This window comes from Piscinibacter sp. PDB1-1, from assembly GCF_056675995.1.
Genome location: NZ_JBWVZJ010000001.1, coordinates 2,087,913 through 2,143,187 on the forward strand (window position 1 = coordinate 2,087,913; position 55,275 = coordinate 2,143,187).

General features: G+C 68.1%; 54 protein-coding genes (2 of these 54 running past the window's edge). 28 read left to right on the plus strand and 26 right to left on the minus strand.

Annotated elements, in window-relative coordinates; all coding sequences use genetic code 11:
- Together gatA and gatB are read left to right on the plus strand one after the other, a co-directional pair.
- Positions 1 to 1,085, plus strand: partial view of an Asp-tRNA(Asn)/Glu-tRNA(Gln) amidotransferase subunit GatA gene (gene gatA, locus AC1KAR_RS09645; RefSeq protein ID WP_480316878.1) — the 3' portion only. Its footprint begins 403 nt before the window's first position; 1,085 of the gene's 1,488 nt are visible here — the last part of the coding sequence; its start codon lies beyond the left edge, outside the window; it ends in the stop codon at positions 1,083 to 1,085.
- A 1-nt stretch (position 1,086) separates the two neighbouring features.
- The gene (gatB, locus tag AC1KAR_RS09650; RefSeq protein WP_480316880.1) at positions 1,087 to 2,538 is read left to right on the plus strand and encodes an Asp-tRNA(Asn)/Glu-tRNA(Gln) amidotransferase subunit GatB; all 1,452 of its coding nucleotides are present in this window, start codon (positions 1,087 to 1,089) and stop codon (positions 2,536 to 2,538) included.
- Positions 2,539 to 2,585: 47 nt separating this feature from the next.
- Here the strand turns inward: gatB and AC1KAR_RS09655 are convergent, their stop codons facing one another.
- Together AC1KAR_RS09655 and pyrE are read right to left on the minus strand one after the other, a co-directional pair.
- Positions 2,586 to 3,299, minus strand: a complete 714-nt coding sequence (locus AC1KAR_RS09655; protein ID WP_480316882.1) for a DUF4124 domain-containing protein — start codon at positions 3,297 to 3,299, stop codon at positions 2,586 to 2,588.
- Position 3,300: 1 nt separating this feature from the next.
- Positions 3,301 to 3,978 (minus strand): orotate phosphoribosyltransferase, encoded by a 678-nt coding sequence (pyrE, locus tag AC1KAR_RS09660; protein ID WP_480316884.1) that lies wholly within the window; start codon positions 3,976 to 3,978, stop codon positions 3,301 to 3,303.
- An 11-nt stretch (positions 3,979 to 3,989) separates the two neighbouring features.
- Here pyrE and AC1KAR_RS09665 point away from each other — a divergent pair, with 11 nt between their 5' ends.
- On the plus strand, positions 3,990 to 4,781 hold the full coding sequence (locus AC1KAR_RS09665; protein ID WP_480316886.1) for an exodeoxyribonuclease III: 792 nt from the start codon (positions 3,990 to 3,992) through the stop codon (positions 4,779 to 4,781).
- Positions 4,782 to 4,797: 16 nt separating this feature from the next.
- Here the strand turns inward: AC1KAR_RS09665 and AC1KAR_RS09670 are convergent, their stop codons facing one another.
- Positions 4,798 to 5,724 (minus strand): LysR family transcriptional regulator, encoded by a 927-nt coding sequence (locus tag AC1KAR_RS09670; protein ID WP_480316887.1) that lies wholly within the window; start codon positions 5,722 to 5,724, stop codon positions 4,798 to 4,800.
- Positions 5,725 to 5,861: 137 nt separating this feature from the next.
- Here AC1KAR_RS09670 and AC1KAR_RS09675 point away from each other — a divergent pair, with 137 nt between their 5' ends.
- The 6 genes from AC1KAR_RS09675 to AC1KAR_RS09700 all read left to right on the plus strand — a co-directional run bounded on the left by AC1KAR_RS09675 (position 5,862) and on the right by AC1KAR_RS09700 (position 10,912).
- Positions 5,862 to 6,968, plus strand: a complete 1,107-nt coding sequence (locus AC1KAR_RS09675; RefSeq protein ID WP_480316889.1) for an alkene reductase — start codon at positions 5,862 to 5,864, stop codon at positions 6,966 to 6,968.
- A gap of 28 nt (positions 6,969 to 6,996) precedes the next feature.
- A complete protein-coding gene (locus AC1KAR_RS09680) occupies positions 6,997 to 8,016 on the plus strand; it encodes a zinc-binding alcohol dehydrogenase family protein (RefSeq protein WP_480316891.1) in 1,020 nt (339 codons plus the stop codon).
- Between the two features lie 188 nt (positions 8,017 to 8,204).
- The gene (locus tag AC1KAR_RS09685) at positions 8,205 to 8,621 is read left to right on the plus strand and encodes a DUF3597 domain-containing protein (RefSeq protein WP_480316893.1); all 417 of its coding nucleotides are present in this window, start codon (positions 8,205 to 8,207) and stop codon (positions 8,619 to 8,621) included.
- A 39-nt stretch (positions 8,622 to 8,660) separates the two neighbouring features.
- Positions 8,661 to 9,308 (plus strand): DUF937 domain-containing protein, encoded by a 648-nt coding sequence (locus tag AC1KAR_RS09690; RefSeq protein ID WP_480316895.1) that lies wholly within the window; start codon positions 8,661 to 8,663, stop codon positions 9,306 to 9,308.
- A 214-nt stretch (positions 9,309 to 9,522) separates the two neighbouring features.
- On the plus strand, positions 9,523 to 10,185 hold the full coding sequence (locus AC1KAR_RS09695; RefSeq protein ID WP_480316897.1) for a hypothetical protein: 663 nt from the start codon (positions 9,523 to 9,525) through the stop codon (positions 10,183 to 10,185).
- 64 nt (positions 10,186 to 10,249) lie between these two features.
- Complete coding sequence (locus AC1KAR_RS09700; protein WP_480317823.1) at positions 10,250 to 10,912, plus strand: alpha/beta hydrolase; 663 nt, start codon at positions 10,250 to 10,252, stop codon at positions 10,910 to 10,912.
- 19 nt (positions 10,913 to 10,931) lie between these two features.
- Here the strand turns inward: AC1KAR_RS09700 and AC1KAR_RS09705 are convergent, their stop codons facing one another.
- From AC1KAR_RS09705 to AC1KAR_RS09725, 5 genes are all read right to left on the minus strand, one after another.
- Positions 10,932 to 11,471 carry a DUF924 family protein gene (locus AC1KAR_RS09705; RefSeq protein ID WP_480316899.1) on the minus strand — a complete coding sequence of 180 codons (540 nt, stop codon included), beginning with the start codon at positions 11,469 to 11,471 and terminating at the stop codon, positions 10,932 to 10,934.
- Positions 11,468 to 12,031, minus strand: a complete 564-nt coding sequence (locus AC1KAR_RS09710) for an isochorismatase family protein (protein WP_480316901.1) — start codon at positions 12,029 to 12,031, stop codon at positions 11,468 to 11,470. Before AC1KAR_RS09710 ends, AC1KAR_RS09705 begins: the two co-directional genes overlap by 4 nt.
- A gap of 206 nt (positions 12,032 to 12,237) precedes the next feature.
- Positions 12,238 to 12,717: a hypothetical protein gene (locus AC1KAR_RS09715; protein WP_480316903.1), complete on the minus strand. Its 480-nt coding sequence runs from the start codon at positions 12,715 to 12,717 to the stop codon at positions 12,238 to 12,240.
- A 25-nt stretch (positions 12,718 to 12,742) separates the two neighbouring features.
- A complete protein-coding gene (locus AC1KAR_RS09720; protein WP_480316905.1) occupies positions 12,743 to 13,009 on the minus strand; it encodes a hypothetical protein in 267 nt (88 codons plus the stop codon).
- Positions 13,010 to 13,208: 199 nt separating this feature from the next.
- Entirely contained in the window at positions 13,209 to 14,141 is a 933-nt protein-coding gene (locus tag AC1KAR_RS09725; protein ID WP_480316907.1) for an HDOD domain-containing protein, read from the minus strand.
- Positions 14,142 to 14,484: 343 nt separating this feature from the next.
- On the opposite strand from AC1KAR_RS09725, the gene AC1KAR_RS09730 reads away from it, so the two are divergent.
- Complete coding sequence (locus AC1KAR_RS09730) at positions 14,485 to 15,069, plus strand: hemerythrin domain-containing protein (RefSeq protein ID WP_480316909.1); 585 nt, start codon at positions 14,485 to 14,487, stop codon at positions 15,067 to 15,069.
- A 43-nt stretch (positions 15,070 to 15,112) separates the two neighbouring features.
- Here AC1KAR_RS09730 and AC1KAR_RS09735 read toward each other — a convergent pair whose 3' ends face one another.
- The 4 genes from AC1KAR_RS09735 to AC1KAR_RS09750 form a co-directional block, all read right to left on the minus strand.
- Positions 15,113 to 15,523: a GFA family protein gene (locus AC1KAR_RS09735; RefSeq protein WP_480316911.1), complete on the minus strand. Its 411-nt coding sequence runs from the start codon at positions 15,521 to 15,523 to the stop codon at positions 15,113 to 15,115.
- Positions 15,520 to 16,065 (minus strand): hypothetical protein, encoded by a 546-nt coding sequence (locus tag AC1KAR_RS09740; protein ID WP_480316913.1) that lies wholly within the window; start codon positions 16,063 to 16,065, stop codon positions 15,520 to 15,522. The genes AC1KAR_RS09735 and AC1KAR_RS09740 overlap by 4 nt, the downstream gene beginning before the upstream one ends.
- A 368-nt stretch (positions 16,066 to 16,433) precedes the next feature.
- Complete coding sequence (locus tag AC1KAR_RS09745) at positions 16,434 to 17,261, minus strand: transporter (protein ID WP_480316915.1); 828 nt, start codon at positions 17,259 to 17,261, stop codon at positions 16,434 to 16,436.
- 154 nt (positions 17,262 to 17,415) lie between these two features.
- Complete coding sequence (locus AC1KAR_RS09750; protein ID WP_480316917.1) at positions 17,416 to 17,730, minus strand: hypothetical protein; 315 nt, start codon at positions 17,728 to 17,730, stop codon at positions 17,416 to 17,418.
- Between AC1KAR_RS09750 and AC1KAR_RS09755 the strand changes: the two genes are divergently transcribed.
- From AC1KAR_RS09755 to AC1KAR_RS09765, 3 genes are all read left to right on the plus strand, one after another.
- A complete protein-coding gene (locus AC1KAR_RS09755; protein WP_480316919.1) occupies positions 17,729 to 18,454 on the plus strand; it encodes a helix-turn-helix transcriptional regulator in 726 nt (241 codons plus the stop codon). The two genes, AC1KAR_RS09750 and AC1KAR_RS09755, sit on opposite strands and share 2 nt — an antisense overlap.
- 119 nt (positions 18,455 to 18,573) lie before the next feature.
- Entirely contained in the window at positions 18,574 to 19,227 is a 654-nt protein-coding gene (locus tag AC1KAR_RS09760) for a Crp/Fnr family transcriptional regulator (RefSeq protein ID WP_480316921.1), read from the plus strand.
- Between the two features lie 121 nt (positions 19,228 to 19,348).
- A complete protein-coding gene (locus AC1KAR_RS09765) occupies positions 19,349 to 22,471 on the plus strand; it encodes an ATP-binding protein (RefSeq protein WP_480316923.1) in 3,123 nt (1,040 codons plus the stop codon).
- Positions 22,472 to 22,477: 6 nt separating this feature from the next.
- Here the strand turns inward: AC1KAR_RS09765 and AC1KAR_RS09770 are convergent, their stop codons facing one another.
- The 4 genes from AC1KAR_RS09770 to AC1KAR_RS09785 all read right to left on the minus strand — a co-directional run bounded on the left by AC1KAR_RS09770 (position 22,478) and on the right by AC1KAR_RS09785 (position 30,832).
- Positions 22,478 to 26,134, minus strand: a complete 3,657-nt coding sequence (locus tag AC1KAR_RS09770; protein ID WP_480316925.1) for a Dyp-type peroxidase — start codon at positions 26,132 to 26,134, stop codon at positions 22,478 to 22,480.
- 12 nt (positions 26,135 to 26,146) lie between these two features.
- Positions 26,147 to 28,195 (minus strand): hypothetical protein, encoded by a 2,049-nt coding sequence (locus AC1KAR_RS09775; RefSeq protein ID WP_480316927.1) that lies wholly within the window; start codon positions 28,193 to 28,195, stop codon positions 26,147 to 26,149.
- Between the two features lie 97 nt (positions 28,196 to 28,292).
- Positions 28,293 to 29,198: a M48 family metallopeptidase gene (locus AC1KAR_RS09780; RefSeq protein ID WP_480316929.1), complete on the minus strand. Its 906-nt coding sequence runs from the start codon at positions 29,196 to 29,198 to the stop codon at positions 28,293 to 28,295.
- A gap of 41 nt (positions 29,199 to 29,239) precedes the next feature.
- Entirely contained in the window at positions 29,240 to 30,832 is a 1,593-nt protein-coding gene (locus AC1KAR_RS09785) for an AmpG family muropeptide MFS transporter (protein ID WP_480316931.1), read from the minus strand.
- Between the two features lie 162 nt (positions 30,833 to 30,994).
- On the opposite strand from AC1KAR_RS09785, the gene AC1KAR_RS09790 reads away from it, so the two are divergent.
- On the plus strand, positions 30,995 to 31,504 hold the full coding sequence (locus tag AC1KAR_RS09790) for a flavin reductase family protein (RefSeq protein WP_480316933.1): 510 nt from the start codon (positions 30,995 to 30,997) through the stop codon (positions 31,502 to 31,504).
- A gap of 199 nt (positions 31,505 to 31,703) precedes the next feature.
- Here the strand turns inward: AC1KAR_RS09790 and AC1KAR_RS09795 are convergent, their stop codons facing one another.
- The 5 genes from AC1KAR_RS09795 to AC1KAR_RS09815 all read right to left on the minus strand — a co-directional run bounded on the left by AC1KAR_RS09795 (position 31,704) and on the right by AC1KAR_RS09815 (position 34,097).
- Positions 31,704 to 32,105 (minus strand): glyoxalase superfamily protein, encoded by a 402-nt coding sequence (locus tag AC1KAR_RS09795; RefSeq protein ID WP_480317825.1) that lies wholly within the window; start codon positions 32,103 to 32,105, stop codon positions 31,704 to 31,706.
- A gap of 10 nt (positions 32,106 to 32,115) precedes the next feature.
- Positions 32,116 to 32,421, minus strand: coding sequence for an NIPSNAP family protein (locus AC1KAR_RS09800; RefSeq protein WP_480316935.1), 306 nt, complete (start codon positions 32,419 to 32,421; stop codon positions 32,116 to 32,118).
- Positions 32,422 to 32,464: 43 nt separating this feature from the next.
- Positions 32,465 to 33,037: a nucleotidyltransferase family protein gene (locus AC1KAR_RS09805; RefSeq protein WP_480316937.1), complete on the minus strand. Its 573-nt coding sequence runs from the start codon at positions 33,035 to 33,037 to the stop codon at positions 32,465 to 32,467.
- Complete coding sequence (locus AC1KAR_RS09810) at positions 33,034 to 33,534, minus strand: hypothetical protein (RefSeq protein ID WP_480316939.1); 501 nt, start codon at positions 33,532 to 33,534, stop codon at positions 33,034 to 33,036. Before AC1KAR_RS09810 ends, AC1KAR_RS09805 begins: the two co-directional genes overlap by 4 nt.
- A gap of 149 nt (positions 33,535 to 33,683) precedes the next feature.
- A complete protein-coding gene (locus AC1KAR_RS09815; RefSeq protein ID WP_480316941.1) occupies positions 33,684 to 34,097 on the minus strand; it encodes a hypothetical protein in 414 nt (137 codons plus the stop codon).
- Positions 34,098 to 34,520: 423 nt separating this feature from the next.
- On the opposite strand from AC1KAR_RS09815, the gene AC1KAR_RS09820 reads away from it, so the two are divergent.
- On the plus strand, positions 34,521 to 35,039 hold the full coding sequence (locus AC1KAR_RS09820; protein WP_480316943.1) for a ferritin-like domain-containing protein: 519 nt from the start codon (positions 34,521 to 34,523) through the stop codon (positions 35,037 to 35,039).
- A gap of 51 nt (positions 35,040 to 35,090) precedes the next feature.
- Here the strand turns inward: AC1KAR_RS09820 and AC1KAR_RS09825 are convergent, their stop codons facing one another.
- The 4 genes from AC1KAR_RS09825 to AC1KAR_RS09840 form a co-directional block, all read right to left on the minus strand.
- Positions 35,091 to 37,130 carry an acetoacetate--CoA ligase gene (locus AC1KAR_RS09825; RefSeq protein WP_480316945.1) on the minus strand — a complete coding sequence of 680 codons (2,040 nt, stop codon included), beginning with the start codon at positions 37,128 to 37,130 and terminating at the stop codon, positions 35,091 to 35,093.
- 342 nt (positions 37,131 to 37,472) lie between these two features.
- Positions 37,473 to 39,305: an ABC transporter substrate-binding protein gene (locus AC1KAR_RS09830; RefSeq protein ID WP_480316947.1), complete on the minus strand. Its 1,833-nt coding sequence runs from the start codon at positions 39,303 to 39,305 to the stop codon at positions 37,473 to 37,475.
- The gene (locus AC1KAR_RS09835) at positions 39,302 to 41,137 is read right to left on the minus strand and encodes an ABC transporter substrate-binding protein (RefSeq protein WP_480316949.1); all 1,836 of its coding nucleotides are present in this window, start codon (positions 41,135 to 41,137) and stop codon (positions 39,302 to 39,304) included. Before AC1KAR_RS09835 ends, AC1KAR_RS09830 begins: the two co-directional genes overlap by 4 nt.
- The gene (locus AC1KAR_RS09840) at positions 41,134 to 42,957 is read right to left on the minus strand and encodes an ABC transporter substrate-binding protein (RefSeq protein ID WP_480316951.1); all 1,824 of its coding nucleotides are present in this window, start codon (positions 42,955 to 42,957) and stop codon (positions 41,134 to 41,136) included. The genes AC1KAR_RS09835 and AC1KAR_RS09840 overlap by 4 nt, the downstream gene beginning before the upstream one ends.
- A gap of 241 nt (positions 42,958 to 43,198) precedes the next feature.
- Here AC1KAR_RS09840 and AC1KAR_RS09845 point away from each other — a divergent pair, with 241 nt between their 5' ends.
- From AC1KAR_RS09845 to AC1KAR_RS09855, 3 genes are read left to right on the plus strand one after another with little or no spacing between them, the layout of a single operon-like run.
- A complete protein-coding gene (locus AC1KAR_RS09845) occupies positions 43,199 to 44,137 on the plus strand; it encodes an ABC transporter permease (RefSeq protein ID WP_480316953.1) in 939 nt (312 codons plus the stop codon).
- A complete protein-coding gene (locus AC1KAR_RS09850) occupies positions 44,134 to 45,192 on the plus strand; it encodes an ABC transporter permease (protein ID WP_480316955.1) in 1,059 nt (352 codons plus the stop codon). The genes AC1KAR_RS09845 and AC1KAR_RS09850 overlap by 4 nt, the downstream gene beginning before the upstream one ends.
- Positions 45,189 to 46,907, plus strand: a complete 1,719-nt coding sequence (locus AC1KAR_RS09855) for an ABC transporter ATP-binding protein (protein ID WP_480316957.1) — start codon at positions 45,189 to 45,191, stop codon at positions 46,905 to 46,907. Before AC1KAR_RS09850 ends, AC1KAR_RS09855 begins: the two co-directional genes overlap by 4 nt.
- Here the strand turns inward: AC1KAR_RS09855 and AC1KAR_RS09860 are convergent.
- Positions 46,889 to 48,751 carry a sensor histidine kinase gene (locus AC1KAR_RS09860; RefSeq protein WP_480316959.1) on the minus strand — a complete coding sequence of 621 codons (1,863 nt, stop codon included), beginning with the start codon at positions 48,749 to 48,751 and terminating at the stop codon, positions 46,889 to 46,891. The genes AC1KAR_RS09855 and AC1KAR_RS09860 overlap by 19 nt on opposite strands.
- Before the next feature lie 146 nt (positions 48,752 to 48,897).
- On the opposite strand from AC1KAR_RS09860, the gene AC1KAR_RS09865 reads away from it, so the two are divergent.
- The 10 genes from AC1KAR_RS09865 to AC1KAR_RS09910 form a co-directional block, all read left to right on the plus strand.
- Positions 48,898 to 49,512, plus strand: a complete 615-nt coding sequence (locus AC1KAR_RS09865; protein ID WP_480316962.1) for a TetR/AcrR family transcriptional regulator — start codon at positions 48,898 to 48,900, stop codon at positions 49,510 to 49,512.
- A 74-nt stretch (positions 49,513 to 49,586) separates the two neighbouring features.
- Entirely contained in the window at positions 49,587 to 49,724 is a 138-nt protein-coding gene (locus AC1KAR_RS09870) for a hypothetical protein (protein ID WP_480316964.1), read from the plus strand.
- Entirely contained in the window at positions 49,724 to 50,641 is a 918-nt protein-coding gene (locus AC1KAR_RS09875; RefSeq protein WP_480316966.1) for an alpha/beta hydrolase, read from the plus strand. Before AC1KAR_RS09870 ends, AC1KAR_RS09875 begins: the two co-directional genes overlap by 1 nt.
- A 189-nt stretch (positions 50,642 to 50,830) precedes the next feature.
- Positions 50,831 to 51,082 carry a hypothetical protein gene (locus AC1KAR_RS09880; RefSeq protein WP_480316968.1) on the plus strand — a complete coding sequence of 84 codons (252 nt, stop codon included), beginning with the start codon at positions 50,831 to 50,833 and terminating at the stop codon, positions 51,080 to 51,082.
- 25 nt (positions 51,083 to 51,107) lie between these two features.
- Positions 51,108 to 51,293 carry a hypothetical protein gene (locus AC1KAR_RS09885; protein ID WP_480316970.1) on the plus strand — a complete coding sequence of 62 codons (186 nt, stop codon included), beginning with the start codon at positions 51,108 to 51,110 and terminating at the stop codon, positions 51,291 to 51,293.
- 398 nt (positions 51,294 to 51,691) lie between these two features.
- Positions 51,692 to 53,005 carry a solute carrier family 23 protein gene (locus AC1KAR_RS09890; RefSeq protein ID WP_480317827.1) on the plus strand — a complete coding sequence of 438 codons (1,314 nt, stop codon included), beginning with the start codon at positions 51,692 to 51,694 and terminating at the stop codon, positions 53,003 to 53,005.
- Positions 53,006 to 53,024: 19 nt separating this feature from the next.
- Positions 53,025 to 54,029, plus strand: coding sequence for a tripartite tricarboxylate transporter substrate binding protein (locus tag AC1KAR_RS09895; RefSeq protein ID WP_480316972.1), 1,005 nt, complete (start codon positions 53,025 to 53,027; stop codon positions 54,027 to 54,029).
- Between the two features lie 5 nt (positions 54,030 to 54,034).
- A complete protein-coding gene (locus AC1KAR_RS09900) occupies positions 54,035 to 54,556 on the plus strand; it encodes an N-acetyltransferase family protein (RefSeq protein WP_480316974.1) in 522 nt (173 codons plus the stop codon).
- Positions 54,553 to 54,924, plus strand: a complete 372-nt coding sequence (locus AC1KAR_RS09905) for a GtrA family protein (protein ID WP_480316976.1) — start codon at positions 54,553 to 54,555, stop codon at positions 54,922 to 54,924. The genes AC1KAR_RS09900 and AC1KAR_RS09905 overlap by 4 nt, the downstream gene beginning before the upstream one ends.
- Positions 54,921 to 55,275: the 5' portion of a DUF2127 domain-containing protein gene (locus tag AC1KAR_RS09910; RefSeq protein ID WP_480316978.1), read on the plus strand. The gene runs 110 nt beyond the window's last position; 355 of the gene's 465 nt are visible here — the first part of the coding sequence; its start codon is at positions 54,921 to 54,923; the stop codon falls past the right edge of the window. The genes AC1KAR_RS09905 and AC1KAR_RS09910 overlap by 4 nt, the downstream gene beginning before the upstream one ends.

Here is a 55,275-nt window from a genome sequence, read left to right on the forward strand (position 1 = left end):
CGGCCTTCACCCCGGTGAAGAACCCCTGGGACAAAACCCGCGTGCCGGGCGGCTCGTCGGGCGGCTCGGCCGCCGCCGTGGCCGCGCGACTCGTGCCCGCCGCCACCGGCACCGACACCGGCGGCTCGATCCGCCAGCCGGCGAGCTTCACCGGCATCACCGGCATCAAGCCCACCTATGGCCGCGCCTCGCGCTACGGGATGATCGCCTTCGCCTCCAGCCTCGACCAGGCCGGCCCGCTGGCGCGCAGCGCCGAAGACTGCGCGCTGCTGCTCAACGCGATGTGCGGCTTCGACGAGCGCGACGCCACCAGCTCGCCCGAGCCGGTGCCCGACTTCGCCGCCGCACTCGGCAAGCCGCGCGAAGGCGCGAGCGCCGCGCAGCCGCTGAAGGGTTTGCGCATCGGCCTGCCGGGCGAGTTCTTCCCGGCCGCGCTCGCTGCCGATGTGAACGGCGCCGTGCGCGCCGCGCTGGCCCAGCTCGAGAAGCTCGGCGCCACGCTGGTCGACGTGAGCCTGCCGCGCACCGAGCTGTCGATTCCCGTGTACTACATCATCGCGCCGGCCGAGGCCTCGTCCAACCTCAGCCGCTTCGACGGCGTGCGCTTCGGCCACCGTGCCGCCAAGTACACCGACCTGCTCGACATGTACAAGAAGAGCCGCGCCGAAGGCTTCGGCCCCGAGGTGAAGCGCCGCATCATGATCGGCACCTACGTGCTCTCGCACGGCTACTACGACGCCTACTACCTGCAGGCGCAGAAGCTGCGCCGCATGATTGCCGACGACTTCCAGGCCTGCTTCACGCAGTGCGACGTCATCGCCGGCCCGGTGGCGCCCACGGTCGCGTGGAAACTCGGCGACAAGAGCGACGACCCGGTGGCCAACTACCTGGCCGACATCTTCACGCTGCCCGCCAGCCTGGCTGGCCTGCCCGGCATGAGCCTGCCCGCAGGCTTCGGCGAGGCGAACATGCCGGTCGGCCTGCAGCTCATCGGCAACTACTTCCAGGAGGCGCAGCTGCTGCACGCGGCGCACGCCTTCCAGCTCGCAACCGACTGGCACACCCGCGCGCCCGCAGGGTTCTGACATGGCCACCGCATCCAAACTCATTCGTGGCTACGAGGTCGTCATCGGCCTTGAAACGCACGCGCAACTTTCCACCCGCAGCAAGATCTTCAGCGGCTCGTCGACCCAGTTCGGCGCCGCGCCCAACACACAGGCATCGGCGGTCGACTTGGCCCTGCCCGGCACGCTGCCGGTGATGAACCAGGGTGCCGTCGAGCGCGCCATCCGCTTCGGGCTGGCGGTCAACGCCAAGGTCGCGCCGCTGTCGATCTTCGCGCGCAAGAACTACTTCTACCCCGATCTGCCCAAGGGCTACCAGATCAGCCAGTACGAAACGCCGGTGGTTCAGGGCGGCGCGATCGACTTCTTCGTCGGCGACGTGGCGCACACCGTGCACCTGACCCGTGCCCACCTCGAAGAAGACGCCGGCAAGTCGCTGCACGAGGACTACGCCGGCCAGACCGGCATCGACCTCAACCGCGCCGGCACGCCCTTGCTCGAGATCGTCACCGAGCCCGACATGCGCTCGAGCGTCGAGGCGGTCGAGTACGCCAAGGCCCTGCACGCGCTCGTGGTGTGGCTCGACATCTGCGACGGCAACATGCAGGAAGGCAGCTTCCGCTGCGACGCCAACGTCTCGGTGCGCAAGCCCGGCGCCGACTTCGGCACCCGACGCGAAATCAAGAACCTGAACTCGTTCAAGTTCATGCAGCAGGCGATCGACTTCGAGATCCAGTGGCAGATCGACCTGATCGAAGACGGCGGCGAGGTGCAGCAGGCCACGGTGCTCTTCAACCCCGACAGCGGCGAGACACGCGCCATGCGCACCAAGGAAGACGCGGCCGACTACCGTTACTTCCCCGACCCCGACCTGCCGCCGTTGGTGATCGCGCCCGAGTGGGTGGAGCGTGTGAAAGGCGCGATGCCCGAGTTGCCGCGCGCCTTGGCGCAACGCTTCCAGGACGACTACAAGCTGCCGGCTTACGACGCGTCGATGATGACGCAGAGCAAGGCCTTCGCTTCATTCTTCGAAGTGGCAGCCAAAGCCTGCGGCAGCCCGAAGCTGGTCGCGAACTGGCTGATGGGCGAGGTGTCGCGCCGGCTGAATGCCGAAGACAAGACCATCGGCGCGAGCCCGGTCGATGCCCCCACCCTCGCGCAACTGGTGTCGCGCATTGCCGACGGCACCATCTCGAACAACGGCGCCAAGCAGGTATTCGATGCGCTGTGGGCCGGCGAGGCTTCGGTCGACGCCCTCATCGAGGCCAAGGGCCTCAAACAGATGAGCGACACCGGTGAGCTGGAACGCATCCTCGACGAAGTGCTCGCCGCCAACGCCAAGTCGGTGGAAGAGTTCCGCGCGGGCAAGGAGAAGGCCTTCAACGCCTTGATTGGCCAAGCCATGAAGGCCAGCAAGGGCAAGGCGAACCCGGCAACGGTGAACGAGCTGCTGAAGAAGAAGCTCGCGGGCTGATCCGAAAGACGGAAGAAGGGCAGAAGGGCGGCACCTGCCGCTCCGCGCTACTTGCTGGCGCTGCCCGTGTCCGCTTTGCCGGTCGTCGGCTTGGCAGGTGGTGGCGTGGCGGTCGAGGCCTCGGCCTTGCCGAGCGACCCCGGTTGGGCACCACCCCAGAGCTTCTTGAGGCGCGCGAGCTCCACGTCATAGAGCGCGTTGATGCGGTTGAGCTCTTCCTTCTGGCCCAGCACGAGCGAGCGCTGCGCGTTCGCGGCGGCATCGTTCGCGTCGAGCTGCTGGCGCAGCTTGGCGGGCATCTTCCTGCCCTTGTAGAACTCGGTTTCGTCGAGCAGCGGCTTGCGCGCCTTCTGCAGTTCTTCGAGGCGCTCTTCGGAGAACGACACGCCCTTGCGCACGTCGTCGAGCGCGGCTTCGCGCGACTTGTTGTGCGCCGCCTCGTTCGGGAAGCGCGTGAGCAGGTTGCGGTCCCGGCGGATCGCATCCTGCTGTGCCGCACGCTCGACCTCGGCCTGGCGCTTCTTGGCTTCGGCCTCGGCCAGTTCGTCGACCGTCATCGTGGGCGGCACCACCTGCCGCACGGAGCCATCGGCATTGAGCAGGCGCTGTTCGCGCGCCAGGCACTCGGCGATCGGACGGTCGGAGGTGAGGCGCCGGCCGTTGGCGTCGACGCAGCTGTAGATGGCGGCATGGCTGGCGCTCACACCGCACAGCAGGCCCAGCGCCAGCACGAATTTGCTCAGGCCCGAAGGCAGCGACACATCAGACCCCATAGCGTTCTCGGTAAGCGGCCACGCGTGCAAAGTGCTCGTTCAAGGCCGTGTCCTGGTTGGTCTTCAGATACTGCAGCAAGTCATTCAGCGTCGCAATGGAACAAACCGGCAGCTTGAGCTGTTGTTCCACAAACTGCACAGCCGACCACGCTGCATCGACACCGCCTTCGGACGCCTTCTCCTGCCGGTCGAGCGCAATCGCCACGGCACAAGGCGTGGCGCCGGCGGCCCGGATCATGGAGATGGATTCGCGCACGGAAGTTCCCGCCGAGATCACGTCGTCGATGATGAGAACGCGCCCGGCCACCGGGGCGCCGACCAGCGTGCCGCCTTCGCCGTGGTCCTTGGCCTCCTTGCGGTTGTAGGCATACGGCACGTTGCGGCCGCGCCGCGCCAGCTCCATCGCCACCGCGGCGGCCAGGGTGATGCCCTTGTAGGCCGGGCCGAAGATCATGTCGAACTGCAGGCCCGAGGCGAGCAGGCGCGATGCATAGAATTCGGCGAGACGCGCCAGCTTGGCGCCGTCATCGAACAGGCCGGCGTTGAAGAAGTAAGGCGACAGGCGCCCGGCCTTGGTCTTGAACTCCCCGAAACGCAGCACCTCAGATTCCACCGAGAACTTCACGAAGTCCTGGGCAAGGCGGTCGTCGGGGGTGTCGGGGGCCATTGGAGTTTCTCGTGTTTCGACTGGTGTCTTTGAATCTGAACGGCATCCGCTCTGCCGCCACCAAGGGCCTGTTGCCCTGGGCTGAAGCCCTGGGCGCAGATTGTATGGGGGTGCAGGAGATCAAGGCCCAGGCGGCCGACGTCGCCGAGCGCTTCGACAAGGTGCACGACCTGACCGGCTATTTCCACTTCGCCGAGAAGAAGGGCTACTCGGGTGTGGGCATGTACTGCCGCAAGACGCCAAGCGACGTGGTGGTAGGCATCGGCTCGCCGGAGTTCGATGCCGAAGGCCGCTACATCGAGGTGCGCTACGACACGCCGCAGCGCCGCTTGAGCCTCATCAGCTGCTACTTCCCGAGCGGCTCGTCCGGCGAGGAGCGGCAACTTGCCAAGTTCCGCTTTCTCGCGCTGATGACGCCCTACCTGCAAAAACTCAAGGCCGAGCGCGAATTCATCCTGGTGGGCGACATCAACATCGCGCACAAGGAGATCGACCTCAAGAATTGGAAGAGCAACCAGAAGAACAGCGGCTTCCTGCCCGAAGAGCGCGCCTGGATGACACACTGCCTCGACGAGATCGGTTTGGTCGATGTCTATCGGCGCCTGCACCCCGACGCGACCGACACCGCCTATACATGGTGGAGCAACCGCGGCCAGGCCTATGCCAAGAACGTCGGCTGGCGCCTCGACTACCACCTGGCCACGCCAGCGCTGGCCGCGCTGGCGCGCAGCACCTCGATCTACAAGGACGTGAAGTTCAGCGACCACGCGCCGCTGATCGTGGACTACGACTTCACGTTGTAGGGATGCACTGAAGACGTCACGCGCGCAGCACAGCCTCCAGGCAGCGTTCGAGCTCGGCGGTGCGCTCCGCGATGAAGTCTCGCAGCACGCGCACCATGGGCGTGAGCTGGCGGCGCGTGGGCACCACGAGAAAGAGCGGCGTCGCCTCGGTCGTCCACTCGCGGCACAGCGCGCGCAGCCGGCCGTGGGCCAGATCGTCGGCCACGTCGAAGGCGGCCTTGTAGGCGATGCCGCGGCCGAGCAGAGCCCAGCGTCGCACGGCGTCGCCGTCGTTGGCCACGTTGGTGCTGCGCACGCGCACCGTGACTTCGGGTTCGCCCTCGCGCGCGAAGCGCCAGGCATCGTGCACCTCGTCACCCAGCATGAAGGACAGGCAGGCATGCCCGCTCAGCTCGAAAGGCGTGGCAGGCACGCCGTGCCGCGCCAGGTAGTCGGGCGATGCGCAGAGCACGCGCCGGTGCTTGGGCGCGAGCGGCATGGCGACCAGGCTTGAATCGGGCGGCTTGCCGTAGCGCAGCGCGGCGTCGATGGGCTCGCTGTAGACGTTGGCGCGGCGGTCCGAGAGGTGCAGGCGGAGTTCGATCTGCGGGTGCTGTGTCTGGAAGGCATCGAGCCAGGGCAGCAGCACGCTGCGCCCGAAGTCGGACGGCGCGGCCAGCCGCAGCACGCCGCGCAGGGCCTGGTCGCCACCGGCCAGTTGTTCACCCGCTTGCTGCAAGGCCACGAGCGCCGGGCGACATTGCTCGAGGAACTGCTGGCCCTGCGGCGTGAGGCGCAGGCTGCGGGTGGATCGGACGAAGAGCTGAACGCCGAGCTCGGCTTCCAGGCGCTTGAGCGAGGCGCTGGCGGCGGCCGGCGTGAGGTCGAGCGCGCGTGCGGTGGCCGAAAGGCTGCCGTTGTCGGCGGTGCGCACGAAGATGTCGAGGTCCTGGAGGGCTTTCATGCAGGGTAATCATGCGCTTTGTTGCTTGATTTTCAACCATTGTTTGAAAACAGCTTCAAGCCCACACCCCTTTGCAGGCTGGCGGGCAGGCGTGACCATCACATCACTCCTGCCGCCCCTTCCAAACAAGGCCTGCCATGAACAACCCACACCTCTTTCGCCCGCTGCAGCTCGGCCCGCTTGAGCTGCCCAACCGCATCGTGATGTCGCCGATGACGCGCAGCCGCAGCAGCCAGCCGGGCGACGTGCCCAACGACATGATGGCCAGCTATTACGCCCAGCGCGCTGGCGCCGGCCTGATCGTCACCGAGGCCACGCAGATCTCGCGCGAAGGCCAGGGCTACAGCTTCACGCCCGGCATCTACAGCGAGGCGCAGGTGCATGGCTGGCGCCGCGTGACGGATGCCGTGCACGCGGCAGGCGGGCGTATCGCGCTGCAGCTGTGGCACGTGGGCCGCATGTCGCACCCGAGCTTCCACCCCGATGGCCTGCCGATCGCGCCCTCGGCGCTTTCGCCCGATGCCAAGGTGTGGGTGGTCGGCGACGACGGCGTGGGCCGCATGGTCGACTGCCCCGTGCCGCGCGCCATGACGGCCGACGACATCCAGCGCGTGATGGGCGACTTCCGCCGCGCCTCGGCCAACGCGATGCGTGCCGGCTTCGATGCCGTGGAGATCCACGGCGGAAACGGCTACCTGATCGACCAGTTCCTGCGCACCACCTCCAACCACCGCACCGATGGGTATGGCGGCGGCATTCCCCAGCGCACGCGCTTCGCCGAAGAGGTGGCTGCCGCGGTGGCGAGCGAAGCCGGTGTCGAGCGCACCGGCATCCGCCTCGCGCCCTTCATCACCCAGCGCAACATGAACTGCCCGGAGATCATCCCGACCATCCTGCACCTGGCGCGCCGGCTCGACGAACTCGGCCTCGCCTACATCCACCTGGCAGAAGCCGATTGGGACGACGCGCCGCAGATCCCCGACGCCTTCCGCCACGAGCTGCGCCGCGCCTACGAGGGCCGGGTGATCGTCGCGGGCAAGTACGACCCCGCCCGGGCCGAGGCCATCCTCGGCGCGGGGCTGGCCGACCTCGTGGCCTTCGGCCGCCCCTTCATCGCCAACCCCGACCTGCCCGTGCGCTTCGAGAAAGGCCTCCCGCTGTCGGCCTTCGATGGCCAGACGCTGTTCGGCGGCAGCGCCCACGGCTACTCCGACTACCCCGCCTACACCGCTCCAGCGGCCTGACCCCCGCCCCGCTACCAAAGGAACGACCATGAAAGCCATCGGCTACCAGACCCCGCAAGCCATCAGCCAACCCGAGTCGCTGATCGACATCACGCTGCCCGACCCGGTGGCGACCGGCCGCGACCTCCTCGTCGAGGTGAAGGCCGTGTCGGTCAACCCCGTCGACACCAAGGTACGCCAGAACGCCAGGCCGGCCGACGGCCGGGCCTACAAGGTGCTCGGCTGGGATGCGAGCGGCATCGTCCAGGCCGTGGGGCCGGAGGTCACGCTCTTCAAGCCCGGCGATCGCGTCTGGTACGCCGGCTCGATCGCCCGGCCCGGCACCAACAGCGAGCTGCACGTGGTGGACGAGCGCATCGTCGGCCACGCGCCCCGCTCGCTCGACTTCGCCCAGGCCGCCGCGCTGCCGCTGACCACCATCACGGCGTGGGAGCTGCTGTTCGACCGCTTCGGCATTGCGCCGGGCAAGCAGCCGAGCACGAAGTCGCTGCTCATCATCGGCGCCTCCGGCGGCGTCGGCTCCATCCTCACGCAGCTCGCCGCGCGGCTGACCGGCCTCACCATCATCGGCACCGCCTCGCGCCCCGAGACGCAGGCCTGGGTGAAGGAGCTCGGCGCGCACCACGTGATCGATCACAGCCGGCCGATCGCCGGGGAGCTCAAGCGCATCGGCTTCCCCGCGGTCGACTACATCGCAAGCCTCACGCAGACCGACCAGCACTTCGCGCAGATCGCCGACGCGATCGCACCGCAGGGCCACTTCGGCCTGATCGACGACCCGGCCACGCTCGACGTGGGCCAGCTCAAGCGCAAGTCGGTCGCGCTGCACTGGGAGTTCATGTTCACGCGCGCGGTGTTCGGCACCGACGACATGATCGGCCAGCACCGCCTGCTCAACGAGGTGGCCCAACTCGTCGACGCCGGCCTGATCCGCACCACGCTGGCCGAGCACTTCGGCCCCATCAACGCGGCCAACCTGCGGCGCGCCCACGCGCTGATCGAATCGGGCAAGGCGCGCGGCAAGGTGGTTCTCGAGAACTGGGGCTGAGCGCGCTGCCGGCGGCTGCCACCGGGCGGCAAGGTTTTCGCGGACCGCAGCTCTGCACCTTCGGGCAGGGGCATCGCCTTCCCGGCACCGGCTGATGTGCGTACGATGGTTCAGCGATGAAAGAACGGCGGCGCCGGGCCATCACCCCGAGGGCCCTGCCGCCACTCAAGCCTCAAGGAGCATGCAACATGGGTTTCTTCAGCAAGATCCTCGACAAGCTCGGCATCGGCAGCGCCCATGCCGCCCCGGCACCTGCCGCACCGCCGGTCGCCGCAACGCCTGCCCCAGCGGCGGCGTCGACCCCGCTGCCCACCACGCCGGTCGAAGTCGTGAACCCGATCGCCATGGTCGACGTCGAGGCGCAGATGGAAGAACGCGCCAAGGCCAACCCGCAAAAGCTCAACTGGCGAACATCGATCGTCGACCTGCTCAAGCTGCTCGACATCGACAGCAGCCTCGCGGCGCGCAAGGAACTGGCGGTGGAGCTCGGCTGCCCTGACGACAAGATGGGTGACTCGGCCGCCATGAACATCTGGCTGCACAAGAACGTGCTGGCCCACATCGCGGCCAACGGCGGCAAGGTGCCGAAAGAGCTGCTCGACTGAGCAGGTTCGGCCTCATTCACCCTTTACCGGAGCAGGCTCATGCAGATCACCGATCTCCTCGCCCAGACGGGCGGCCTCGAATCCATGGCCCGAGAACTCGGCGTGAGTGAAGCCCAGGCGGCTGGCGGCGCCGAGGCGCTGATGCCGGCCATCCTGGGCGGCCTCAAGAAACAGACCCAGGCGCAACCGCAAGGTCTGGGGGGCCTGGGCGATCTGCTCAGCCAGCTCGGCGGGGGCGGCCTGCTCGACAACGTGCTCTCGCCGCAACCCACCAACGTGCAGCAGGGCAACGACGTGCTGGGGCAGATCTTCGGCTCCAGGGACGTGAGCAGCGCCGTCGCTCAGAACGCGTCGAGCCAGTCGGGGCTCGACCCGGCGCTGCTCAAGAAGATGCTGCCGATCGTCGCCATGCTGGTCACCGGTTACCTGGCCAAGCAGAACAGCGGCGCCGGCTCGGCGCCCGCCACGCCAATGGGCGCTGACGCAGGTGGCGGTGGCCTGGGTGGGCTCGGCGACCTGCTGGGCGGCCTGCTCGGTGGTGGGCGCCCAGCGGCCGCCGGCATGCAGGCCGGAGGTGCAGCCGCAGGCATGGGCGGGCTCGGTGGCCTCGCCTCGATGCTCGACTTCAATGGCGACGGCAACCCGCTCGACGACATCCTCAACATGGCCAGCAAAGGCATGCGCTGAAGGCGATCCTGTTTGTCGATCTCTTCGGCGCTTCGATCGACCGGGCAACCCGGCCATATTCCGCAAGTCCCGCGAGGCTGACCCATCACCCGATGCGAATGGGTGAACTCCGTCACGCGGGCTCACCTGTCCGGCCGATCCACGATCGGTAACGCGTTTTCGAGAATGAATTTCACGGGCCCATCACCGGGCACGGATTCTTTCCGAGGACGCAATGAAGAACATCCCCCTGGCGATCGCTATCGCCACCGCGCTGGCCACCAGCTTCGCCCCCGCCGCCCACGCAGGTGAGGTCTACACCGGCATCGGCACCCACGGCCTGATGCTCGGCTACGCGCAGGCGCTGTCGCCCGCGTTCACCGTGCGCGGTGACTTCGCCTCCGCCGGCAGCCACAACGTGACCGAAACCGAAGACGGCTACGACTACGTCGGCAAGGCGAGCTACCACCGTGTGGGACTCTTCGCCGACTGGTTCCCGTTCAGCAACGGCTTTCGCATTACCGGCGGCGTGACCTTCAACAACATGAAGGCCGACCTCACTGCGCAAGGCAATGGCACCGAGATGACCGTGGGCGACGCCACCTTCATCTCCGACAGCAGCGACCGCATCAACGTGCAGATCAAGTTCCCCAAGACCACGCCGTACCTGGGCATCGGCTGGGGGCACCAGCTCAGCAGTGGCTGGGGCTTCGTGTTCGACCTCGGCGCTTCGATCGGCAAGGCGACGATGACCGAAACGCACTCGGGCACGCACATCGGCGACACCAGCATCGTGTCGCAGGCCGACATCGACGCCGAGCTGGCCGACCTGCGCTCCGACGTGGAGAAGATCAAGGCGATCCCGATGATCGCCATCGGCTTCAACTACCGCTTCTGAGCGCCGGGCACGACACGGCACGGGCCGCTTACGATGGCGCTTTGCCATCTGCGGAGCTGCCATGTTGTCCCTGGAAACCATCGAATTCGAAACCGGCCCGTCGCCCACGCGCACGGTGATCGTGCTGCACGGGCTGGGCGACAGCGGTGAAGGCTTCGTGCCGGTGGCCGAGGCGCTCGACCTGAGCGCACTCGGCGACGTGCGTTTCGTGCTGCCCCACGCCCCCACGCGGCCAGTCACCATCAATGGCGGCTACGTGATGCGGGCCTGGTACGACATCCTCGGCACCGATCTCGCCCGCCGCGAAGACGAAGCGGGCCTGCGCGAATCTCAAGCCGCGATCGATGCCCTGATCGCGCGCGAGAACGAGCGCGGCGTACCCAGCTCGCGCATCGTGCTCGCGGGTTTCTCGCAAGGCTGCGCAATGACGCTGCTCGCCGGACTGCGCTGCCGCGAGCGCCTGGCGGGGCTCGCCGGCTTGTCGGGCTACCTGCCGCTGGCTGCCACCACGGCGGCCGAACGCAGCGAATCGAATGCCGATGTGCCCATCTTTCTGGCCCACGGCACGCAAGACCCGGTCGTGCCGCTCGATCGCGGCGTGGCATCGCGCGATGCGCTGGCGGCACTGGGCTACGCCATCGAGTGGCACGACTACCCGATGCCGCACTCGGTGTGCATGGAAGAAATCGCCGACCTCAACCGCTGGCTGCTGCGCGTGCTGGCCTGAGGCCGGCCCCCCGGGCTTATCAGAAGCTGGAGCCCGGCTGCCTGAGGAAGGCCAGTTCTTCGGCCGTCGATACCCGACCGAGCATCTCGTTGCGGTGCGGGTAGCGGCCGAAGCGGTCGACGATCGCCTTGTGGCGCAACTCGAAGTCGTGGTTGTTGGCCGGCGTGTGCGTCTTGAACAGCGCCTCGGCCTGCGCGTGGATGGCGCGTGATTCGCTGTGCATGTAGGGCATCAGCAAGAAGGTGCGCTCGGTTTCGTTCAGCGCCGTCAGGGCACCCGATGACACCGCCTCCTGCGACAGCACCAGCGCCTGCGGGTCTTGCGCAAAGGCGCGGGCCGTGCCGCGAAAGATATTGCGAGAGAACTGGTCGAGCACGATGACCTCGGCGAGGCGGCCCGCCGATGTGGCGCGCCACCCGTGCAACTCACCGGCCGCGGCGCGCTCCAGCAGACCGAGGAATCGCGCCCTCACCAGACCATCGAATTCGGTGCTCGAGGCCCACCACTGCGCCGGCTCGATCTCCCGAAACCAGAAGCCCAGAACATCGTCGTGTGTCATCGCGCGCCTGTGAACTCAGCCTGCTCTGCGGTCGCAACCGCGTTGGCCCGCCCAGGGTACGACAGCCACCGCACCGCGAGGTTCAGGTCATCGATCACCGAGCGCGCCTCCACCCGGCGGCCGGGTTCGATCTCGATGTCGCTCGTGGTGTGCGCATCGCTCAGCAGCGTGAGGTCGAAGCCGCGATCGAGCGCACCATAGGCGGTGGCGCGTATGCACCAGTTCGTCATGGCGCCGGCGAGCACGATGCGCGAGACACCCTGCGCGTCGAGCAGGTCGAGCAGGCCCGTGTTCTCGAACGCCGAGTTGTACTGCTTGTGAATGTGCGCCTCGCCGGGGTGCGGCACGAGCTCGGGCACCCACTGCCACGGAGCCGAACCCGGCTTGAGGTCGTCGTCCTCGTGCTGGACCCAGACAAGCGCCACACCGGCTTCGCGCGCACGCTGCACTGCGAGCGCCACATTGCCCACCACCCGATCTCGCTCCCAGGCATCGGCGACGACGCCCACCTGTACATCGACGACGAGAAGAGCGGTTTGCCTGCCGGGCCGGTTTGCCATGGTGCTTGCTCGCGGGCTGTTGAAAGAAGTGGAAGGAAGCGATTGCGGCAGCTTGCCACATCTCGCTTGCACCTTACCGTGACCTTTCCATGCCTCCCGCGTTCACTCGACAAGCCCGACACACCGCGAAGCGAGGACAGCGTACGAGCGGCGCAGGGCGCGCGCCATGCAGCGCGCGCCCTGCGCCAACCGATGGCCAAGGGCCTTCAGGCCTCGAAGCGCACGCGGTAGTGGCCGCCGTCGCCGTAGTAGTGCAGCGTTTGGCCGGAGCTGATGCGCTTCACGTTGATGATGTCGTCGTTCCAATCGTTGGCGTTGATCGCCTTGATCATCTCCTGGCGCATCATCGTGACGACCTGCGTCGAGTTGACGATCGCCGGTTGCAAGAGGCCATCGAGGTTGTCCATCCACTGCTGCACCTTGAGTGCAAGGTTGGAGTCCGGGCCGTCGTCTTCTTCCATCAGCGCGACCAGCACCAGGCTGAACTGGTTGATGCCGGGCATGGTGAACGTAGCCGAGCGCGCCGGCTCGCCCTTGTCGACGTTGTTGTCCCAGCTTTCCTTGCGCACCCGCCTGACGACGGACTTGTGCTGGCTCGCGTCGCCAACGTAGACCAGGAAGTAAGGGCTGTCCGACGGGCCGACTTCGCTCGTCTCTTCGTCGCACCAGAACGTGATCTTGGACATGATGTGTGCTCCTTGCAGGGGTGGGTTACTGGAACTCGGCAGCCACGCGCTGCGCGGCCTCGAGCAGGGCCGCCTGTGCGGCGCCGGCCACGTCGGGGATGTCGGCCTGGTCGACGATCGAAAGCGCCTGCGCGGCGCCGGCCATGCGGCGCAGTTGCGGGTTGTTGTCGGGGATCTTCTTCAGCTTGCCGCTGGGCGTGATGCCGAAGCCACTGGCTCCGTGGCTGACGCCCGCGCTGACCAGCACGAGCACGATCGTCTGCGGTTGAACATGGGGGATCTGGGTGGCCATCTGGCTGCTCCTTCGCGTCGGGTGGTTGGGGCGGTGAGGGGCGGGTGACTGACGCCGTCAACTCGCTTGCCTTCACTGTCCGGCGCACGCACCCACCGATCGCCCACGGATGCCACCCCATCGCGCCCCTCGGTCGGGGGGCACGGTGCGATCACCACGCCGCGTGTGGGGCGTATTCAGCGGGGGCCGAAGTCGGGCGTCAGGCGGGGCGAGCCAACGCGCCCGCCTTGCTGGCGCGGTCTGCCAGCCGCAGCGCGTTGCCCAAGTCGGAGGCGCCGGCAGCAGGCGTGCGCTGCGCGAGCGACGCCACGGCCTGGACCACCGCATCGGAGAAGCGCCACTGGTGCGCGATGCGCGCCGACAAGCGTGCCGACAGGACCGCCAGCCGATCGTGGAAGGCCCGGCTGGCGGGCACTGCATGTGCATGGCCCTGATCGAGCAGGCGCAGCGCCACGATCAACCCGGTGTTGGCCACCATGCCGGCCAGATAGGCGTCGAAGTGATCGAGTGAGCCCCTTCGGCGCGTGGCGCAATCCTGCGCGCAGGCCTCGGCCTGCTGCCACAACAGCGCGCCCGCAGCGGCGCTGAAGCGCCCTTGAGAGACGCCAAAGACCGGTGCCAGGGCCGCGCGGCTCACGACCTGCTCGATGCCGCGCCGCCCCAAACGGGACAGGGCGGCATCCAGACTCGTGAGGCTCTGCGTACCGGCATAGAACGGCGAGTTGGCGATGCGCATCACCTCGCCCAGCAGCGCAGGCTCGCGGCCCAGCAGCTCGGTGAGTTCATGCGCAGCCATGTCGTCGCGGCGCAGAAGGCGCATCAGCTTGGGCAGGATCGTGGGCATGCGCGGCACGAGCGGATCCTCATGGCCTGCGCGCACGGCTTCGCCCAGGCGCTTGAGCACGCCCTGCTCGGCCGGGGTGGGGGCCGTGTCGATCAGCTCCGCAGCGCCCAGCAGCAAGGCAGTGAACTGCAGGGCGATGTCGTCGCCCGGCTCCGCTGCGATGGCGGGCAGCGTCGAAGGCGCTTCGGTCGGCACCGAGTCGGCCGATTCCCGCGCAGGCGGGCGCTCCAGCGGGTCAACCGATGTGCGAGGGGTGCGCTGACACCATTGGCGAAGCGTGGTCCACATGCCGGCCGGGGCCTTCCGTGGCAGATCGAAGTGGTCACGGCCGCATGAGGGGCGGCGCGTGGGCGGTGCGCCCCCCAAGGCATTCGGCTCGGGGTCGCATCGGGAGTTTCGACAGGCCGGCGCGGAACTTGAGGGCGGCTCAGGCCGGCCGCGCCTTCCGCGAGGCCCGAAGCGGCCCGTTTTCACGAAACCCCGCAACGAGCGGCGATCGCGCCGTCGTCCTACTTCGAAGCTGTCGCTTCTCTGGCACGCTGCACGGCACGCCTGCGCGAAAGTGGCGCGGGAGCGCGCGCACGCCACGCGGCTCGCGCCACCAGAACCATGTCAGCCGGGAGCCTTCAGCATGATCTTCGACGCCATCCGTGAGAGCCACGACCTGCAACGCGACCTGTGCCGCAAGCTCACCGCGACACGCGGCGACATGGCCAAGCGCGAGTTGCTCTTTCTGCAACTGAAGGTCGAACTCATGGCGCACGCCGCGGCGGAGGAGCGCTACCTGTACGTCGAGCTGCTGATGGAAGACGGCGGCCTCGACGCCTCGCGCCACGCGCTGCATGAGCACCACGAAGTCGACGAGTTGCTCGACGACCTGTCCGTGCGCAACAAGAAGCAGGACGGGTGGATCGCCACCGCCAAGCAACTGAGCTTCAAGGTGCGCCACCATTTGAAGGAAGAAGAATCGAAGTTCTTCCAGGTCGCCGGGCGCCTGCTGTCAGAGACGAAGAAGAAGCAGTTGGCGGGCAAGTACACGCGCGAGATCGTGCGCATGCGCAAGCACTACGCGGCCGAATACAACACCGTGGCCGTCAACCCGGACAGCGGCTTGGTCGCGCCCGCCAAGCCGGCGGCCAACAAGCCGGCGACGCGCGGCAGCGCCAGGGCGGGGGCTCAGTTGCGTGGCAAGGGCGAGCCGCGACGTACGCGCTGAGGGCGGCGAGGCGCGCAAATCTTCTCGGTTGAAGGGTTGGGCCTCATCGCTGTGGTGCGCCTTCGGTGAAGGTCGTAAGCGACGTGTCTATGTGATCCCAGTGGGCGGCATGGCTCGCGTAAATGTGGGCCTTCGGCTTGTACTGCGACGGCTCATCGAGCGTACCGGCTCGGATCGACAACAACGCGGGAAGGATCTCGACCCTTCCGAACAGCTGGGAGCCGCAGGTCGGGCAAAAGCCGCGCAAGATCTTCTTGCCACTGCCGCCGACACTTTCAAAGTGCTTCACGTCACCCGTGACGACGACGCACTCGTCTGGAAAGAATGCGATCGGAGCAAAGGGCCCTCCGGTCGACTTCTGGCAATCACGGCAGTGGCAGTTGAACTGCATGACTGGGGCCTGAGTGCATTGATAGCGCACCGCCCCGCACAAACAGCCGCCTTGAATTGTCATGGTGTTCTCCTGGTAAATAGCGCCGAATGCTTGGCATGAAGCTCCGACGCCCCCTCGATGGAATGGTTAGGCACCGCCTTCTTGAGAGACCAAGGTGGGCCCTTTGTGCGACGAGCCGAGATATGGCGCTTGGCCAGTAGAAAGCGATTCAGTCGCATTTTGAGCGTGGCGATCGAGTACGACAAAAAACCGCTCTCACTGACGACAAGATTCCATCTGTCGTTTGTCCCGAAGTAGCCGAGCTCGATCTCGTTCTCGTTGATTGCGTTGACCTCTTGGATAAAACCGAACTCATCTGGCATTCGCAGCTGGTCCACTGGCTTTCCGTCCTTCAGCAAGTAAATCCAGTGTTGGCAGCCGTCGAAGTAGTCGTAGCTGGTAGCGAGCAGAGTGAATCTCTCGCTCTGCAGTTGAAGACCGATCTCATCTCCGTTGACAACCCACGTCGTGGACCTTCCCTGCTCGACTAGACGGCGTCGGTACTCGCCGAGCGGGTACCACTTCGGCAACTCCTGCAACGCGTACCGGGAAGACTCTTTCACGACTTGGGGCGCCTCACGTCAACTTGGCCGAACAATTCGTTCGCGCCGCTTCGGTACTTTGGCGGCGCGTCAACTCGTGCGTCGCTGCCAGTTCTTTGGTCGCATTGCGAAACGCGTACCCCACGCGCGGGGCGCCTGAAGTTTAGGCCGCCTCGGTCTCGCCGGATGCTTGAGAAGCCCGATTCACAGGCAGCGCCGAACCGGCCGCACGGAGCTGACTCGGCTTGGCTCGGCTTGAGTGCGTCGTTGCATTGGTCAGCCCATCAACTTGCCCACCACCTGATGGGCTGCCCCCCCTTGTTGAAGCGATTGTTGGCGTACTGCGTGCAACGTGCGGCTCCAAGCCATCTGAAGCCGCATGGAGGGGTTCATCGGGGGAACAGGAAGGTCAGGGTCGCGCGCAGGCCCCAGTCCGGGCCGCCGTCGGGGCGCTCGAAGTAGTAGCGCACCCCGCCTTGCAGGCTCACCATCTGCTCGCCCCACTTCATGACCTTGGAGTACTGGACGTTCATGGGCACGGTCCATTGCTCGTGCTTCCAGTCGTAGGTGCTCTCCAGGTTGATCGCCAGCGTGCGGCCCTGGCCGAGGCCCTTTGCGATGAACGGCTGCAAGAAGGTGCTGCTGATATCGCTGCGCGAGTCGGAGCCCGCCACCGACCAGATGTGGTTCGCGAGCGCGCCATACGTCCAGCCGCTTTCGGTCTGTGTCAGCACCACGGCGGTCGGGCCAAGGCCCCACTTCTTGGAGCCCAGCTCATCTTCGGTGGCAGTGGGCAGCAGCAAGGCCGGCCCGAGACCCCAGATCTGGCCCCCGGCCGTGGGCATCTTGGGAGAGAAGAAGAAGCTCTGCACGGTGTCGCCCAGGCCGAACTGGCTCCCATCGCCGACCACGTTCTCCTGGCGCGTGACAGGGAGGATGGTGCGCGAGATGAGGTTCCAGTCGGTGCTGATGCTCATGGGCACCACCGGCTGGATGTTGAGCGTGGTGCGGTAGCCGTTGTTGTCGAACCCGTCGTCGTAGTTGAACTGCAACGGCACGCTGATCAGCGCGGCGACGGGGTTCGACAGCTGCTTGGCCAGGTCGTCAGCGCCGCCCGTTTGCTGGGCAAGCGCCTGACCCGTGGCCAGTGAGAAAAGCGCAATGGCCGCACACGGGATGCGCGCGGTGCGTCGGTGAGGTGCTGCGAGATATTGCATGGTGTTCCTTCTGGGTCAGCGTGTCTTGGCGGCTGCCGGTCTTGCCCACCGGCGGCTCACGGTCGCCTGCCCGGGCCGGCAGGCTCGGATGTCGATCGGGAACTCGCCGGGTGCCGAAAACAGCCAGTTGGCCCGCCTTTCGGCATCGCCCGGTTCAGCGCGCGATGTGTAGATTGTCAGAAAGCCACCGGGTGCGGGCTTCAGGGTCTTGTTTTTCGTGCTCGCCGACCCCGGCCTTCGTCGAGCAGACGATGGAGAACGTGCAGGCGATCGTGCTGGGTGGTTTGGTGAACAACGGGGCGAGCGGCATGGCAGCCAAGCGTTGGCGGCGCTGACGGTGATGTGAATAAATCACAAATCGCTCGGTGCAATTCACAACTTCGCGCGCGATGCCTCCCCTAGATTGTTGATGTGCGGCCCCGGGCGTGTCAGCCCCGAGCGCCGCCGCCGAACACAAGGGGATCGCCATGAGCCAGAACTGCCTGCGTGACATGCCCGGCGCCGCACCGGCTGCCCACTACACCGGCCCCGAGCGGCGCGCCGCGCCCACGCCGCGGCTGACGCACTGGCTCACGCGCATGCTCGACGAGATGGACCACGGCATGCTGCTCGTCACGCCCTCCGGCGAGCTGCGCCATGCCAACCAGCCCGCGTACCGAGAACTGGCGCTGGGCGACCGCCTGGCGGTCACGGGCCGCCAGGTGCGCGCCGTGCACCGCCACGAGGGCGTGCTGCTGGGCCAAGCACTGGCCGATGCGGCCCGCGGGCGGCGGCGCCTGCTGTGGCTGGGGCGGCAGGAGCCGGGCTTGTCGGTGGCGGTGGTGCCCTTGCCCGACGAAGCGGGCGATGAACATGGCCCCGGCGCGCAGGTGCTGCTGGTGCTCGGCCGCCGCCAGCCGGGCGACGCGCTGACGATCGACTTCTACGCCCGGGCCCAGGGCCTGACCGATGCCGAGGCGCGCGTGCTGTGCGCGCTGTGCAGCGGCCTCAAGCCCAAGCAGGTGGCCTGCCAGCACGACGTGGCCGTGTCCACCGTGCGCACGCAGATCAGCAGCATCCGCCAGAAGACACAGACCGCGAGCATCCGCGACCTGATGAGCCGCGTGGCCACGCTGCCGCCGATCACGATGTCGCTGTCGCCGATGTCGGCGCTGCCCTCCATCGAACCGCTCCCGCCGATGCTGGCGGCCTGACGGCCCCGAGGACCTTGCACGCGCCACGGGCTCCGCCCGGGCCGCGTGAATTGCAGGCCGGCGCGCTTTCGGGCGATGATGGGTGCGACCCCGCACTCTCCATCGCACCCGCCAGCCCCATGAGCACCGCCGCCGCCGCTGCGCCCTCGACCGACTCTCACGGGTCCGACAGCCTGCGCCGGCTGCTCGAACGCGGGCAGACGCGCCGCTACCGCAAGGGCACGCTGCTGATTCAAGAGGGTGACGCGGGCGACACCTTGTTCATCGTTCTGTCGGGGCGCTTGAAGTGCTTCTCCACCGACGAGCGCGACCGCGAGGTCGTGTACGGCATCTACGGCCCGGGCGAGTATCTGGGCGAGATGAGCCTCGACGGCGGCCCGCGCTCGGCTTCGGTCATCACGATGGAGACGACCGAATGCGCCGTGGTCACGCGCACCACGCTGCGCGAGCACATCGCCGCCGACCCCGAGTTCGCGTTCGAGCTGCTGGCACGCGTGATCCGCCGTGCGCGGCTGGCCACGCAGAGTGCACGCAGCATGGCGCTGCTCGACGTTTACGGCCGGCTGGCCGCGCTGCTGGCCGAGCTCGCGCAGCCCCAGGCCGACGGCAGCCACCTGATCGCCGAGCGCCTCACGCATGCCGCGCTCGCCAGCCGCGTGGGCTGCTCGCGCGAGATGGTCAGCCGCCTGATGAAAGACCTGGAGCGCGGTGGCTACCTGGTGCGCCAGGGCAAGGCGCTGCTGCTGCCGCGGCCGCTGCCTGCGCACTGGTAGGCAAGCCGGCCAACGCACACGCCGCACAGGCCCGGGGCACGATCGGGAGCCGTCCAGCCCCGAGATGTTGTTGATCGACCTTTGCACGGCAATACACAATGCGCCTAAAACGGGAGCGCGTGTGCCGCAGGCTGACGGAACCACCAATCGCGAGGCTGGGTCGCTTGAATCGCTGCCCAAGCGCCACCTCACCGTGCTCTTCACCGACCTGTCGGACTCGACCGCCCTGGCCAACGTGATGGAGGCCGAGATCAACGCCGAGCTGATCGCCGACACGCGGCGCATCTTCGAGCAGGCGGTGGCCGCACGCGAGGGCACCGTCAACCAGCACCAGGGCGACGGCTTCCAGGCACTCTTCGGCAACCCCCAGGCCACCGAAGAAGACGGCCAGCGCGCCGCCGAGGTGGCACTCGAAGTGCATGCCAAGGTGCGCGAGCTGCGCGAGAAGTACGCCGCCTACGGCGCGCCGCGCCTGAGCGTGCACTCGGGCATCCACGCCGGGCTGGTGCTGGCCCACCCGGGCGACAGCATCGCGGGCCGCTACATGCTCTACGGCCCGGCACCGGGCATCGCCAAGCACCTGAGCGATTGCGCCGAGGCCGACGAGATCCTGGCAAGCGCCGAAACACTCGGGCCGCGCAGCGCGCTGTTCCACACCGAAGCGCTGTCGCTCTCCGTCAAGGGCCGGCCCGGGCCGTTCGCGGTGTTGCGCATCCTCGCGCGCAGCGGCCTGCGCACGCGCTTCGAGGCGCATGTGCAGCGCGGCCTGGTGCCCTTCGTGGGGCGCGAGGCCGAGCTTCACTGGCTGGCTCGCGCACTGGACAGCGTGCGCGGCGGGCAGCCGCGCTTCGTGGCGGTGACGGCACCACCCGGCGTGGGCAAGACGCGCCTGGCCGAAGAGTTCCTGAAGCGCGCCGCATTGAAGGATTGCAACGTCTCGCGCGGCTACTGCGACCGTGATCTGAGCGCCGAACCGCTGCAGCCCTTCTTGCAGATGCTGCGGTCGCAGTTCGGCCTGTCGGCCCAGACCACGCCGGCCGCGGCCGCGCAGGCGGTGGAGGCCGCGCTGGCGCGCATCGACCCGGCCTTGCGCCCGCACCGCGCCGCGCTGCAGCAGGCGCTCGCCCTGCCGCTGCCCGCGCAGGGCGACGGCAGCGAAGCCCCGCCCCAGACGCCCGAGCAGATCATCGGCGCGGTGTGCGCGCTGGTGGCGGCCGCGGCACGCGAGCGTTCGCAGATCATCTTCATCGACGACTGGCAGTGGGCCGACCAAGCCACGCGCGAGGTCGTCTTCGGCATCGGCCGCCTGCATGCCGCACCGGTGCTGGTGCTCGCGGCCACACGGCCGATGGACAGCGCCGACGCCCGGTTAAGCGAGGCCGACCTGCTGGAGCTGGCCGTCTTCTCCAAACCCGAGGCCGATGCCACCATCGCCCGCCTGCTGCCCGGCGCGAACCCCTTCGTGACGGATGCCATCCGCCGCCATGCAGGCGGCAACCCCTTGTTCCTCGAAGAGCTGTGCCACTCGGCCGCCAGCACCGCCGATGCGCAGAGCAGCCTGAGCGCCGCGCCCGGTGGGTCGGTCTGGCTGGAGACGCTGATCGCCTCGCGCGTGACGCGGCTGCCGGTCGAGCAGAACGACTTGCTGAGCACCGCCGCAGTGATCGGCAACGTGGTGCCCACCTGGCTGCTGCAGGCGCTCACTGGGCTCGGGCCGGAGCACCCGACGGTGCGGGCCCTGGCGGCGCAGGATTTCGTGTTCCCGGGCGAGCGGCGCGGCACGCTGCGTTTCAAGCACGGCATCACGCGCGAGGTGGTGTATTCGGCGATCGGACTGCACCGCCGGCGCAGCATGCACCGGCGCATTGCCGAGCTGTTGCACGAGCGCGCCCAGGCTGGGGCCGACACCGAGGCGGTGGAAGCGCTGGCCTACCACCATGCCGGCGCGGCCGACCACGCGCAGGCCTCGCACTACGCCGCGATGGCGGGCGACAAGGCCATGGCCGCGTCGTCGATCGACCGCGCCAAGGCGCAGTACCGCAGCGCCCTCGAGCTGCTCGACCGCGAACCCGACACGCCGCAGCGCTACCGCGTGTGGCGCTCTGTCGTTCGGCGCCTGGGCATGGCCTGCGTGTTCGACCCCTCGCGCAGCGAGCTGGCGCTTTTCAACCGCGCTATCGCACTCGCCCGGCAGCATGGCGACGCACCGGGTGCCGTGTACGCCGAGTACTGGCTCGCCTACATCACCTACGCACTGGGCGAGCCGCGCGCGGCGGTGGCGCATTGCGAGACCGCGATGGCCGCGGCGCGGGAGCTGCGCGACGCCAAGCTGGTCGCGCAGATCGGCGTCACGCTCGGCCAGGCACTGGCCGCCGCCTGCGACTACGGCGGCGCGCTCGCCCTGCTCGACGAGGCCACGTCGGCACGCGCCATCGACGCCACCAGTGGCCGCCCGGGCGCGAGCGTGGCCTACTCGCTCGCCTGCAAGGCCAGCGTGCTGGGCGACCAGGGCCGCTTCGACGAGGCGCTCGCCTGCGCCGAGCTGGGCCTGCGGCACGCGCCGTGGCCGGGCCACGAAGTCGAAGGATCGGTGCTGTGCTGGTACAGCGGCGTGCTGCTGTGGCAGGGCCGCTGGCAAGAAGCCCTCGACACCGCGCAGCGCGCGCAACGGGTTGCCGAGCGCGTCAAGAGCCTCTACCTGTACGGCATGGGCCGCGCGCTCGGCGCGTTTGCGGCCTGGCGAATCGGCGCCCAGAGCGAAGACCTGAGCGCACTGGCCGAAGCCGTGGCCTGGCTGGAGGCACGCGACAAGCGGCTCTTCATCTCGATGGCCTACGGCTGGCTGGCCGAGGCGGCGGTCGAATGCGGGCGCGGTGAAGCCGAGGTGCGGCACCGCGCCGCGCAGGCGCTGCAACGCGCCCGCAAGCGCGACGGCCTGGGCGCGGCGATGGCGCGGCGGGCGCTCGCGCTGACTGCCGCTGCGCAGGGCGACTGGCCGGGCGCGCAACGGCAGCTCCAGGCGGCAGGCCGAGTGGCGCGGCTGCGCCAGTCGCCGCACGAGGCGGCGTGCAACGAGCTATGCAGCGCGCAGGTGGCGCTGGCACGCGGTGATCGCGGCGCAGCGCAGGACGCCGTCGAGCGCGCGAGCGTGAGCTTTGCGGCCTTGCAGATGCCCTGGCACCTGGCGCAGGCCGAGCGCGTGCGCACAAGGGTCGGCGCAGAGATCGGCGGCGAGATCGGCTAAGCGAGTTCAGCGCCGGCTGATCCTGAGCGCCAGCGCCGACAACGTCGGCTGCATCGTGGCCGATTCCATCAGGCCGGCCAGCAGGCCGAGCAGCACGCCGGTCGCCATCTTCTGCGCCGGGCAGGCGTGCAAGGGCTCGCCAGCACAGGCCGGCACCGCGCTGCGCTTGCCGCCGAAGACGAAGCTGAGGTCGCCGGCCTGGGCCTTGTCGTCGAGCAGGGCCTCCTGGCCGGCAGAGACCTGGCTCACGACGACGATGTCGCCGGGCCGAACAGCCACGCCACCGAGCGCGTGCGACTTCAGCGCCGTGCGCCAGATCAGCTCGGGCACAGGGCGAAGCCGCAGGGTGCGCACCAGCGGCTCCAGCAAGGCGCTGCGCGCCGCGTCGTGCGCGGCCGCCTTTGCTTGCCGTGCCCCCAGGTAGGCGAGCTGCTGATCCCACAGCGAGGCATCCGCCACCCACTCGTACAGCACGCTGCGCAGGTTGCCGTCGACGGTGGGCAGCATGCCCATCATCACGCCGATGAGGTTGCGCATGAACAGGGCGTTGTCTGCGCCCACGGCCTGCCCGATCGGCTTGCCGAGCCGGCTGGCCATGACTCGCCCGGTGCCTGCAGGCGTGGCGAGCAGGCCCAGCACCTGAGTCTTGAGCGCCTGGCCGTGCGCCTGCCCGAGGCGTGTGGACTCGGGGCCGGGGTGGGGCTGGAAGGTGTAGCGCGACGGTGCGCTGAAGAAGCCGGGGCAGTTCGCATCCGTCACGCCATAACGCCAGCCACCGCCTTGCACGAAGCGGCCGTCGGGCAGGCCGAACCACACCACGCACAGGCGTTCCAGCGCGTCGTCGACCAGGTCCTTTACCTCTGCCTTCACCTCCGCCTTGGCGCTGGCGCCGGCCGTGGCGGCCGCGATCGTCTGGCGCATGGCGCGGCGGGCGCTGGTGAAGCCCTGGGCCTCGGTGACGGCATAGAGCGCGCGGTTCACGTCGGAGGCAAGCGTGTCGTACAGGCTGCCTGCGCCGCCACCGATGCCGTCGTCATCGTCGAGCCCCAGGTAGATCTCGCCGAAGCATTGGCGCAAGCGCGCGTTGTAGCCGCTCACGCTGTAGACGCGCTCGGTATTCGCCAGCACCTGGTCGACCCAGGTGCGCTTGCACACCAGCACGCCATAGGGCGTGCGCAGCACCCCACCATGCACCTCGCGCACCGCCGCCCAGATCGCCTGGCTGGTGCCCGACTGGCGCGCGCTCAGGTCTTCGAGGGCCAGCTTCCACTGCGTCTTGGCGGCGTCGACGCCGTCGCGTTGCTCGCCGAGCTGCAGGCCGCGGATGACGACCGCACCGCGTTGCACGAGGGCCGATTTCTGGCGCGCCAGTTCGTCGCTGTTCTGTTGTCGGCGGAAGGGGCAGCCGCCCCGTCCCTTGTCCGTGTCCCCCTTGCTCGTGTCCCTGGCCGCACTCTCGCGCTGGGCCGCCTCGTCGGCCAGGCCCTGGAGCTCGTGCAGCGCCGAGATCGACGGCACGAAGCCATACAGCCCCCACTTCAGCGTGACCGGCGGCTGCGCGCCGAGCGCGAGCGTGCGCGGGGCGCCGGTGGCTGCGTCCAAGTAGGCGAAGCAGTTCGGCTCGGTGTCCGGCCCCGGCACGCCGACGAATGGATCGCGCAGCCCCGAGTAGCTGTTCGGGCTGCTGCTGTTGCCGCCGCTCAGCCAGCTCTGGATGAGCTCGAACTGCTCGGCGATCGAGGCGTTGTAGGCACTGAAAAGGAGGCCGCGCTCGGCCTGCGCCGCAAGGTCGTCGCGATGCGGGCCGTACGACATGCCGCGCCGGATGATGCGTGGCGAATCGACCTGATCGGGCCGCGTTCCCTCGCGCGTGCGCGGGTTGGCGCGCCGCACATGCGACTGGAACGGGCACTTCTTTCCGTCGGCGTCCCCGTCGTAGTTGAAGTCGTTGCCATCGGTGCCGTCGATCGGGTTGATGCCCTTCGGCGATCGCCCCATCAGCAGCGCCTTGGTGGCATCGCGCTGCGGCTGCGCGGGCGGCAACAGCTTCTCGAACGCGCCCAGGTCTTGCGCCAGCTTGCGCAGGACGACGAAGGTGCTGTCTCTCCACAATCGGCGCGTGCAGGGCTCGTCGTTGCGCGAGTTGCGGTAGCCCAGCAACACGTCGCCGAGCGGCACGTGGTTGGCATACGACGTTGCGGCCGGCTTCGGCCCGCCCACGAGCGGCTGGCTCAGCCCATCGACGAAGCCGAAGTGGCCGACCGGCGTGTCGCTCGCATCCTTCAGATACCGCTGCGTGAGCTGCACCGACAGGATGGCGACGCCCTTTTCGGCCAGGACATTGTCGAAGCCCATCACATGCCTGTGCAGCGGGTGCGCCGGGTCGTGGATGCTCCCGACCCAGGTGGTGGACGGAAAGCTGCGCGTCTGGAACTGCACCAGCACATGCACGGACGAGAGCGCGATGCGCCCCTTCGCGCCCGCGGGCCAGTTGCGCTCGGGTGGCTCCCAGCGCGTGGGGTGGTTGATGTCGCGGTCGCCCAGAATGCTCGCGCGCGCCGCCATGCCTTCGCGGAACTCGAACGGCAGCGTGTCCAGCTCGGCAGCGGGCACGCCCGCGACGCCCAGGCCCTGCACGGTGAAGGCGATGTTCACGCAGGGCAACGAGGGCACCGCGCCGGTCGCCACGGCCGCGCCGGTGGTGATGTCGTCATGCAAGTGGCGCAGCAGCTCGCGCGCCGCCGCCGCATCGCGCAGGCCCACGAGCAGCAGGCAGCCGTGCGTCATGGTCGGGTAGGGCGCGAGGATGCCGCCCTGCACCTGGGACAGATCGGCCACCGGGTCGGAGGGTGAGCGGGCCACGGGCTCCGTGCGCGGTGAATCGAGAAACCACGCGAGAGCCGCTCGCGTCGCAGGGGTCGTGGGCGGCCTCGGCAGGGGCCGGTCGTTGCGCAACCGCCGGCCTTGATCGCCCAGCAGGTGGTCGGTGGCACGCAGCAGCACGTCGGCATCGTCGCCCAAGCCGGCGCGCGTCGGGTCGGGCAGGTACATGTCGACCAGGCGGTGCAGCGCGTTCAACGCAGGGAGCACTTGCGCGATCACCTCGGGTACAGGCCCCGGCCCGGAGGGCACCGGCAGCGGCGGGTTCAGGCGCTCACGTTCGCGGCTTCGCACGTAACTGAGGTCGTTCACCGTGAGTTCGGTGGCACTGTAGAAAAACTCGGTGCCGACCTGCGCCGAGCGCACCCAGCCGATGTACTCGTCGTAGCTGTGCGTGCTGGACAGCAGGTAGCCCTCGCAGTTGCAGAAGATCACGTCGAGCAGCGGCCCGAGGTCGCGCCAGATGCGCCGCAGGTAGGTCTCCCAGCCGCCATCGAAGCTGACCGCCAGCAGCAACTGCCGCGGCGCTCGCTCGCCGACGATGGCGAGCCGGAACGAATGCAGCCCGCGGATGCGGTGCACCGCGTCGTCGATGAGGTCGGTGTACTCCACCTCGCGCGAGGACACGCGCACGCCGCTCAGCGTGAGCAGCAGCAGGCGCAGCCGGCTTTCGTAGCTGCGCGCATCGAGCGCGAGGCACAGGCCCGACTTGATCGGCGCGGCCACGGTGAGGTCGGTCGTGCCCAGCAGGCTCTTGGTCTTGGTGCTGACGGTGTAGGCCATGGCGGAGCCCTTTCACAAGGGGGGGCGGGCGCGCAGCAGCGGGCGCGGCGAGGGGCGGTAGGGCTGCGGCGTGGCATCGGCGGTGCGCAGTGCGCGTTCGGTGTCTTCGAGGGCATCGAGCACGCCCAGCAAGGCCGCCACTTGCGCGGGCAACAAGGGCTCGGCCTCGGCCTGCGCGGCGGTGTCGTGCAGCGGCTTCGCCGGCCCCTTCAACGGCGGGCGCGTGCCGGCCTCGTCGATCTGCGAGCGCAGCGGCGGTGTGTAGAGGCCGCCCGCCGCCGAAGCCCCGAGCCCGCTCAGCGCTTCGGTCAGGCACTCGCGCAGCACGTTGAAGCGCACCCAGCGGTGCTCGGCCCAACCCTGGGACACACCCTGCGGAGGGTCGGGCAGGGCGAAGCGCTCGAGCAGGCGCTTCGCGGCCTCGCCCCCGACAGCGGCGAGGGTGCGAATCTGCTCGGCGCTCATGCGGATGTTCAGGCCACCGATGCCTGGCGAGAGGCCGAGCCGCACGATGCGGTCGCGCACCCCCGGCAGGTCGGACTGCAGCGTGTCGTTCCAGTCCTTGATGGTGGACAGCATGGCGCCGAGCAGGTCACCGAACCGCTCCAGTCCGTTGCGCTTCTCGTCGAACCCATGCCAGACGTCGCGGATCGGGTCGTCTGGCGACTCGGGCAGGTGGATCGACTGTTTCATGTCCTCAAGTTGCTGGCACAGCGACTCATCCCTCTTCTTCGGGATCAGGTCGCGCAGCGCAATCGCGAAGGTGGGCCAGTCGGGCACCGCGCTGTCGAACAGATGGATCGGAAAGCCGGAGCAGAAGCCGCCGTCGGAGAAGATGCAGCGGCGCATGCGCGGCGTGCCGGCCTCCGACGCATCGACCATCCACAGAGGCACCGCCTCGAAGAGCACCGGGAAGCTCAGGCTCATGCGCGCGGCCACCAGCACGGGCAGGCGCTTTCCGGGCAGGCGCTTGAACGTCTGCCCGGCCAGGCGCGGTGCCACGTAGCGGCGGGCGGGGTCTTCGATGCGGGCCGGGCCGTCGTAGTCGGCCGAGATCTTCATGAGGTAGTCGACCACCGCCTTCGGGAACAGCCGCCGCATGTCGCTCTCGAGGAAGTAGAGAACGGCATCGTCGGCATCGGGTGGCGGGTCGTGGGCCGGGAAATCCTTCGGATCGTTGGTCAGCGGAAAGATCCGCGGCCGGCCGAGCGTGAGGTTGGCGGTGAACATCTGCAGGCGGATCGAGACCTCGTCGCCCGCGGCGCCCGTGCCCAGCGTGGCGCGCGGCGAGCCGGGCGCCGATTCGAGGTCGGCGAAGGTGAGCGGCGGGCCGCCCTCGGGCAGGCCGGCGATCTCTTGCAGCAGATCGTGCAGCCACACGGTCAAGGGCGAGCGCGGCGCACCGGGCAGCTTGCTCATGCCGCTGCACAGGCCGTAGCCGTCGTCGAGCACCTGGCGCACGTCGATCCAGAGCCACCACAGGCCGGCCACGAGTGCGCCAAGCAAGCAGAGGATGCCTGCGACGACACCCCAGGCGAAGGCATGCTGAGAAGAGCGGTCAGGCGCGATCCACCACCAGCCACTCGCGGCGAGCGCGCCGGCGATCAGCAGCGGCCACACCCAGTAGGCCAGGCCGAGCGAGACAAGAAGCTTGCGCAGCTTGCCTTCTGGCGCGGCGATCGCCGGCACCAGCCGATCGAAGAGCCACCACTTGCGCAGGCTGGGCTGGAACAACCATTCGAGCCCGGTGCGGCCCTGGTCGAGCTCGGCCACCTCGGCCGTGCGCTCCAGCAGCACCCGAAACCCGTCGCCCGAGCCGTGGCGCCGCCGGTATTCGGCCGCCGCGGCCAGCGCCGCGGAGCCGGCACCCGACGAGGCGCCGCCCACGCTGCGCAGCCGGTACACGCTCGCCAGCGCAAACGTGGCCGGCGAATAGGCGATGGCGCTGGTGATGCCCCCGGAGAGGATCAGGTCGCAATAGCGGTCGGGGCGTGAGCGGTCGTCAAAGGCCGGCAAGGGCCGCGGCTGCGTCTCGGCGCATGCGTTCTCGGACCGGTCCATGGCGCTCCCAACGTGAGGGCTCCCGTCGCGACACGGGGCCATGCAGTGTGAGCGCGCAACGTGGGGCTTGCATCCCCCTACTTGTGGAAGCTGAGTCTCAGCTCTTGGCCGGTGGCTCGAAGCGCTGCGTCGGCTTGGCTGCGCGCTGGTACAGGCCCATCACCTTGGGCAGGTTGGCCTGGATGTCCTGGATGCGCGTCGGGCCCGCGGGGTGGGTGGACAGGAACTGCGGCGGTGCGCCCTTGCTGGCCTCGGCCATCTTGTTCCACAGCGACACGCCGGCACGCGGGTCGTAGCCGGCGCGCGCGGCGAGCTCCATGCCGACCAGGTCGGCTTCGGATTCGTCGTCGCGGCTGAACTTGAGCGTCAGCAGCTGGCCACCCATGTCGGCCGCCATGCGGCTCAGGTTGCCCAGGCCGAAGATGGCCGCGGCGATCTCGATGCCGCCGCGCGTGGCCATGGTCTTGCCCATGCGCTCGCGCGCGTGCTCGCGCAGCGCGTGGGCGATCTCGTGGCCCATCACCATGGCGACTTCGTCGTCGCTGAGTTGAAGCTGCTGCAGGATGCCGTAGAAGAACGCGATCTTGCCGCCGGGCATGCAGAAGGCATTGATGGACTTGTCGCCCAGCAGGTTGATCTCCCACTTCCAGTTGCGGGCACGGGGGTTCCAGTCGTAGCTGTACGGGATCAGCCGCGCGGCGATCGCACGCAGGCGCACCACCTGCGGGTGCGTGGCGGGGGCCAAGGCCTTCTTCTGTGCCGCCTGCTGCTTGAGTTCGTTGTATTGCTGCGAGGCGGCGTCTTCGATCTGCTCGGCCGAGACCAGCTTGGAGAACTGCGAATCCTTGCCGACCTCGACGCCTTCGCGCGCCAGCGCCGGCACCGCCGCGAGTGCGCCCACGCCGATCACCGCGCGGCCGAACAGGCGGCGGCCGTGGCGATGGCAGGTGCAGCCCCAGGCGTGGGAGGCCAGTTCAGCGTCGGTGTTGAAGTCTCGGTTCATGGTGTTCTGATTTACGTGACGTCGGGGTCCATCGTCCAGGGTCAATCGTCGAGGATCTGCGCGTCCGGGTCCACCTCGAGGGCACGGATCGGCTGTCGCAGCCACCACAGCATGAGCAAGGCGGGTGCCGCAAGTACGGTCGAGGCGATGAAAAAGCTGGGCCAACCGATGGTTTCGGCCATCACGCCGGCCAGTGGCCCGACCCACACCCGCCCGACCGAGGCAAAGGCCGACAGCAAAGCGTACTGCGTGGCCGTGAAACGCTGGTTGCACAGGCTCATCAGGAAAGCCACGAACGCGGCCGTGCCCATGCCGCCCGAGAGGTTCTCGAAGGCGATCACCATCAAGAGGCCGCCGTCGACCGGCGTGGCCTGCGCGAGCTTCACGAAACCCCAGTCGAAGGCCGGGATCACCAGGCCCGGCATCAGGCCCTTGCCTGACACGGCCAGCCACCAGAAGCCGAGATTGCTCAGCAACTGCAGCAGGCCAAAGACCATCAGCGCGCGCCACAGGCCCAGGCGCAGCATCACCGCCCCGCCAATCAGCGCGCCGGCGATGGTGAGCCACAGGCCCATCACCTTGTTGACCACGCCCACCTCGGCCGGGCTGAACATCATCGACTTGAGCAGGAAGGGCGTCATCAGCGAGCCCGCGAACGCATCGCCCAGCTTGTAGAGCACGATGAAGGCAAGGAAGGCGCCCGCGCCGTTCTGGCTGAAGTAGCTGCGCAGGCCGCCGAGCAGCGTCTCGAAGCGCGCCACCTTGGCGACCCAAGCTGCGAGCGGCAGCGTGAAGGCGACGCCGAGCAGCAGCGCGAACAGCGAAGTCCACTTGCCCTGAAGATCGGCCGACAGCGTGCTGCCCGACCACAGCGGCGCGAGCAGGGCTTGCGCGATCGGCGGGCCCAGGCGCTCGCTCGCCACCACGCCCACCGCCACCGCGGCCACCACCGCAAGGAAGCCCATCACGTCGTTGCGCGCCACGCTCGATGGCCGCGCCGCCAGCGCGAGGCGTGGCAAGGCCAGCGCCGAGAACACGGCAGCCGCCACCATCAGGCCGGCCATGAAGCGGTACACCTCGGGCCAGGTCCAACCGCCGCCTTGCGACGGGTCGACCCAGATCAGCGCCACGCCGCCCGACAGGATCATCGCCAGCCGGTAGCCCAGCACGTAGATCGATGAGCCCAGCCCGCGTTCGTGGGCGTGCAACAGGTCGGTGCGGTAGGCGTCGATCACCACGTCCTGCGAGGCCGACACGAACGCCACCAGCACCGCCAGCAGCGCAAAGCTGCGCGTGGCCGCTGTGGGCGAGGTGGCCGCCATCAGCAGCAGGGCCCCGGCAAGCGCGAGCTGCGTGAGCACCAGCCAGCCGCGCCGCCGGCCGAGCCAGGGCAGCTCGAAGCGGTCCATCAGCGGCGCCCACAGGAACTTGAAGGTGTACGGCAGGCCGACCAGGCTCAGGAAGCCGATGGTGGTGATGTCGACCCCTTCGACGCTCAACCAGGCCTGCATGGCCTGCCCGGTGAGCGCCAGCGGCAGCCCCGAGGCGAAGCCGAGCAGCGTGACCACCAGCATGCGATGCCAGGCCGCGAGTCGTGAGGGCAGGGAGCGGCGAAGCGGCGCGGGGGCAGACATGCGGGCCATTCTAGGGAGGGGCCCCTCGCGGACCGGCAAATGCCTGGCTGGCGGCAATAAGTCTCAACGGGGCTGAATTTGTCGACCGCACCCGACCGCAGGGCTGGAGGGGCCTCCGCCAGCGCCTTGGCCCGACTTTCCGGGACGCGACACAATCCGGCCATGACTGCCCTGCTGCGCCCCGACGACCCCGAGTTCTCCCTCCAGGAGTTCCGCGCGGCGCTGGGCGCGTTCGCCACCGGCGTGACCATCGTGACCTCGCTCGACGCCGACGGCCGGCCCATCGGACTCACCGCCAATTCGTTCAACTCGGTCTCGCTCTCGCCGCCGCTGGTGCTGTGGAGCCTGTCGCAGCGGTCGGGCTCGATGCCGCACTTCAGCGCTGGCTCTCACTACGCCATCAACATCCTCGCGGCCGAACAGCGCCAACTGGCCGAACGCTTTGCCTCGAAGGAGACCGACCGCTTCGCCGGTGTGGACTTCCGCTGCGGCGCAGGCGGCGTGCCGGTGCTCAACGGCAGCGCCGCGGTGTTCGAGTGCTTCAACCGCAGCCGCTACGAAGAGGGCGACCACATCATCTTCGTCGGTGAGGTCGAGCGCTGCGAGCGCCGCGACGGCGCGCTGCCGCTGCTCTTTCACGGCGGGCGGTACTTCACCGAGTTGCCGCTGTAGGCTCGGGCGCTCACGGGGGGTGTTCGGCACCCGGTGGCGGCGGCTCGCAGCCGTGCTTGCGCGCCTCGTAGGCCGAGGCGCCCGATGACGAAGCCGCGAAGTAGTTCGCGTGACAGGGGGCATCGGCCCCTTCAGAAAGAAGGCCTTGCTCTGCTCAAGTCGCTGACACCGAAGTTGACGTGGTCGAACATGGCGTCCCTCACGTCTCGACGAGCGTGATGAAGCTCAGTCGGTTCTTGTCCGGGTCGATCACCAGCATCGTGCGAATGTCCGGTCCAAGGCCATGGTTTGGCGGCTCGGCAATCTCGACGCCCGCGCCGATGAAGGCCGCATGGCATTGGTCGACATCATTCACGTAAAAGTGGACGAGGCCGCCAAAGGCGCAGTCGCCGGTGTGTTCGGTCAGGAAGATGCGCATGCCTTCGCGTGCGATCGACGCGAAGACCGGGAAACCCGGTCCGAACTGGTGCGTCCACTCCTCGGCAAAGCCGAGCTTCGCGTAAAACACCTTGCTCGTGGCGTAGGAGCTAACGCGAAGGGCGGGGACGACGGATTGCATGGGGATGGATGGGGCGGCAGGCGTGCGCGCCAGGTCGGCAATCTAGCGGCCACTACGCCAGGAGCGGCCTGAAGAACGTGCGCTCGTAGCTCAGGAAACACTTCGTCTCCCTGGCGAACTTGAATGCCACCTGACACTCCGGGTCCTGCAGCGACTTGGTCCCGTACTGCTCGTAGGCCGCGAGCGACTCGAACGAGAACGAACCGAGAGCGATGTCGCTGGCCCCTTCGGAGGGAAGCAGGTATCCGTGGTGCACGCCGCCGAACTTCGGGATCAGCTTGAGCCACATGCGGCAGTACGCCTCGAACTCGCTCGTCTTGCTGGCATCGATGACATAGCGCAGGTGACAGGTGATCATGGGGCATGGGCCTCGTGAGCGCGCCTGAGGCGCGAAGGGGTTGTCAGCTCTCGGCGCCTGCTGTCGAGCATTCGCGCAGGTGCGGCCAGCGCGCACGATAACTCGCCACCTTGTCGGCAAACAGCTCGCGGTACGGCGTCAGCGGGTTCGGCGTGAGCGTCCCCGCATAGGCCCCAGCGAGACCGAACGGTGCGCAATGCGCATTCGGTCGAACGCCAATGCAGGTTTCAAGCACCAGAAACCGCCTGATGCCATCTTCAACCGAAGTGAGCTCGGGGCAGGGCCGGCCAAAGTACTGCGGGTACCAGAGGTGAACGCGCGCCTGATTGGCCACTTCGACCGTGATCCCGAGATCGGCGAGCGTGGCGCTGGCCTTCGCCTGTGCGCGCTGCTCGCCCGTCTCGCTGAGGTCATCGGCATCGAAATAGAAGATGTCGTAGTCCTTGATCCCGAAGGCGGGTGCGCGACCGGCGTGTAGGTTCCATAGCGTCTGGAACAGGCATCCCGCAACCAACCACGCATTCGGAAGGTCGAGCGCATCCCAGCGCTCCAGGATCGCGGCGTTCGCAGGGTTGCGCGAAATGTCGCGCATAAAGGCTTGCGACGTGAGCGTCATGGCACGCTGCGCCCGAAGCGTCTGTAGACAAGCCAAAGGGCCGCGTTGCAGACCACAAGGCCCGCGACGGCCGGGAGCAAATGTGCGACGAAGCCGGTCTCTTCAAAAACGCCCGCCGTCCAGGCGACCTTGGACAACGCGATTGCGTTCAAGACCAGGGCGCCCCAGAGCCAGGAGCGGCGCCAGAAGGCGCAGGCCAGGGCCGTGAGCAGACACGGAACCAGCAGGCTGACGGTCACCTTCCACAGTGGCCATGGCCCGAGAAGGTACTGGCGCTCTGCGTCGAGGGCCGACGCGACGACGGGCGAAACCACGCTCGGCTCCGGGAACCAGAACATGCTGCTCAGCAGGGCCAGGAGGGTGAGCACCACGCCGGCCGCACTTCGCTTGTAGGCGAAGTAGCAGAAGGGCAGAAGAAAGAGCGGGCGGATGTACCAGCTGAGCACGTTGTGGTGGCGTGCCCAGGCCCATGAGGCGAATGCTTCTAGAAACTCCATTGGAAAAGCTGTGACGCTGGGGTCGTTAACCCGCGCGCTGAACTTTCTGATTCAGTGCCCGCTTGGCGACGATACTCGATCGCATGGACGATCGAGTTCGGATGCGCCCCGACGTCCTCACAGTGACCATGGGTCGCATCGCCGCAGATTCATCTGGGAAGCTTTTCCACTTCCATCAATCCGCCGATCGGATCGAAGTGAAAGTAGTCTGACTTCTGGCCCTTCAAAGCACCGATCTGGCCGCGAGCTTTCGGTGGCACATAGCAAATGGTTTCATCGGCATTTCCGACGCAGCTTGCCAAAGCGCTGCTCTCTTCTGGCCACCACAGGGCTTTCCAGAACTTGCGGCGCTCTGACTCCGAGAGCTCGTGATATTCCTGAGTGTCCTGAGGAGAATTCAGAGTGACAAGCTTGTAGTTGTCGCCACCCTTTTTAACCTCCCAGACAGGTGTTCCCTTTGACTTGGTGAACTGGTGGCCGAACTTTCCGACAAGGGAATCCACCTGCGCAAAGCAAGTGAACGCCGCCAGCACTAATGTGGATGCAAAGGCGATGCGCTTCATATGACCTCTAACGTTTGACAGAAGAGATGCCCCCGTCTGCCGGGTGACATCCACGCAAAGATAGGGTTCGCATCTGTTGTCCAACCCACGATCGCGAAGCCGCTACCCCGACCCAGAATTGTCGTTCGTTTACAGACTGCATCGCCCACCCTACCTCGTCAGATGGAGGGACGGCGCCGATCGCCTCGACCCCAAGTGCGTTCATCCGTCTGGCTTTTTGCAGGCGTCAATGCCCGCACGACAGCGCAATGCCATACCTCTTGTATGGGGAACTAGGTCCACTGCGCCTACAAGCAGCCGGCACCTGCACCGACAGCCTTCGGCCCCGCGCCGACGTACGCTGAACCCAGGTCGCCGCTGCACGCCATGTGCACGCCGATTGGATGTTTCTATCTCTCTCACTGTCGACATCGGAGGTCACACATGACGATGCAACGCAACCCGCAAACCGAATCCTTCTCCACCGCCCGCACCACGGGCGAAGCGCTCAGCAACGAAGACGTTGTCGACGTGCTCAACGACCTGCTGGAGAACTGCCGCGACGGCGAATACGGGTTTCGCACCTGCGCCGAAGAACTCGACGGCAGCTCGCACCTGAAGCAGGTGTTCCTGGATCGCGCGCAAGGCTGCCAGCGCTCCGCTGCCGAGTTGCAGCAGTTGATCACCGCCTATGGCGGCAAGCCGGCCGAGGGCGGCACAGCCAGCGGTGCGATGCACCGTGGCTGGGTGCATGTGAAGGGCGCCGTGGGCGCGGACGGCGAAGTCTCCATGCTCGATGAATGCGAGCGTGGCGAAGACGCCGCCGTGGCCCGCTACCGCAAGGCGCTCAAGCAGCCGCTGCCGGGCGATGTGATCCGCGTGGTTCAAACGCAAGCCGAAGGGGCGCAGCGCAACCACGATCAGATCCGCTCGCTGCGCGACGCCGCGAAGGCGCGTCACTGACGCGTGTGCGGATGACAGGGCAGGCGCTCATTCGTGAGCGCCTGCCTTTTTTCATGGGCCCCGACGGCGCTCTGCAAACGCCACGAACCACGGCACGCAATCGGCGTTGGCCATGGCATCTAGCTTGAACACCTGCTCGGGCGGCGTGCCCAGCAGCAGCTTCTTCACCGGCAGCTCCATCTTCTTGCCGGAGAGCGTGCGCGGGATCGCGCTGACCTGGAAGATCTCGTTGGGCACGTGGCGCGCCGAGAGCGCGGCCTTGATGGACTCGCGCATGCGCTTGTCGAGCGCAGCGTCAAGCACCAGGCCATCTCGCAGCACCACGAAGAGCGGCATGTAGCTCTCGCGGCCCAGGTACTCGAGATCGACCACCAGGCTGTCGAGCACCTCGGGCAGAGCCTCGACGGCACGGTACAGCTCGGCAGTGCCCATGCGGATGCCGTGGCGGTTGATGGTGGCATCGCTGCGGCCGTAGATGATCGCGCCGCCGCGCGGGGTGATGCGAATCCAGTCGCCGTGGCGCCAAACCGCAGGCTTTTCATTGCCGCCGGGGTACATATCGAAGTAGCTGTCGTGGTACCTCGTGTTGCCTTCGTCGTTCCAGAAACGAAGCGGCATCGACGGCATGGGCTTGACGCACACCAGCTCGCCCACCTCGTCGATGAGTGGCTGGCCCTGCTCATTCCACGCCTCCACCGCCGCGCCGAGGCAGCGGCACTGCATCTCGCCCTCGATCACCGGCAGCGTGGGCAGGCCGGCGATGAAGGCGCCGGCGAAGTCGGTGCCACCCGAGATGACCGAGAGCCAGATGTCGTGGCCCTCGACCTGCGGCAGGTTGTCGTAGGCCCAGCGGTAGCAGTCGCTGGCGAGCGGTGAACCGGTGGCGCCCAGTGCGCGCAGGTGCGCGAGCTTGACGATCTCTTTCGGCCGCACCTCGGCCTTGAGGCAGCTGGCGAAGAAGGCGCTGCCGGCGCCGAAGAAGGTGGCCTTCGTGTCGTCGACGAAGCGCCACAACGTGGACCAGTCGGGCGCACCGCTTTTGCCGGACGGACTGCCGTCGTAGATGCAGATGGTGGTGCCCAGCAGCAGTCCGCCGATCTGCGAGTTCCACATGATCCAGCCGGTGGCGCTGTACCAGTGGAAGCGGTCGCCGGTGTCGATGCTCGCCCCAAGATTGGCGTGCAGGCCGAGCATCTTGAGCGCCTCGAGCACCACGCCGCCGTGGCCGTGGACGATGGGCTTGGGCAGGCCGGTGGTGCCGCTCGAATAGACGACCCACAGCGGGTGATCGAAGGCCACCCACTTCGGCGCGAAGGCGGCGGCGTCGGCCGTGAGCGTGTCGAAGTCATGCGCCTGCCGGGTGGGCGAGGCCAGCCGAGACGGCGCAGCGGCTGCATCGAGATTGCGCCACAGCACCACATGGCGCACGCTGGGCAGGTCACCGACCAGGCCTTCGAGCACCGGCAGGCGGTCGTGGGCGGTACCGCCGTGCACGTAGCCATCGCAGGCGATCAGCACCTTGGGTTCGATCTGCTTGAAGCGGTCGAGCACGGCCACCGGCCCCATGTCGGGCGAGCACACCGACCAGATCGCGCCCAGGCTGGCCACCGCGAGAAAAGCCACCGCCGTCTGAGGCGTGTTGGGCAGGAAGGCGACCACGCGGTCGCCGGGCTCGACACCCAGCCGCTGCAGATGCGCGGCCAGCGAGGCCACCTGCCGGCGCAGCTCGGGCCAGCTCAGCTCGCTGACCTCGCCGCGCTCGCGCATGCGCTCGTTCTGGAACACGATGGCCGGGTGGCCCGCGGCATGTGCCGCGTCGGCGTGGCGAAACACCTGCTGCGCGTAGTTGACCTGCGCCCCGGTGAACCACTGCGTGCCCGGCATCGCCTCGTCAGTCAGCACCGCGCTGTACGGCGTGGGCGATTGCAGATCGAAGTAGCGCCAGATCGATGACCAGAACGCGGGCAGGTCGCTCACCGACCAGCGCCACATGGTGTCGTAGCCAGCAGGGGTGTTCACGTCGAAGACCAGGCCGCGCTCTTGCGCGAGCCACTGGGTGTAGCGGGTGATCTGGTGAGGTGCAGGGCTCATGCGAACCACTCTACTGCCGCGCTTCGGCCTTCACGCGCATCCAAGGCCGGGGGCTATCCCTAGTCAGCAATCGCACTAGGGCCTGCTCACTCTAAATGAGCGCCCGCTTGACTCACCAAAAACCCGCCCACAGCGTTGCAAATGCTCGCTGTAGCAAGTGCTACAGCTGCGCTTTGCGCCTCGTTGGCGGGCTTTTGGTGAGTCACCCGAAGGGCCGGGCCAGTGCGAGGCGCACGGCGGCGTTGCGGGTTCGTGGTGTGCCAACGGCACACGGCCTCACCCGCGCCTTGCCCTGCACCTCGCCCTGGCCCGGCGCGGGTGCTCATTTAGTGTGAACAGGCCCTACTTCGCGGCGGCCACGCGCTTCGTCTCGTCGATGTCGATGTACTGCCAGAACTGGTTGCCGAAGGTCGGCCGGCGGTAGCCCTGCACCCAGGGCTGCCACATGTCGGTGAGCAGGCGATGCACACGCACCCGGTGAGGGGCATAGGCGGTGGCGATGTTGAGCGCCTCGCGCAGCAGCGCCAGGCGCTCGGGGCCGTCGGGCATCACCTGCATGCGTTCATACAGCGCGTCGAAGCCGGCGTGGCGAAAGCGCGCGAGGTTCTGCCCGCCCGCGGCCGGGCCGTAGAGCAGCTGCAGGCCGTCTTGCAGGTCGGGTGTGACGGCCGTGTAGCCCAGCTGCCAGACCATCAACTGCCCTGCCCGCCCGGCCTTGAGTTGCTCGGGGAACTGCGCTGCGCGCACGCGCATGCGGATGTTCAAGGGGTCGAGCGCGGCCTTCCAGTCTTCGTCGAACTGGCGCCCGCTGCTGTCGGGGTAGCTCGCGTACTCGATGACGAGTGGGCGGCCGTCGGGCAGGTCGCGCCAGCCGTCGCCGTCGCGGTCGATATAGCCGTACATGTCGAGCAGGGCCTTGGCGCGGGAGAGGTCGTAGTCGCTGTTCTCGCTCTTGTAGGCCGCGTCGTAGCCATAGGTGCCGGGTGCCACGAGGCCTTGCGCGGGCACGGCCTGGTCCTTGCGGATGAGGCTGATCTCGCGGCGGATGTCGATGGCGAGGTTGATGGCGCGGCGCAAGGCGACCTTGTCGGGTGTGTAGCCGCCGACTGTGGCGTCTTCCATGTTGTAGTACGCCATGGTGCGGTCGGTGGCCAGCACGCGCTCGGCCTGCAGCCCGCGCCGGGCCAGGTGCGGCGCGAGCTGCCCGTTGGGGATGACGGCGTTGGCGTACTCGTAGGGCAGCGGCCACAGCAGGTCGAACTCGCCGTTGAGGAACGAAAGCCAGCGCGGCTGGGCCTCTTCGATCACCGAGATCTCCACGCGGTCGATCATCGGCAGCGTGCGGCCCTTGAAGCGCTGCAGCAGCGCCTGGCCCTCAGCGTCGTCGGCCGCGGGACGGGCGTCATACACCTCGTGGCGGAAGTTCGGGTTGCGCGCGAGCACCAGGCGCGAACTGCGCCGCCATTCGCTCAGCCGGAAGGGGCCGGTGCCCACCGGGTGCTCGCCTTCGCGGCCGCGGTAGCGCTCCATCACCTCGCGCGCGACGGCACCGAGCACGCTGCTGTCGGCCAGCAGGTTGAGCAGCCGCGGCGACGGGCGCGCCAGGCGGATCTGCAGCGTGTAGCGGTCGAGCGAGCGCAGGCCTTCCACCTCGGTGTCGTAGTCGAAGGGCTTGCCACTCTTGAGCGCACGCTGGCGAAGTGCATCGAGGCCGATGAGCCCTTGCTCATTGACATTGGCGTACAGCGGGCTCTTGGTGGCCGGGTCGTAGAAGCGCTTCCAGCTGTAGACGTAGTCGTGCGCGGTCAGTTCGCGCCGTGTCGGCTGTCCACCCGCGCCACCAAAGGCGGGATCGTCGGCGAAGTAGGTGCCGGGCCTGAGGCGGATGGTCCAGGTGCGAAAGTCGGCCGACACCTCGGGCAGCGCGGCGGCCGTGTTGGGTACCACCTGTGTGGGCCGCGCGAGGGGGTCGAACTTGTAGGGCGCGTCGAACACATGGGCCGTGACGATGCGCGAGTACAGGTCGCTCACCTGCGCCGGGTCGAAGCTGGTTTCGGCGGCGAGGAAGGCGTAGCGCAACACCTTGGGCGCCGCGGCCACCGCCTGGGGCTGCGCCTGCACCGCTACCGACCACAGCGCCAACAGGCAGGCGGCCGCCCGGCGCGCCAGGCTCACGCGCCGGCCCCGCGGCGGTGTGTGTCGCCGATGTCCAGGTACTGCCAGAAGTCCTGCCAGAACACCGGCCGGCGAAAGCCCACGACCTGCGGGAAGGCCAGGTCGGTGACGACGCGATGCACGTGGATGCGGTAGGGCATGTAGGCCACGGTGAGCTTGGTGGCCTCGTCGAACAGGGCCTCGCGCTCGGGCCCGTCGGGCAGCATCTTCATGCGGTCGTAGAGCGTGTCGAAGGCCGGCAGCCTGAAGCGTGCGAGGTTGCTCTTGCCGGTGGACGGGCCGTAGTCGCGCTCCAGCGAGTTCAGCCCGTCGGGCGCGGCGGCGAGCGAGCCCACGCGCCACATCATGAACTTGCCGGCGCGCGATGCCTTGAGGTTCTCGGGCCACTGCGCCACCTTGAGCGCGCCGCGCAGGCCGAGCGCGTCCATGTCCTTCTTCCACAGTTCGTCGCGCTGGCGGCTGGTGCCGTCGGACTGGGTGTTCATCTCCAACACCAGCGGGCTGCCGTCGGGGCGCTCGCGCCAGCCGTCGCCGTCGCGGTCGATGTAGCCGTAGGTGTCGAGCAGGGCCTTGGCGCGTGCCAGGTTGTAGTCGCTCATCTCCGTCTTGCGGCGCGGGTCGTAGCCGGCGGTGTTGGGCGGCATCATGGCCTGCGCCGGCACAGCGAGCCCGCGCCAGACGGTGCGGATCTCGCGCTCGATGTCGGTGCCCAGCGCAATCGCGCGGCGCAGCGCCACGTTCTCCGGCTTGTAGCCGCCCAGCAGCGGGTCTTCCATGTTGAAGACGGTGAGCGTGACGTCGGACGCCAGCACGCGATACAGCTGCACGCCCTGCTTGCGCAGGACGGGCGCGAGCTTGCCGCCGGGCGTGGCCTGGTCGGCGAACTCGGTGGGCATGGTGTAGAGCAGATCCTGCTCGCCGTTCAGGAAAGAGAGCCAGCGCGGCTGTGCCTGCTCGATGACCGAGATCTCGATGCGGTCGATCATCGGCAGCTTGCGGCCTTTCAGCTTCTGCAACAGCGCCTGGCCGTCGGCATCGTCGGCATTGGGCTCGGCGTCGTAGACGTCGTCGCGGTAGTTCGGGTTGCGCTCGAACACCATGCGCGAGCTGCGTCGCCATTCAGCGAGGCGGTAAGGCCCGGTGCCCACCGGGTGCTCCATGATCTTGTCGCCGTAGAACTCGACCACCTCGCGCGCCACCGCGCCGGCGTACACATCGCGCGCGCACCAGATGGCGTACAGGTGGCGCGGTCGCGACTCGCGCAGCTTCACGCGGAAGGTGTAGCGATCGAGCGCACGCAGGCCCTCGACCTCGCGGTCGTAGTCGAAGGGCTTGCCGCTCTTGATTGCCTCGTCGCGCAGCTCGCGCAGGCCGATGATCCCCTCATCCTCAACGTAAGACTGCGAAGCGGCTTTCCAGCGCGGGTCGTACACGCGCTTGAGCGAATACACATAGTCCTGCGCCACCAGCTCGCGCCGTCTTGGTCGTCCATCCGGGCCCTTGAAGGCCGGGTCGTCGGCGAAGTAGATGCCGGGCTTGATGCGGAAGGTGAAGACGGTGAAGTCGTCGTTGATCTCCGGCATGGCCACGGCGGTCGATGGCTTGAGCTTGTAGGGCCGCGCGAGGTGGTCGTAGGTGAGCGGGGCATCGAAGATGTGCGCGGTGGCGATGCGCGAGTACAGGTCGCTCACCTGTCCGGGGTCGAAGCCCGTCTCGGCCACCGAGAACGCATAGCGCAGCACCTTGAGCGGCTCGGCCGCCTGCGCCACCGGCAGGCCCATGCCTGCGGCCGCCAGCGCCGCAGCGCCCAGGTTGAATTCGCGCCGCTTCATGGGCGGCCCTTGACGTGCGCGCTCTGCATGGCCGGGTCGAGATCGATGTAGCTGTAGAACTCGCGCACGAAGTTGTTGCGGTGGTATCCGATCACCCAGGGGTGGGCCATGTCGCTGAAGATGCGGTGCGCATGGAACTTGTACGGCGCGTAGGCCACGATCAGCCGCTGGGCTTCGTCCATCACGGCCTGCCGCTCGGGGCCGTCTGGCAGGCGCTTCTGGCGCGCGTATGCCTCGGTGTAGGCCGGCAGGCTGAAGCGCGACTTGTTGGCCGCACCGGCCGACTTGCCATCACCCAGCGCGAGAAAGGTGTCGCCATCGGGCGAACCGGCGCTCCAGCCCACGCCCCACATCATCAGCTTGCCCGCTGTTGATTGCTTGAGGTTCTCGGGCCATTGGGCGATGCGAAAGCTGATGCGCACCTTGATCGCATCCATGTTCTTCTTCCACTGCTCTGCGAACTGACGCGAATTGTTGTCGGACTGGGTGCTGTAGACCAGTTCGAGCGCGCTGCCGTCGGGCATGTCGCGCCAGCCGTCGCCATTGCGGTCGATGTAGCCGTACATGTCGAGCAGCGCGCGCGCTTTGGCCACGCTGAACTCGCTCATCTCGGTCTTGAGCTGCGGGTCGTAGCCCCAGGTGCCGGGCGAGATGGGGCCCTGGGCAGGGATGGCCTGGCCTTTGCGCACGAGGCGGATCTCTTTCTCCAGATCGACCGCCAACAGCACGGCGCGGCGCAGTGCCACCTTGTCGGGCGTGTAGCCGCCGACCAGCGGGTCTTCCATGTTGAAGTACGACAAGGCCACGTCGGCGCGCGGGTAGCGCACCAGCGTGATGTGCTTCTTCTTGAGATTGGGCGCGAGCTCGTTATTGGGCATCGCGATGTCGGCAAAGTCGGCCGGCACCTCCCACAGCACGTCGTGCGCGCCTCTCAGGAACGCGAGCCAGCGCGGCTGGTTCTCGGCCACGATGTCGATCTCCACGCGGTCGATCATCGGCAGCTTGCGGCCCTTGAGTCGGGCCACTGCGGCCTGCGCGAGCGGGTCGTCGGCGGGGGCCTCTTCGTTGTAGAACACGTCGCGGTAGGCGGGGTTCTTCTCGAGCACGATCTTGGAGGCACGGCGCCACGCGCCCAGCTTGAAGGGCCCGGTTCCGACAGGGTGCTCCATCATCTTGTCGCCGTAGAAGTCGACCACCTCGCGCGCCACCGCACCCCAGGCCGAGGCATCGGTGAACTCGAGCATCAGCCGCGGGCTGGGCTCGGTGGTCTTGATCTGCAGCGTGTAGCGGTCGAGCGCCTTCAGGCCTTCGACCTCACGGTCGTAGTCGAAGGGCTTCTTGGCCTTGATCGTCTCGGCGCGCAGCTCGCTCAGGCCGGCGATCTTGGCGTTCTCGAGCAGGTAGAGGTTGGGGCTTTTCCAGCGCGGGTCGTAGTGGCGCTTCCAGGAGTACACATAGTCCTGCGCGACCAGCTCACGCCTCTTGCCCTTGAAGGCCGGGTCGTCTGCGAAGTAGATGCCGGGCTTGATCCTGATCGTGAAGGTCTTGAAGTCTTCGCTGATCTCGGGCATGGCGGCCGCGGTGTTGGGCCGGTATCGGAAGGGCCGCGCGAGAAACTCGTACTGAAAGGGCGCATCGAAGATGTTGGCCGCGATGGTGCGCGAGTACAGGTCGGAGATCTGGGCGGGGTCGAACCCCGTCTCCGCGATGCGGAAGGAATAGCGCAGCACCTTGGGGGCGCCGCCCTCCTGCGCAGAGGTGAATGGCGAGGCGCAGGCGAGCAGCGCCGACAAGAGGGCCATGGTCAGGCCACGTTTCATGAAAAGAGTCTCCTTGTGGGATCGGGTTCGCCTTGGCGGCCAAACCTGCAAGGCAAAGTCTAAGGGTGTGGACTGCAAGGCGGCATGCAAGTTGCGTGCACCGTCACCCGGGCAAACGCGAGGGAGTGGGCCGCAAGCACACACTTAGACTCGCGCCTGCTGCCACCGCAGCGCCCACCATGCGGCCCCACCCGGGCCGCCGTGTTTTCTTCAAGCATCGACCCGACGCACTTACCCCCACATGGCTGCATACGTCATCCGGCGCCTGCTGCAGATGATCCCGACACTGCTCGGGGTTCTGCTGCTGGTGTTCCTGTTGTTCAAACTGGTCGGGGGTGATCCGGCCGAGATCCTGGGCGGGCTGAATGCCAGCGCCGCGCAGGTCGATGCGATCCGCGAGCAGCTCGGGCTGAACCAGCCCTGGTACGTGCAGCTGTGGATCTACTTCAAGAGCGTGGTCACCTTCGACTGGGGCCGCAGCTGGGCCACGCAAGAGGCGGTCAGCAACATCTTCCTCACCCGCCTGCCCGCCACCCTGACGGTGATGCTGCCCATCCTGATTCTCGACACGCTGATCGCGCTGCCGATCGCCATGTGGGTGGCCTACAAGCGCGGCTCGCTGGCCGATCGTGCGCTGATGGTCATCACCACCGTGGCGCTGTCGATCAGCTTCCTGGTCTACATCATCATCGGCCAGTACGTGTTCGGCTTTCAGCTCGGCTGGTTCCCGGTGCAAGGCTGGAGCGACAGCGTGTGGACCAACCTCGCGGTGTACGTGCCGCTGCCGGTGATGCTCGCGCTCCTGGTGGGCGTGGCGCCGCAGATGCGGCTGTACCGCAGCTTCCTGCTCGATGAACTGGGCCAGGACTACGTGCGCACCGCACGCGCCAAGGGCCTGACCGAGAACCGCGTGCTGTTCAGCCATGTGCTGCGCAACGCGATGATCCCCATCATCACCAACCTCGCGATCACCCTGCCCAGCATCTTCGTCGGCTCCTTCCTGATCGAGGTGTTCTTCTCGATCCCCGGCCTCGGGCGCGAGATCATCCTCGCGGTGAACCGCAGCGACTACCCCGTCATCCAGGCGGTGGCGATCTACCTGGCGATGCTCACGATGCTCATCAACCTGGGCGCCGACATCCTCTACAAGCTGGTCGATCCGCGGGTGGTTCTCAAATGAGCGCGGTGGTCGATGTGAACGTACCGACCGCACCGAAACCCATCGCGCGTGCCGAGGGCGTGTGGCATGCCGCCTGGCGCCGCTTGAAGGCGGACCGTGTGGGCATGGTCTCGATGGTTGTGTCGCTGCTCTTCATCACGCTGATCGCACTCAGCGCGCTCGGCGTGGTGGCCAAGAACTGGCAGAAGGAAGTGGGCGTGCCCAGCGCGCCGCCCACCTTCATGGGGCCGGCGCCCAAGGTCGCCACTGGCGCGATCGTGGTGCCCAGCGGGCCCAACGTGGACATCTCGGCGGTGGACCCGCTGGCGCCGCGCTACAAGGAGTGGGAAGAGCGCGCCGCGAAGTTCAAGTCCGAAGAGGTGGTGAAGCACGAGACGCTGCCCTTCGGCGGCGACCGCCTGGGACGCGACGTGCTGGCCAAGGCCACCAAGGGCACGCAGACCTCGGTGTTCGTGGGCTTGCTCGGCGCGTTGATCGCCGCGGTGATCGGCACGCTGCTTGGCGCGGTGGCGGGCTTCTTCGGGCGGCGCATCGGAGACTTTCTCGAATGGCTGTACAGCGTGTTCACCGCCATGCCCGACATCCTGCTGCTGCTGGTGTTCGCGGCGATCTTCGGGCGCGGCATCGGCAGCGTGGCGATCATCCTGGCGCTGGTCGGCTGGACAAGCGTCTACCGCCAGGTGCGCGCCGAGTTCCTGAAGCACTCGGTGCGCGAGTACGTGCGCTCCGCCGAGGCCATCGGCGCGTCGGTCACCTCGCGCATGTTCAAGCACATCCTGCCCAACGTGAGCCACGTGATCCTCGTGCGCATGTCGCTGCTGGTGGTGAGCTTCATCAAGTTCGAGGTGATCCTGTCGTACCTGGGCCTGGGCGTCGGTGTCGATGACGTGTCGTGGGGCACGATGCTCTCCGAGGCGCAGAACGAATTGATCCTCGGCCATTGGTGGCAGCTGGTGGCCGCCACCGGCTTCATGGCGGTGTTCGTCACCGCGTTCTCGATGTTCACCGATGCGCTTCGTGATGCGCTCGATCCGAAGCTGAGGGGCCTGGAATGAGCGCGCTGTTGTCCATCAAAGACCTGCGCGTCTCCTTCCGCCTGGGCACCGAACACGGTGTCGTGCAGCGCGTGCAGGCCGTCGGCCGCGCGATTGACGGCAGAGAGCAGGGCGTGAGCTTCGAGGTGCCCGAGAACACCACCGTCGCGCTGGTCGGCGAATCGGGGTCGGGCAAGAGCGTCACCGCCATGTCGATCCTGAACCTGCTGCCGAGCAACGCCGAGCGGCAGGGCGCGATCAGCTTCCAGGGCCGCGACCTGCTCGCCGCCAGCCTGCCCGAGCTGCAGGCCCTGCGCGGGCGCGAGATCGCCTGTGTGTTCCAGGACCCGATGAGCTCGCTCAACCCGGTGTTCAACATCGGGCGGCAGCTCACCGAACCGCTGATCAAGCACCTGGGCATGGCCCCACGACAGGCTCTGCAGCGTGCCGAGGAATTGCTGGCCGAGGTGGGCCTGCCCGAGCCGAAGCGCCGCCTGAAGGCCTACCCGCACGAGCTCTCGGGTGGGCAGCAGCAGCGCGTGATGATCGCGATGGCGATTGCCTGCGAGCCCAAGCTCCTGATCGCCGACGAGCCGACCACCGCGCTCGACGTGACCATCCAGCGCCAGATCCTCGAAGTGCTCGCGCGGCTGAAGGAGAAGCACCGCATGAGCATGCTCTTCATCAGCCACGACCTGGGCGTGGTGGGCGAGATCGCCGACCACGTGGTGGTGATGCGCCAGGGCACGGTGCGCGAGCAGGGGCCGGTGGCCGGCATCTTCTCCAGCCCGCAAGACGCTTACACCCGCGCACTGCTGGCCTGCAGGCCGACGCTTGAGCAGCGCAGCGCGCGCCTCACGGTGATCGACGATCACATCGCGGGCAACACCGCGGTCGTGGCAGCCAAGCCGAAGGATCCGAACGCCCGCGTGGTGATCGATGCCGAGGCCCTGACCAAGAGCTTCTGGCTGCGCCAGGGCGTGTTCGGCCGGCGCGAGTTTCATGCGGTGAAGGGCGCGAGCTTCCAGCTCCGGCGCGGCCATACCCTGGGGGTCGTGGGCGAGTCGGGTTCGGGCAAGACGACCATGGGCCTCACGCTGCTGCGCCTGCACGAACCCACGGGCGGGCGCACCGGCGGGCGCGTGCTGTTCGACGGGCGCGACCTGCTCGCGCTCAGCAAGGCCGAGATGCTGCCGATGCGCCGTCGCATCCAGGTCGTCTTCCAGAACCCGTATGCCTCGCTCAACCCGCGCTTCACGATCGGGCAGACGCTGGTGGAGCCGATGGCCATCCACGGCATCGGCGCCAGCGACGCCGAGCGGCAGGCCAAGGCGCGCGCGCTGCTGGCCAAGGTGAGCCTCGACGAGAGCGCGATGCACAAGTACCCGCACGAGTTCTCGGGCGGCCAGCGCCAGCGCATCGCGATCGCGCGCTGCCTCACGCTCGACCCCGAGGTGCTGGTGCTCGACGAAGCCGTCAGCGCGCTCGACGTCTCGGTGCAGGCGCAGGTGCTCAACCTGCTCAAGGACCTGCAGGACGAGTTGGGCCTCGCCTACATCTTCATCAGCCATGACCTCGCGGTGGTGCGCTTCATGGCCGACGAGGTGCTGGTGATGAAGGACGGCGAGGTGGTCGAGCAGGCCGGCGTGGAGCAGATCCTGCACGCGCCGCAGCAGGAGTACACGCGCCGTCTGCTGGGTGCGATCCCGCGCGGGTATCAGCCGGCCGTGGCCTGATCGGGCAGAGCCTCGGCCGCCTGGGCCGTGGCGCGCAGGCGCACCTTCATGCAGGTGCCTGCGCCATCGGCGCTCTCCACCTCGATGCTGCCGCCCATGCGCTTGACCAGCTGGCGGCTGATGACAAGACCGAGCCCGCTGCCCGGCACCTGCGAGAACTCGGCCCCCAGGCGGTTGAAGGGTTGGAAGAGCTGCTCGATCTGCTGCGCGCTCAGGCCGGGGCCGTCGTCGCGCACGCTCACCACCACCGCATCGCCTTCGCGCACGCAGCGCAGCTGCACCTCGCCACCCTGGCGGTTGTACTTGACGGCGTTGGAGAGCAGGTTGCCGAACACCTGCCCCAGCCGGCGCGCATCGGCCTGAACCGTGACGTCGCTGCCGGGCATGTCGGCACTGAGCCTGATCTGGCGCGCACGCGCCATCGGCTCGATCTGGTGCAGGCTGGCCTCGAGCACGGGCGCGAGGCGAACGGTCTCGGCGGCAAGCGGCGCGGCCTCGTCTTCGACGGCGCCGAAATCGAGGATGTCGTTGATCAAGGTGAGCAGGTTGTTGCCAGCGTCCATCACGTGCTGAACCCGCAGCGCCTGCGTGCGGCTGAGGGGCTCTGCCGAATCGGTGCGCATGAGTTCGGCGAAGCCGAGCACGGCGTTCAGCGGCGTGCGCAGCTCATGGCTCACGCGCGACAGAAACTCGCCCTTGGCACGCGACGCGCGCTCGGCGGCCTCTTTCTCCAGCCGCAATTCGGCCGCGCGCACGGTGGCGCTGACGTCGCGCAGGATGCCCACGAAGTACACGCCGAACTCGTCGCGGCTCGGGCGCTGGGTGGCGTTTGTCTTGAGCTGCCGCACCTGGCCATCGGGCCGCATCACCCGGAAGCGAAGCTGCAGCGGCCCGTGGTGGACCATGGCGTGGCTGAGGGCGGCGCGCACGCGCGCCTGGTCGCCGGGGTGCACGATCTGGCGCGCCAGTGCCTGCACGTCGACCTCGCCCGCATCGGCCGGCAGGCCCAGCATCTCGGCGGCGCGCGCGTCCAGCGTGAGGCGGCCGCCGTGCAGGTCCCACACGTAGAGCCCGAGTCCACCCGCCTGCGCGCCGAGTGCCCAGCGGTCGTTGCTCTCTTGCAGCGCATCTTCGGACAGCCGCTGCTGGCGCAGCATGTACGCGGTGAGCGCTACGCCGGCGACCGTGAGGCCGGCGCCCAGCAGCAAGGTCATCAGCAAGACCAGGCGGCGCGCGGTGCGCGAGGCCTTGCCGAGCGTGGCGGAGAAGTCGCGCTCCAGCACGGTGAGGCGGTCGTTCAGCACCGGGAGCCGTGCCGCGAGTGACTCCAGTTCGGGCGAGGTGGCGGCGTCACCCGCTTCGATGCGCTCGTGGATGCGGTGAGCAAGATCGGCGAACTCGGCGATGCGCCCGTCGGCCTCGGTCCAGATGGCGATCGCGTCGGCCATGAAATCGACCCGACCAAAGCGAACGAAGAGCCGGATCATCCCGTCGAGGTCGTCCGGGTGGTTGCCCCCCTGCGCAAAGCCTGCGCGTGCGGCCTCGGTGTCGGGTGGGTTGCGCTGCAGCGCTTCGCGACCGCGCCGGTCGCCCAACGGCACCGCCAGCGCGGCCTGCACGCGCAGATAGTCCTGCGGGCTGCGCGATTCGAGGTAGCGGCCGAGGTGGTAGGCGGCATCCTTCTGCCCCTTCGACCACAGGCTCTCGCCGCCCACATAGGCACGCGCTGCCGACAAGATGTCGACGCTGACCACCACCAGCCCGGCCAGCAGCGCCACCACCACCAGGAAGGGAGCGATCACCAGCCACCGGATGCGGCCCAGATGCAACGCCTTGCTTGGCACGTGTCTCCTCGGCGCTTTGTTGTTGCCGGCAGATGTACCACGCCCCGCCGCGGTGCGCAGCCCTTGGCCCTGAGCGCAACGTCAGCTCAAGGCCCCGCGCCGGGCGTGGGCTTGACATTTCGTACGATCGTGCGAAGCTCGCGCTCATGCAGACCAAGACCGAACGCAGCGAACTCACGCTCGCCGCCATCCTCGACGCCTCGCTCGCCATGGCCGCCACGGACGGGCTCGACAGCCTGACCATCGGCGACGTCGCCAAGCGGCTGGGCCTCTCGAAGAGCGGCGTGTTCTCGCGCATCGGCTCGCGCGAGGCGCTGCAGGCGGCGGTGATCGAGGAATACGGCCGCCGATTCCTGCAAGACGTCTTCACGCCGGCGATGGTCGAGCCGCGCGGGCTGCCACGCCTGAACGCGGTCATGCGGCTGTGGCTGCAGCGCGCGCGCGACGTCGAGATACAGAGCGGCTGCCTCTACTGCTCGGGCGCCTTCGAGTACGACGACCGCGAAGGCCCGCTGCGCGACCTGCTGCTCAATCACGTGCAGCGCTGGCGCTCGGCGCTGCGCCGCACCGTGCTGCAGGCGATCGACGCCGGCCACCTGCGCGCCGATACCGACGCGGAACAGGTGGTCTACGAACTCGACGGCCTGTTCGTCGCCCTGATGCGCGAAGCCCGTTTCCTGCGCGACCCGCGTGCGCCCGAGCGCACCTGGGCGGCGTACGAGCGGCTGATCGCCTCCCTGCAACCCGCGCCCCCGCGCTGACCGAGGCCACGAACCCCGGTCGGCATCTTGTTCGGCCCCACTTCGCACGATCGTGCGACACAAGGAGACCCGTCATGTTGCTCATGCTTGCCCTGGCCCTGTTCCTCACCCTCGGTGCGGCCGCCGCGTTTGAATCTATCGCCCGTTATGTCGGCGCCGTGTGGGCCGAGATCCCCCGCTGCAACGCCGACTTCGAACTGGGGGCCGAGTGATGAGCAGCCCCGCGAACGCATCGCCCCCGGGAAACCCGGCCGACAGCTTCTACGCCGGCCTCGTGGCGCGCAGCGTCGGCCTGGGCCTGCGCGTGTCGCAGCGCCTGGCGCCCGCGCTGGCGGCGCGCATGGCGCTGCGCCTCTTCTTCACGCCGTTCCCGCTCAAGCTGGCGGCCCGCCGCCGCGCGGTGCCCGCGGCCTGGCGGGTCGATCACTGGCCCTTCGAGGCCGGCACGATGGCGGTCTACCGGCACGCCGCGGCCGGCGACGCGGCGCCGCGGCCCAAGGTGCTGCTCATCCACGGCTGGGCGGGCAGCGCCATGCAGATGCTGCCGCTGGCACACGCCGTGGCGCAGGCCGGGTTCGACCCGGTGCTGCTCGACTTCCCGGCGCACGGGCGCAGCGCCGGCTGGCGCGCCACGCTGCCGCAGTTCACCCGCGCGCTGTGGGCCGCCTCGGCGCGGCTCGGCCCGCTGCATGCAGTGGTGGCGCACTCGCTGGGCGCAGTGGCGGCCGCGCATGCCACCGCGAACGGGCTGCCGGTGGCGCGGCTGGTGCTGATCGCGCCGGCACCGCCGCCCTCGCTCTTCTTGCGCTGGTTCGGCGCCAGCCTGGGCCTGGGCGAGGCCTTGCCGCAGCGCATGGGCTCGATCATCGAGCGGGTGGAAGGCGTGCCGCTGCCGCAGTTCGAGCCCGCCTGGCTGGGGCCGCGGGTGGCGCGGCCCACGCTGGTCGTGCGCGACGCGAGCGACCGCGTGTCGCCGCCCCTCGTCGGCCAGCGGCTGGCGCAGGCGATCGGCTCGGCCGAGCTGCTCACCACGCACGGGCTGGGTCACCGGCGGCTGCTGGCCGACGCCGGCGTGGCCCGCGCGGTGGTGACACATCTGCTCGACAGTGGCCGACCAAACCCGTCATAGATGTAACCCCTTCCTTACGTAGCGGCCGCAAATCGACGCGAGGGCAGACAAAAGGCGGCGGTTAGTGTGTGCTACAGCACGCTTGTGCGGCATGCAGGAGACGGGCACGGAAGCTGCGAATTGGCAGCCAGACCCGCCTCACCGGCCACCAGCCGAACGGCGGTAGACATCGAAAAAGGACGTCGTGCCATGCCGCTGTTTCATCGCTCCAGTTCCCAGGCCACTTCTTCCACGTCGCGCCGCATTCGCCCGGCCGGCCCGAGCTGCCGCGGCGGCGCCTCGTCGATGCTGCGTCTGGCGCAACCCACGTCGCCCAACCAGGGTGGCAACCTGGCCAGCTGGCTGAGCCGCGCGGCCAGCGTGCTGTCGCCGCCCGCCGCGCAGGCCCTGGCGGTGCGCCCCTCCGAATTCGCCCCCAGCCGCTGGCTGATCGGCCACTGAGCAACTTCTCTACGAGCGCGCAGCGATGAACCAGCCTGTCATGCCGAAGTCGGTCCCCCGCGTCGAACGCCGCACGCCCGCCGCGCCCGCGCGCGATTCGGGCTGGGGCGCGCTGCCCGCCGACCGCTCCTTCAAGGTCCTGCAGCCCAGCCGCATGGCCTCGCAGTTGTCGTTGTTCCCGCCGGGCTTGCCGGCACGCAACGGCCGCTGATCGATCTCCCGCAGATGTTCTTTCGTGTTTTTGTCTCCTGAGGTTTTTTGTTCGGACGACTGATCGGTTTCCCGACGCATTGACGTCCACAGGGAAGCGGGCACACCGGGGTGGATGAGAGCGAGCTCCCGGTCACTGTCCCGCTTCCCTTCTTTTTTTCGTACCCGGGAGGTCGCGAAAGGACGCGAGCGGTCCGAGCGCCGGGCCGCTCCCAAGCCGGCCCGCCGTCCCCCGGGGGACCGGTCGATGTACCCATCGACCGAGGGGCAAACATCACCACGCGTCATCCCGCATGACGCCACCCTGAGCCCCCCATACACTGCCTCGCGTCCCATCGACGAGAGGAGTGAGCCGTGAGTTTGTTCCCTGAGTGGCGCGTCAAGCGCCCTGTACCGGGCATGGTCGTCGCACCCGACGAGCGCCTGCCCTGGCCCCAGACCGCGGCCATGAGCCTGCAGCATGTGATCGCGATGTTCGGCGCCACCGTGCTGGCGCCACTGCTGATGGGCTTCGACCCCAACGTCGCGATCCTGATGAGCGGCGTGGGCACGCTGATCTTCTTCTTCATCGTGAAGGGCCAGGTGCCGAGCTACCTGGGCTCGAGCTTCGCCTTCATCGGCGTCGTGATCGCCGCCACCGGCTACGGCGGCTCGGGGCCAAACACCAACCTCGCGGTGGCGCTGGGCGGCATCATTGCCTGCGGCCTCGTGTACACGCTGATCGGCGTGCTGGTGGCCTACACGAACGTGCGCAGCACGCGCAACAAGGTGGCCATTGCCGGCCTGGAGGTCGAAGAGGTCGAGAACGACGTGGCCGTGCACTGGATCGAGCGCCTGATGCCGCCGGTCGTCACCGGCGCGGTGGTGGCGGTGATCGGCCTGAACCTCGCCTCGATCCCGATCAAGAACATGGCGCCCACGCCGTTCGACGCGTGGATGCAGGCGGTCACGTTCGTGAGCGTGGCCCTGGTGGCCGTGTTCGCGCGCGGCATGGTGCAGCGCCTGCTGATCCTGGTCGGGCTGATCGTCGCGAGCATCATCTACGCGGTGCTGGCCAACGGGCTCGGGCTGGGCAAGCCCATCGACTTCACCGCCTTCCACGCCGCACCGCTGTTCGGCCTGCCGAAGTTCACCGCCCCCGTGTTCGACGGCAGCGCGATGCTGTTGATCGTGCCGGTGGCGCTGATCCTGGTGGCCGAGAACCTCGGCCACGTGAAGGCCGTGAGCGCGATGACCGGGCGCGACCTCAACCCCTACCTCGGCCGCGCCTTCATCGGCGACGGCATCGCCACCATGGTCAGCGGCTCGGCCGGTGGCACGGGCGTGACCACCTACGCCGAGAACATCGGCGTGATGGCGGCATCGAAGATCTACTCGACCGCCATGTTCGTGATCGCCGCACTGATCGCCATCGTGCTCGGCTTCAGCCCCAAGTTCGGCGCGCTGATCCAGGCCATCCCGCTGGCGGTGATGGGCGGCGTGAGCATCGTGGTGTTCGGTCTCATCGCCGCCGCGGGCGCCAAGATCTGGGTCGACAACCAGGTCGACTTCTCCGACAACGCGAACCTCGTGATCGCGGCCATCACGCTGATCCTCGGCACGGGTGACTTCACCCTCAAGATCGGCGACTGGGCTCTGGGCGGCATCGGCACCGCCACCTTCGGTGCGATCGCGCTCAATGCCTTGCTGCAGCGCCGCCGCGCCAACAACTGAACCACACGGAGGCAGACACATGACCCACGACACCACACGCCGCGACCACCTGGCCACCCTCGCCGCCCTGGCGGCTTTCGCCGCCGCGCCCGCCACCGCCTGGGCCCAAGGCACGTGGCCGACCAAGCCCGTGCGCATCGTCGTGCCCTTCGCGCCCGGCGGCACCACCGACATCCTCGCGCGCGCGATGGCACCTGAGCTCAGCCAGGCCTTCGGCCAGCAGTTCATCGTCGACAACAAGCCCGGCGCGGGCGGCAACGTGGGGGCCGATCTGGTCGCCAAGTCGCCGGCCGACGGCTACACGTTGCTGATGGGCACGGTGGGCACGCACGGCATCAACCAGTCGCTGTACCCCAAGATGCCCTTCGACCCGATCAAGGACTTCGCGCCCATCACGCTGGTGGCCGGCGTGCCCAACGTGCTAGTGATGAACCCGGCCAAGGCGGCGGCGCTCAACATCAACACGGTGGCTGACCTCATCAAGTACGCGAAGGCCAACCCCGGCAAGCTGAACATGGCGTCCAGCGGCAACGGCACGTCGATCCACCTGAGCGGCGAGCTGTTCAAGAGCATGACCGGTACGTTCCTCGTGCACTTCCCGTACCGCGGCTCGGGCCCGGCGCTGCTCGACTTGATCGGCGGCACCATGGACCTGATGTTCGACAACCTGCCCTCGGCCATGCCGCAGATCAAGGGCGGCAAGTTGAAGGCGCTCGCGGTGACCACCGCGCAGCGCAGCGCGGCGCTGCCCGATGTGCCGACCATCGCGGAGAGCGGCGTGAAGGGCTTCGAGGCCAGCTCGTGGTTCGGCCTGCTGGCACCCGCGGGCACGCCGGCCGACATCGTCAACCGCATCCAGCAGGAAAGCGCCAAGGCGCTCAACGCGCCAGCGCTGAAAGAGCGCCTGCTCGCGCAGGGCGCAATCCCGAGCGGCATCACGCCGGCGGAGTTCAGCGCCTACATCGCCGCCGAGACGAAGAAGTGGGCGCAGGTGGTGAAGGTGTCGGGTGCGAAGGTCGACTGAGGCCCATGCTCACGCTGCGCGCTCTCACGCCTCAAGACTCCATCGCCGCTCTGACCCACCTGCTGCACCGCGCCTACGCTCAGCTTGCGGCAATGGGGCTGAACTACACGGCGGTCGACCAGCCGCCCGAGGTCACAGTGAAGCGCATCGCGGGTGGCCAGTGCTTCGTGGCCGAGTGGCAGGGCACGCTGGCTGGAACCATCGTCGTGCAACCCACGCATGACCAGGCCGAATGCACGTACTACACCCGGCCCGGGGTCGCCGCGGTCCATCAGTTCGGCGTCGAGCCGTCGTTGCAGGGAAAGGGGATAGGAAAGGCCCTTCTGGCGCAATGCGAGCAGTGGGCCGTTGCCCGTGGCTACCGCGAGCTCGCGATGGATACCGCGGAACCTGCCCATCACCTGATTCGTCTGTACACCGGTCTCGGCTACAGCTTGGTCGACCACGTGCAGTGGTCGGGCAAGGTGTATCGCAGCGTGGTGCTGAGCAAGGCCTTGCAACCCGGCATCTCGGTGGGCCGCGCTTGATCCTCAAGAGCTTCTTCCGCTACGCGCTGGTCGGTGCGGTCGCCACGGCGACGCACTATCTGGTGCTCATCGCCGGCGTCGAGCTGCTGCACTGGCCTGCCCACATCGGCTCGGGCATCGGCGCCGTGGTGGGCGCGCAGGTCGCGTTCTTCGGCAACCGCCGCTTCACCTTCGACCACAGCGGCGCGCTCGGCCCGGCCTGGGTGAAGTTCATGGGCACGGCGCTGCTGGGCGCCCTGGTCGGCATGGCCATCGTGGCCGCAGCGGTGCAGGCCGGCTGGCACTACCTCGTCGGCCAGGTGCTGGCCACGCTCGCGAGCCTGGTGCTGACCTTTCTGGTCAACCGGGCCTGGACCTTCGGCCGATGAGCAAGGCCGTCAAGACCGTCGCGCTGTTCGAGGCCGGCAAGGGGCTGGTCGTGCTGCTTGCGTCGGCGGCGATCCTGCCGCTGGTGCACGGCGACATCGTCGACTGGGCGCAATCGCTGGTGGCGCACCTGCACCTCAACCCGGCATCGAAGTACCCGCAGATCTTCGTGATGGCAGCGAGCAACCTGCACGACACGCGCCTGGTCGTGCTCGCGCTCGGCGCGGCGGGCTATTGCGTGCTGCGCTTCGCCGAGGCCTTCGGCCTGTACCGCGGGTACCAGTGGGCCGAGGTGCTGGCCGCCGTCAGCGGGGCGATCTACGTGCCCTTCGAGGTGATGGCCGTGCTGCGCG

Coding starts and splice junctions, on each gene's coding strand:
- AC1KAR_RS09735 (WP_480316911.1), bottom strand. CDS start 15,523: ATGACAATTCAAGGCGGCTGTTTGTGCGGGGCGGTGCGCTATCAATGC.
- AC1KAR_RS09760 (WP_480316921.1), top strand. CDS start 18,574: ATGAGCACCGCCGCCGCCGCTGCGCCCTCGACCGACTCTCACGGGTCC.
- AC1KAR_RS09900 (WP_480316974.1), top strand. CDS start 54,035: ATGCTCACGCTGCGCGCTCTCACGCCTCAAGACTCCATCGCCGCTCTG.
- AC1KAR_RS09705 (WP_480316899.1), bottom strand. CDS start 11,471: ATGACACACGACGATGTTCTGGGCTTCTGGTTTCGGGAGATCGAGCCG.
- AC1KAR_RS09895 (WP_480316972.1), top strand. CDS start 53,025: ATGACCCACGACACCACACGCCGCGACCACCTGGCCACCCTCGCCGCC.
- pyrE (WP_480316884.1), bottom strand. CDS start 3,978: ATGGCCCCCGACACCCCCGACGACCGCCTTGCCCAGGACTTCGTGAAG.
- AC1KAR_RS09710 (WP_480316901.1), bottom strand. CDS start 12,031: ATGGCAAACCGGCCCGGCAGGCAAACCGCTCTTCTCGTCGTCGATGTA.
- AC1KAR_RS09725 (WP_480316907.1), bottom strand. CDS start 14,141: ATGTGGACCACGCTTCGCCAATGGTGTCAGCGCACCCCTCGCACATCG.
- AC1KAR_RS09865 (WP_480316962.1), top strand. CDS start 48,898: ATGCAGACCAAGACCGAACGCAGCGAACTCACGCTCGCCGCCATCCTC.
- AC1KAR_RS09785 (WP_480316931.1), bottom strand. CDS start 30,832: ATGTCTGCCCCCGCGCCGCTTCGCCGCTCCCTGCCCTCACGACTCGCG.
- AC1KAR_RS09680 (WP_480316891.1), top strand. CDS start 6,997: ATGAAAGCCATCGGCTACCAGACCCCGCAAGCCATCAGCCAACCCGAG.
- AC1KAR_RS09790 (WP_480316933.1), top strand. CDS start 30,995: ATGACTGCCCTGCTGCGCCCCGACGACCCCGAGTTCTCCCTCCAGGAG.
- AC1KAR_RS09770 (WP_480316925.1), bottom strand. CDS start 26,134: ATGGCCTACACCGTCAGCACCAAGACCAAGAGCCTGCTGGGCACGACC.
- AC1KAR_RS09780 (WP_480316929.1), bottom strand. CDS start 29,198: ATGAACCGAGACTTCAACACCGACGCTGAACTGGCCTCCCACGCCTGG.
- AC1KAR_RS09715 (WP_480316903.1), bottom strand. CDS start 12,717: ATGTCCAAGATCACGTTCTGGTGCGACGAAGAGACGAGCGAAGTCGGC.
- AC1KAR_RS09815 (WP_480316941.1), bottom strand. CDS start 34,097: ATGAAGCGCATCGCCTTTGCATCCACATTAGTGCTGGCGGCGTTCACT.
- AC1KAR_RS09720 (WP_480316905.1), bottom strand. CDS start 13,009: ATGGCCACCCAGATCCCCCATGTTCAACCGCAGACGATCGTGCTCGTG.
- AC1KAR_RS09840 (WP_480316951.1), bottom strand. CDS start 42,957: ATGAAACGTGGCCTGACCATGGCCCTCTTGTCGGCGCTGCTCGCCTGC.
- AC1KAR_RS09875 (WP_480316966.1), top strand. CDS start 49,724: ATGAGCAGCCCCGCGAACGCATCGCCCCCGGGAAACCCGGCCGACAGC.
- AC1KAR_RS09885 (WP_480316970.1), top strand. CDS start 51,108: ATGAACCAGCCTGTCATGCCGAAGTCGGTCCCCCGCGTCGAACGCCGC.
- AC1KAR_RS09690 (WP_480316895.1), top strand. CDS start 8,661: ATGCAGATCACCGATCTCCTCGCCCAGACGGGCGGCCTCGAATCCATG.
- AC1KAR_RS09810 (WP_480316939.1), bottom strand. CDS start 33,534: ATGGAGTTTCTAGAAGCATTCGCCTCATGGGCCTGGGCACGCCACCAC.
- AC1KAR_RS09890 (WP_480317827.1), top strand. CDS start 51,692: ATGGTCGTCGCACCCGACGAGCGCCTGCCCTGGCCCCAGACCGCGGCC.
- AC1KAR_RS09880 (WP_480316968.1), top strand. CDS start 50,831: ATGCCGCTGTTTCATCGCTCCAGTTCCCAGGCCACTTCTTCCACGTCG.
- AC1KAR_RS09855 (WP_480316957.1), top strand. CDS start 45,189: ATGAGCGCGCTGTTGTCCATCAAAGACCTGCGCGTCTCCTTCCGCCTG.
- AC1KAR_RS09835 (WP_480316949.1), bottom strand. CDS start 41,137: ATGAAGCGGCGCGAATTCAACCTGGGCGCTGCGGCGCTGGCGGCCGCA.
- AC1KAR_RS09695 (WP_480316897.1), top strand. CDS start 9,523: ATGAAGAACATCCCCCTGGCGATCGCTATCGCCACCGCGCTGGCCACC.
- AC1KAR_RS09750 (WP_480316917.1), bottom strand. CDS start 17,730: ATGGCGATCCCCTTGTGTTCGGCGGCGGCGCTCGGGGCTGACACGCCC.
- AC1KAR_RS09800 (WP_480316935.1), bottom strand. CDS start 32,421: ATGATCACCTGTCACCTGCGCTATGTCATCGATGCCAGCAAGACGAGC.
- AC1KAR_RS09850 (WP_480316955.1), top strand. CDS start 44,134: ATGAGCGCGGTGGTCGATGTGAACGTACCGACCGCACCGAAACCCATC.
- AC1KAR_RS09820 (WP_480316943.1), top strand. CDS start 34,521: ATGACGATGCAACGCAACCCGCAAACCGAATCCTTCTCCACCGCCCGC.
- AC1KAR_RS09755 (WP_480316919.1), top strand. CDS start 17,729: ATGAGCCAGAACTGCCTGCGTGACATGCCCGGCGCCGCACCGGCTGCC.
- AC1KAR_RS09775 (WP_480316927.1), bottom strand. CDS start 28,195: ATGGACCGGTCCGAGAACGCATGCGCCGAGACGCAGCCGCGGCCCTTG.
- gatB (WP_480316880.1), top strand. CDS start 1,087: ATGGCCACCGCATCCAAACTCATTCGTGGCTACGAGGTCGTCATCGGC.
- AC1KAR_RS09670 (WP_480316887.1), bottom strand. CDS start 5,724: ATGAAAGCCCTCCAGGACCTCGACATCTTCGTGCGCACCGCCGACAAC.
- AC1KAR_RS09825 (WP_480316945.1), bottom strand. CDS start 37,130: ATGAGCCCTGCACCTCACCAGATCACCCGCTACACCCAGTGGCTCGCG.
- AC1KAR_RS09845 (WP_480316953.1), top strand. CDS start 43,199: ATGGCTGCATACGTCATCCGGCGCCTGCTGCAGATGATCCCGACACTG.
- AC1KAR_RS09805 (WP_480316937.1), bottom strand. CDS start 33,037: ATGACGCTCACGTCGCAAGCCTTTATGCGCGACATTTCGCGCAACCCT.
- AC1KAR_RS09675 (WP_480316889.1), top strand. CDS start 5,862: ATGAACAACCCACACCTCTTTCGCCCGCTGCAGCTCGGCCCGCTTGAG.
- AC1KAR_RS09745 (WP_480316915.1), bottom strand. CDS start 17,261: ATGCAATATCTCGCAGCACCTCACCGACGCACCGCGCGCATCCCGTGT.
- AC1KAR_RS09730 (WP_480316909.1), top strand. CDS start 14,485: ATGATCTTCGACGCCATCCGTGAGAGCCACGACCTGCAACGCGACCTG.
- AC1KAR_RS09870 (WP_480316964.1), top strand. CDS start 49,587: ATGTTGCTCATGCTTGCCCTGGCCCTGTTCCTCACCCTCGGTGCGGCC.
- AC1KAR_RS09685 (WP_480316893.1), top strand. CDS start 8,205: ATGGGTTTCTTCAGCAAGATCCTCGACAAGCTCGGCATCGGCAGCGCC.